We start from the raw sequence: 56,263 nt of genomic DNA, 5'->3' as shown, positions 1-56,263 counted from the left end.
CTTTCAACTCCAGTCCACCTGGCTTTACTATTTCTACGTTTTTGTATTTCTGGTACATAGTTTATTAGAATTTTAGTCCTGCTTCCCTAGCTCCTTCAGCCAATGATTTTATTCTTCCGTGATATAGGTTTCCTCCCCTATCAAAAGCAACGGCTTCAACACCAAGCTTAAGAGCTTTTTCAGCTATGGCCTTACCCACGTTGGTCGCAACCTCGGACTTTGTTCCTTTGGAGTCCACATCCTTATCTCTGGATGAGGCTGCCGCCAAAGTTACACCTTTATCGTCGTCAATCAACTGGGCATATATTTCTTTATTGCTTCTGAATACAGACAACCTTGGTCTTGCTTCAGTTCCGAAGGATACTTTTCGTATTCTTCTTCGGATGCGTAATTTTCTTTCAGTCTTAGATAATCCCATAGTCTTAATTATTAAGCTGATTTACCTGCTTTTCTTCTTAATTGCTCACCTACAAACTTCACACCTTTTCCTTTGTAAGGCTCCGGCTTACGGAAACCTCTGATTTTAGCGGCTACCTGACCCACCAATTGTTTGTCGTGAGATGTTAGTTTTACGATAGGGTTCTTCCCTTTTTCGGAGATGGTCTCGATTTTTACTTCGGGAGCGATGTCCAGAACAATGTTGTGGGAGAACCCTAGGGCCAAATCCAATTTTTGTCCTTGATTGCTGGCCCTGTAACCAACACCTACAAGTTCCAATTCCTTTGTCCATCCATTGGTCACACCTTCTACCATATTATTGATAAGAGCGCGGTATAACCCATGCTTTGATTTGTGTTTATTGTCATCGGAAGGTCTTTCCAAAACAACGCTTCCGTCCTCGACTTTAATGTCAATCCCTGAAAACTCTTGGGTAAGTTCTCCCAATTTACCTTTTACAGTAACAACGGAATCTTTCACTTCTATAGTGACTCCATCAGGAATTTTAACTGGACTGTTACCTATTCTTGACATTTTTCTTCTCTTTTCTCAATTAATATACGTAGCACAATACCTCGCCACCTACGTTCTCTTGCTGGGCCTGCTTACTCGTCATTACCCCATGAGAAGTAGAAACGATAGCGATTCCCAAACCATTCAGTACTCTAGGCAAATCGTTAGAGTTTGAATACTTGCGCAGACCGGGCTTACTTACCCGCTGCAATTTTTTAATGATAGGCTCCTTGGTAAATTTATCGTACTTAAGGGCGATTTTGATGTTCCCTTGTACTTTGTCTTCCTCGAATTTATAACTCAAAATATATCCTTGATCGAACAATATTTTGGTAATCTGTCTTTTTAGATTGGAACCGGGGATATCTACAACCCTATGACCTGCCTTACTGGCATTTCTCAATCTGGTCAAATAATCTGAAATTGGATCTGTAAGCATTTCTTTTCTTTATCTAAATTACCAACTTGCCTTTTTAACTCCCGGAATCAAACCCTTATTGGCCATTTCCCTGAACATTACCCTGGATACTCCAAAAGTTCTCATGTACCCGCGAGGTCTACCGGTCAACTTGCAACGGTTTCTCATGCGAACAGGAGAAGCGTTCTTTGGCAACTTCTGTAAAGCCTCATAATCTCCCGCTTCTTTTAGAGCCTTTCTTTTTTCGGCGTATTTTTCTACCATTTTAGCCCTTTTTCTTTCACGGGCTTTCATTGATTCCTTGGCCATACTAGTTCTTTTTAAAGGGTACTCCCAGTTCGGTTAACAATGATTTTGCTTCTTTATCAGTTTCAGCAGAAGTAACAAACGTGATGTCCATTCCGTTGATTCTGTTGATTCTGTCTATATTGATTTCCGGAAAGATGATTTGTTCGGTAACTCCCAAATTGTAGTTTCCCCTACCATCGAATCCTGTAGCCTTTACTCCAGAGAAATCACGCACCCTAGGAAGGGCACTGGTAATCAATCTATCCAAAAATTCGTACATGCGCTCTCCTCTAAGAGTCACTTTTGCACCAATCGGCATTCCTTTTCTCAATTTGAACGTAGCAACGTCTTTCTTGGAAAGGGTAGCGACCGCTTTTTGACCTGTAATGTTGGTCAGTTCGTCAACAGCATGATCAATCAGCTTTTTGTCCGAAACAGCGGCTCCGACTCCACGGCTAACCACTATTTTTTGCAACTTAGGAACTTGCATTACGTTTTTGTAACCAAATTCTTCCGTTAGCGCTTTGATCACGCGCTCCTTATATTCTTGCTTTAATCTTGGAATGTAACTCATGACTAAATTACTTCATTGGATTTTTTGGAAAACCTTACTTTCTTTCCGTCCCTTACTTCATATCCAACACGAGTTGTCTCGCCAGACTTTGGATCGATTAAGGAAAGATTGGAAATATGTATCGGAGCTTCCTTTTTTGTTATGCCTCCTTGAGGGTTGTTCGCACTTGGCTTTTCGTGTTTGGACACCTCGTTGACGCCTTCCACAATAGCTTTGTTCTTTTCACGGTCTACTTTAAGCACTTTACCTTCGCTGCCTTTGTGGTCTCCCGCAATGACTTTTACCGTGTCCCCTGTTTTTATTTTCAACTTCATCTCTCTGATATTTCTTTTATAGCACTTCAGGCGCCAATGAAACAATCTTCATGAATTGTCTGTCCCTCAACTCTCTGGCAACAGGACCAAATACACGTGTTCCCCTCATCTCCCCGGTCGGGTTCAACAACACACATGCGTTGTCGTCGAAACGGATGTAAGAACCATCTGGTCTTCTTACTTCTTTCTTGGTCCTAACAACAACCGCTGTAGAAACAGAACCTTTCTTTACAGTACCGTTTGGAGTAGCCTCTTTTACGGTAACTACAATTTTGTCACCCAAAGATGCGTATCTTCTCTTTGTTCCTCCTAGTACGCGGATGGTCAAAACTTCTTTTGCACCGGTATTGTCCGCAACCCTTAATCTTGATTCTTGCTGTACCATAATTATTTAGCTCTTTCTAGGATTTCTACCAACCTCCAGCACTTTGTTTTGCTCAATGGTCGTGTTTCCATTATTTTAACGGTATCACCTTCGTTGCAATCGTTCTTTTCGTCGTGGGCAACATACTTCTTGGTCTTCAGAACGAATTTCCCGTACATGGGGTGCTTCACTCGTTTTACCTCAGAAACCACTATCGATTTCTCCATTTTGTTGCTGGTAACAACGCCTATTCTTTCTTTTCTTAAATTTCTGTTTTCCATAAGGCAGAACCGATTATTGTAATTCCCTTTTAGTTAATTCAGTTGCAAGTCTTGCTACCGTCCTTCTCGTCTTTCTGATCTGTAAAGGATTTTCCAAAGGAGTAACAGCGTGCGCCATTTTAAGATCAGCGTGTTGCTTTTTGAACTCGGCCAATCGCTCCTTTAGCTCTTCAATTGAAAGTTCTTTTATTTCTGATTGTCTCATCTTTCTTCTCAATTAAAAATTAGGCGGAATAATCCCTAGCCACAATAAACTTGGTTTTAACCGGTAGCTTTTGCGCTGCTAGCCTTAAAGCTTCCTTAGCAACATCCATGGGTACACCACCGACCTCGAACATGATTCTACCAGGTTTTACCACGGCTACCCAATATTCTGGAGCACCTTTACCTTTACCCATACGAACCTCAAGAGGTTTTTTGGTGATAGGCTTGTCCGGGAATATTTTGATCCACAACTGACCTTGTCTTTTCATGTATCTTGTCGCAGCGATACGTGCAGCCTCTATTTGACGGGAAGTGATGAAGTGCGAATCCATGGACTTGATACCGAACATTCCATTGGAAAGCTGGTGTCCTCTCTGGGAATTCCCCTTCATACGCCCTTTCTGGGCCTTACGAAATTTTGTTCTTTTTGGCTGTAACATTTTACCTTACTTTATCTTATTACTTTCTACGACGGGATTTCTTGTTATCCTTGCCGCCTTTTCCTTGACTCTTGCTCAATCCTACCAATGGGGAAAGCTCTCTTTTACCGTAAACCTCTCCTTTCATGATCCACACCTTTATACCCAATCTACCATAGGTAGTGTGAGCTTCGTGCAAGGCATAGTCCACATCTGCACGGAAAGTAGACAATGGAATTCTTCCCTCTTTATAAGATTCTGAACGTGCCATCTCAGCACCGTTCAAACGTCCGGAAATCTGAATCTTGATTCCTTCGGCATTCATACGCATTGCTGCTGCAATGGCCATTTTGATGGCTCTTCTGTATGAAATCCTGCTTTCAATCTGTCTTGCGACACTTGCAGCTACCAAATTTGCGTCAAGCTCAGGTCTCTTAATCTCGTGAATATTGATCTGAACCTCTTTGTTGGTAATTTTCTTAAGCTCCTCCTTAAGCTTGTCCACCTCTTGCCCACCTTTACCGATAATGATACCAGGCCTTGACGTGGTAATGGTAATGGTGATCAATTTCAAGGTTCGCTCTATAATAACTCTAGATACGCTAGCTTTCGCCAAACGCGCATAGAGGTACTTTCTGATTTTATCGTCTTCAGCCAGTTTATCGCCGTAATCATTTCCTCCGTACCAGTTGGATTCCCATCCCCTGATAATTCCTAAGCGATTTCCTATTGGATTGGTCTTCTGTCCCATATTATTCTTCTAGCTTTGAACGTTGTTATTGGCCTCCAAAATCATAGTAACATGATTGGAACGCTTTCTGATTCTATGTGCTCTACCTTGTGGAGCTGGTCTCAATCTCTTCAACATACTTCCTCCATCTACACGGATTTCCTTGATGTAAAGATCAGCTGCCTCAATATCCGCACCCTCATTTTTAGCTTCCCAGTTAGCGATTGCAGAGAGCAAAAGCTTTTCCAGTTTTCTGGATGCTTCTTTTGGGTTGAACCTTAGGGTAGCCAATGCCATCTCAATTTGCTTACCTCTTACCAAGTCAGCGACCAAACGCATTTTTCTTGGAGAAGTCGGGCAATTGTTAAGCTTTGCAATAGCAAGTTGCTTTTTCTCTTCTTTTAACCTTTCGGCCATTTGTCTTTTACGAACTCCCATAGCTTACTTACTTTTTACCTTTGTTTTTAGCTCCTGCATGACCCCTAAAAGATCTTGTAGGTGAAAATTCCCCTAATTTGTGACCTACCATATTTTCAGTTACAAATACGGGAACAAATTGTCTACCGTTATGAACCGCGATGGTTTGCCCAACAAAGTCCGGCGTTATCATTGAGGCTCTTGACCATGTTTTGATAACTGATTTCTTACCTGATTCTATATTGGCCTGGACTTTCTTTTCCAGACTAAAATGAACGTATGGTCCTTTTTTTAACGAACGTGCCATTTACTTTTCTTTTATTTCTTTCTACGTTCTATGATATATCTATTGGTGTCCTTAGTTCTAGAACGTGTTCTAAATCCTTTTGCAGGAATACCGTTCCTAGATCTTGGATGACCTCCTGAAGCTCTACCTTCACCACCACCCATTGGGTGATCAACAGGGTTCATAGCTACTGGTCTAGTTCTTGGTCTTCTGCCCAACCATCTGCTTCTACCCGCTTTACCGGATACCAACAATTGGTGGTCAGAGTTGGATACCGCCCCTATAGTGGCCAAACACGTAGCCAAAACCATTCTTGTTTCACCAGAAGGCAATTTCAAGGTCACGAACTTACCATCTTTCGCCATCAACTGGGCAAAAGTTCCAGCACTACGCGCCATAATAGCACCTTGACCGGGTCTCAATTCTATACAAGACACAACAGTACCCAATGGAATCTCACCCAATGGGAGTGCATTTCCAATTTCTGGAGCAGATCCAGTTCCAGACTTGATTGTCTGACCTACCTGCAGTCCGTTTTGGGCAACTACATACCTTTTTTCACCATCCTTGTATTCCACCAAGGCGATAAATGCAGTTCTATTGGGGTCGTACTGAATAGAAACAACAGTTGCCTCTACCCCTTGTTTATCCCTTTTGAAATCGATGATTCGATATCTTCTTTTATGGCCACCACCTTTATGGCGCATGGTCATCTTTCCTTGACTGTTCCTACCGCCCGTCTTTTTGATCGGAGCAAGCAAGCTTTTCTCCGGCTTATCAGTAGTAATCGCGTCAAATCCGTTTACTACTCTAAAACGCTGACCAGGGGTTATCGGTTTTAATTTTCTAACTGACATTTCTCGTCTTTATAGATTACTGTAAAAATCAATAATATCACCTTCAGCCACATCAACGATCGCCTTTTTGATTGCATTCGTCTTACCGTGCTGAATTCCGGTTTTTGTATAACGACTCTTACGCGATGGACCATAGTTCATGGTTCTCACCTTTTCAACAGAAACACCATAAGTAGCCTCTACCGCTTCTTTGATTTCCAACTTGTTAGCGGTTGGATTTACAAAGAATCCGTAGCGATTGAAAAGCTCGCTATCAGCGGTCATTTTTTCCGTAATGATCGGTTTTATCAACACACTCATGATACTTTTATTTCTTTAGGTTCGATTCAATTCTTTCCAAAGCGCTTTCCGTCAATACTAAACTTGTTGCGTTAACAATTTTGTAAGTATTTAATTCTGAGCCTGTTACAACCTCGGAACGCTCCAAATTACGCGACGACAAATATACGTTATTATTTGAATCGCCCAACACAATAAGAGACTTTTTATTTTCTATTCCCAAGGAAGACAAGAAATTAACGAAGTCCTTTGTTTTTGGAGCTTCAAAACTGAAGTCTTCCACAACCACTATCGATTGTTCTTTGGACTTTATGCTCAAGGCCGATTTTCTGGCCAATCGCTTCATGTTCTTGTTCAACTTTTGGGTATAATCCTTTGGTCTTGGACCAAAGATTCTACCACCACCTCTAAATATTGGTGATTTAATGCTACCGGCCCTTGCGGTACCCGTACCTTTTTGTTTTTTGATCTTTCTGGTACTACCAGCGATTTCCGCTCTTTCTTTAGCCTTATGTGTCCCTTGTCTCTGATGGGCCAAGTACTGCTTTACATCCAAATAAATAGCGTGCTCATTAGGCTCTATAGCGAAAACATCGTCGGAAAGCTCTACTTTCCTACCTGTCTCTTTTCCCTTGATATCTAAAACTACTACCTTCATCATTTCCACCTTTGAATTGTTACGTAAGCATTTTTATGACCTGGAACACACCCTTTAACTACCAAAAGATTTTTCTCAGGAACCACTTTCAATACTTTTAAGTTTTGCACGGTAACTCTGTCACCGCCCATTCTACCGGCCATTCGCATACCTTTCACAACTTTGGAAGGGTAAGATGCAGCACCGATGGAACCAGGAGCTCTCAATCTGTTGTGCTGGCCGTGGGTCGCCTGTCCAACTCCTCCAAAACCATGACGTTTTACAACACCTTGGAATCCTTTTCCTTTTGATGTACCTACCACATCAACAAATTCTCCTTCTACAAATAGATCAACACCTACAGTGTCCCCCAATTTGTATTCACCTTCAAACCCTTGGAACTCAACGACTTTCTTTTTGGGAGAAGTACCTGCTTTTTTGTAGTGACCTGTTTCGGCCTTATTAGCACGTTTTTCTGCCTTGTCATCGAAACCTAGTTGAAGGGCTCTGTACCCGTCTACCTCTTCGGTTCTGACTTGGGTAACCACGCATGGCCCAGCTTCCAATACGGTACATGGAACGTTCTTTCCATTCTCGTCGAAAATGCTGGTCATACCGATTTTCTTACCTATTAACCCAGACATATTTAATTAATTAACAATTATTTACTTTTTATAACTCTTGCCAACTTCTTGGCAAAAAAATTGGGTCAAGAAAATATTCTGTTCTGACCCAGATTTTTTTCTTTCACCGTTTTTCCCGAACCATCGTTTGGGACATGTTGCTCCCGCCTAGGGCAGAAACATTATCAGACTTTGATCTCAACCTCCACGCCACTTGGAAGTTCCAACTTCATAAGGGCATCGATGGTTTTTGATGAAGAGCTGTAAATATCCAATAATCTCTTGTAAGAGCTCAATTGGAACTGCTCTCTCGATTTTTTGTTCACGTGGGGTGAACGCAAAACCGTAAATATCTTTTTGCGTGTTGGCAATGGAATTGGTCCAGTCACCACAGCACCTGTTGTTTTTACTGTCTTAACGATCTTCTCAGCAGATTTGTCCACCAAATTGTGATCGTAAGATTTCAATTTTATTCTAATTTTTTGACTCATCTTGCTGAAAAATTAAGCGGTTACTCCTTTAGCTGCTTTGATTACTTCTTCCGCGATATTGGAAGGCGTATCTGCATAGTGTGAAAATTCCATTGTGGATGTTGCCCTACCTGAAGACAATGTCCTCAAGGAAGTAACATAACCAAACATTTCCGATAGCGGCACTTCAGCCTTGATAACCTTGGCACCTGCTCTATCCGACATACTGTTTACTTGCCCCCTTCTACGGTTCAAGTCACCAACAATGTCACCCATGTTTTCTTCTGGAGTAAGTACCTCCAACTTCATAATTGGCTCCATAATCACTGCTTTCGCTTTTTTGGCAGCAACCTTGTAACCCAATTTTGCAGCAAGTTCGAAAGAAAGCTGGTCGGAATCCACAGGGTGGAAAGAACCATCTTTAAGGGTAATTTTCATGGAATCCATTTCGAATCCGGCCAAAGGACCATTTTTCATGGCCTCTTTGAATCCTTTCTCAACGGATGGGATAAATTCCTTGGGAATATTACCACCTTTGATTACGTTAACAAACTCCAGTCCGGACTTACCTTCTTCAGCTGGCTCCATAGTAAATACGATATCGGCAAATTTACCACGACCACCGGTCTGCTTTTTGTATGTTTCTCTGTGATCGGCCGTTCCGGTAATAGCTTCTTTGTACTCTACCTGGGGTTGACCCTGGTTAACATCTACCTTAAACTCACGCTTTAAACGATCACAAATAATATCCAAGTGAAGCTCACCCATACCAGAAATAATGGTCTGACCGGATGCTTCGTCTGTTTTTACCTGGAAGGTTGGATCCTCTTCGGCCAATTTAGCCAAAGCCATACCCAATTTATCAACATCAGCTTTAGTTTTTGGCTCTACCGCGATACCGATTACCGGCTCTGGGAATTGCATACTTTCCAAAACAATTGGATGTTTTTCATCAGAAAGGGTATCCCCAGTCTTAATATCTTTAAAACCAACTGCCGCACCAATATCCCCTGCTTCGATAAAGTCAATTGCATTTTGCTTATTGGAGTGCATTTGGTAGATACGAGAAATACGCTCTTTATTACCTGAACGGTTGTTCAAAATATAAGAACCTGCGTCCAAACGACCAGAATATGCCCTAAAGAATGCCAAACGACCTACGAAAGGATCGGTTGCAATCTTAAATGCAAGAGCGGCAAATGGTTCTTTTGGATCGGGTTTTCTTCTTTCTTCTTTCTCCGTATCTGGATTGATACCTACGATATCATCTTTATCCAAAGGTGATGGCAAGTAACGGCAAACTGCATCCAACAAAAATTGTACCCCTTTATTTTTAAAGGAAGAACCACAAATCATTGGAATAATAGCCCTGTCCATAACAGCAGCGCGCAAAGCGGCGTGCACCTCATCTTCAGTGATGGAATCTTCGTCTTCGAAGAATTTTTCCATCAACTCTTCATCATATTCTGCAACAGCTTCGATTAGGGCAGCTCGGTACTCCTTAACTTCAGCCTTCATCTCTTCAGGAATATCAACCACATCAAAGGTAGAACCGAAGTTATCCTCGTGCCATACAACAGCCCTGTTCTTGGCCAAGTCAACAATACCTCTAAAGTCTGCTTCGTCACCTATTGGCAATACAATTGGCACCGCATTGGAACCTAACATCTCACGAACCTGCTTACACACGTTCAAGAAGTTGGAGCCTTGACGGTCCATTTTGTTCACGAAACCGATTCTTGGCACTTTATAGTTATCGGCCAATCTCCAGTTGGTTTCGGACTGTGGCTCAACACCATCAACAGCACTGAACAAGAACACCAATCCATCCAACACACGAAGTGAACGGTTTACTTCAACCGTAAAGTCAACGTGTCCGGGAGTGTCAATAATATTAAAGTGGTAATCTTTTGTGTCAGGTAACGGTTGTGCATTCTCCATTGGAAACTTCCATGTACAAGTGGTAGCCGCAGAGGTAATGGTAATACCACGCTCTTGCTCTTGCTCCATCCAGTCCATGGTTGCGGCACCATCGTGCACTTCACCAATTTTATGACTCACACCTGTATAGAAAAGAATACGTTCTGTAGTAGTTGTCTTTCCAGCATCAATGTGAGCTGCAATACCTATATTCCTTGTATATTTTAAATCTCTTCCCATTGTATTGATTAGAATCTAAAGTGCGAGAATGCTTTATTGGCCTCGGCCATTTTATGTGTGTCTACTCTTTTCTTCACTGCTGCACCTTCTTCCTTGGCCGCCGCCAAAATCTCAGCAGCCAGTTTCTGTGCCATTGATTTCTCGTTACGCTTTCTTGAAAAGCTGATCAACCATTTCATGGCAGTGGAAATTTTCCTATCTGGACGAATCTGCATAGGAATCTGGAATGTTGCACCACCCACTCTTCTACTACGAACTTCTACGTGCGGCATAACATTTGAAAGGGCATCCTTCCACAGCTCCAATCCTGTTTTCTCTTCGTCAGTGTTCTTTTCGTCAACAATTTCAATTGCATCATAAAAAATCTTGAATGCAACTGATTTTTTACCGTCCCACATCATCATGTTCACGAAACGTGTAACAAGTTGATCGTTAAATTTTGGATCCGGTAATAACGGTCTCTTTTTTGCCTGTTTTTTTCTCATCGCTTCTTCTTAAAAATGATTAATTTTTAGGACGCTTTGCACCATACTTAGATCGTCGTTGCGTTCTTCCCGCAACACCTGCGGTATCCAATGCTCCACGAACGATATGATATCGCACACCAGGCAAATCCTTTACTCTCCCGCCTCTTACCAATACTATCGAGTGCTCTTGGAGATTGTGACCTTCACCAGGGATATATGCGTTCACCTCTTTACCATTGGTCAACCTCACCCTTGCAACTTTACGCATTGCAGAGTTTGGTTTTTTTGGCGTTGTAGTGTAAACACGTGTACAAACCCCTCTTCTTTGAGGACACGAATCCAAAGCAGCCGATTTACTCTTCTTGGTAATTGTGGCCCTTCCTTTTCGTACTAATTGTGAAATTGTTGGCATTAAATTTCTTTTAAAAACTAAATAACCCTCATTTTGAGGGCTGCAAATGTAGTAATTATTCCCAATAATTCAAATCCCCAGTAATTAAATTTCAAACAGAAGTAAAAAAATTCAAAACCAACACAGCGCAATACACCAAAAAGGACAAGAAAGGAAAAACAGAAGCATTGTATATCAAAGGATTATATATTAAGGTACCCATTGTGTATTTTGATGAAATTTGTCATTTTGAGCAGACTTCAAGGGAGCATGAGTGAAATTTGTATCGAGAAAAAGAATTTATATCCAAAAAGGTTTTCGATACGTTTTTTTGTTCATCAAAATTACCTGAGCCGGCACCTACAACTAAAGTTTTATGTTGAAAATGTACAATAGGTATTAACGTGTAAGGGCCAAAAGTAAAAATTCACATCTTCTTAACATAACCCCCAATCCACCAACCACCACACTAATCCCACTAAAACTTTCCAAAAAAAATCACTTATACGAACTGTACCTTTCATATAAATGAGGTCTCATAACGAATATTTACATTAAGAGCAATTACACCCCCATCAAATTATAGAGTTATCAATGAACTCTAATGATTTTGCAGTTATCTCATTTAATGACCCCCTCTTAAAGATTTTATAAAATTAGTTTGGATTATTAACATGAAATTATGATTTTAGCGATTAGCTAATTCAAATAATTTAACAATGAGAACAAAACTTAATGGATTGTTAACGCTATTATTGGCGTTTGTTGTGCATATATCCTATGCACAAGACAAGACGATTACAGGTACAGTTACGGATGCCGATGGGCTCCCGCTGCCTGGGGTCAACATTGTCGTTGAAGGGACCACAACAGGTACCCAAACAGATTTTGATGGAAATTACGCCATCAGCGCGAGCGAGGGGCAAACATTGCTTTTCACTTACATTGGGCAAAGACCCTCGACAAAAGTTGTCGGCGCTAGCAGCGTAATCAATGTTCAAATGGTGGAAGACACCCAAGCCCTTGAAGAGGTAATTGTTACCGCGCAAGGTATTAAACGTGAAAAGAAGGCCTTGGGTTATGCGGTTTCTTCTGTTGGTGAAGAAGACTTGGAACAACGTGCCGATGGTGATGTTGCCAGAGTACTTTCCGGTAAAGCCTCTGGTGTAAACATTACCGCCGCGGGTGGTATGTCCGGTTCCGGTACCAACGTTGTAATTAGGGGTTTAAGCTCCTTTAGCGGAAGTAACCAGGCGCTTTTTGTAGTGGATGGCGTTCCTTTTAGTAGCGACACTAACGCTCAGGGTAACTTTCTGGATGGCAACACAGGTTCTTCCAGATTTTTGGATTTGGATCCGAACAACATTGCCAGCGTGGAGGTACTTAAAGGTTTGGCCGCTGCCACACTATATGGTACACAAGGTAAGAATGGTGTAATCTTGATAACAACCAAAGCTGGTTCAGGCGAAGGTGGTGCCAAAAAAACAGAGATTACGGTAAACCAATCTTATTTTGTCAATGCCATGGCCTCATTACCTGATTACCAAGATGAGTATGGTGGTGGTTTTGACCAATCTTTTGGATGGTTCTACAGTAACTGGGGACCTAAATTCGAAAGAGGTGGTGTTGCAGGATGGGGGAACCAACCTGCTATCGACGACAACGGTACGCTTCCACACCCTTATTCGACAACTGCGATTCAAGCCACAAGGGATGCCTTCCCAGAACTCCAAAATGCACGATATGACTGGAGACCTTACGATAGTGTTGAAAACTTCTTTAGACCGGGTGGTGTAAGCAATACGTCCGTCAACATTAATGGTGGTACTCAGGATGGCTCTACATCATTCAACGTTAACCTAGGTTACTTGAACGATGAAAGTTTTGTTCCTGGCAACGAGTTACAGCGTTTCAATATCTCCGTTGGTGGTAGAACACAACTTACCAATAAATTTACCATTAGTGCCGCCATGAACTATTCCAGAACTGACTATCGCACCCCTCCAGTTGCGGCGAGTAGAGGTAATGGTAGTTTAGGTTTCTCTACGTTCGGTGCTGTATTCTTTACACCAAGAAACGTTGACTTAATGGGATTGCCTTTCGAGAACCCCATTGATAATTCCAGTGTGTACTATAGAAATGGTAACGATATCATGAATCCAAGATGGATTGTGAAAAATGCGCAAAACTCCCAGTTGACCAACAGGTTCTTCTGGAATGCTTCTGCCAACTACGCACTTTCCGATAACTTGGACCTAACCTACAGGGCAGGTATGGACTTCTATACTGAAAGAAACACTCAATATTCGAATAAAGGTGGTGTTACATTCAACAATGCCATTTTCGGTTTCTTGAACACATACGATAACAACAATACCATCTGGGACCACTACTTGGCACTTAATGGTAATTATGACCTTTCTGAAAAATTGGGTATGACTTTCACCGCTGGTGCAACAACAAGATCTACCACGTTTGACCAGCAAGGGGTTCAAAGTACGGGACAGTTGGTTTATGGAGTGGTACGTCACTTTAACTATTCCAACCAATTACCTATACAGTATACCGAAAGAAGAAACATCGCCGGTGTTTTAGGTCAGGTTACTTTGGACTATGACAACATGTTGTTCTTAACAGGTTCCACCAGAACAGACTGGGTATCTAACTTGATTACGGAAAACAACAGTAGAACATACCCCAGTGGAAGTATTTCTTTCTTGCCAACGGCCGCATTCCCAGAATTGCAGTCCCAAGGAGGTCTTAACTTCTTAAAGTTGAGAGCAGGTATCGGTTCTTCCGCTACTTTTCCAACTGCGTACCCTACTGTAGGTATTGTTGAGCAAAACACGCAAGTTTACGGTGAAGGTGGTGGAATTACCACAAACCAAGTTGCAAGTTTTAAAGCAAATCCCGACCTGAAACCCGAGCTATTGTCTGAATTTGAATTAGGTTTTGAATCCAGATTTTTCAATAGCCGAGTTTCCTTGGACTTCACATATTTTGACCGCACAACAAAGGACTTGATCGTGCGTGAACCTTTATCGCCATCTACAGGTTTTACTTTTACCCAAAGTAACGTTGGTAAAATCGAGGGTGATGGTATTGAAATCGATGCCTCTGTGGATTGGTTCAGAAGTGATTCCCCAGATGGATTCAACTGGAACACTAGAGCAAATTTCTCCACGTACAATCCAGTGGTTACAGAACAAGAGCAGGACATTATTATTTACGCTGGTAGTTCTACCCTGTTCGTAGGTGGTAACGCGGCAATTAAAGGCAAACCTCTCGGGGCCATGGTGGGAACTGCTGTGGGTAGAGATGCAGATGGGAATTTCCTAGTGAACGATGCCGGTGATTATGTTATTGTTGAGCAGGATTTGGATGGGAATGTTCCCGTAATTGGTGATCCAAACCCGGATTACATCATGAACATCATCAATAGCATGTCCTTCAAAAACTGGAACTTTGGTTTCCAATTGAGCCATACCAAAGGGGGTGACATCATGTCAAATACAATCGCCACCCTTCTTGGCCGTGGTTTGATCACCGAAACTTTGAACAGAGAGAACACTTATATTTTGCCTGGTGTTTTGCAAAGTACAGGCGAAGTGAACAACAAACAGACAAACAACGCATCTTACTACTTCGACAACGTTTTGTTCGGTCCTGCCGAATTAAAGGTTTACGATGCTTCGGTAATCAGATTGCAAGAGGTTTCTTTGGGTTATTCTTTCCCGAAAAAGTTTTTGGACAAGACTCCATTTGGGACTTTGACCATTACCGCACAAGGTTTCAACCTATGGTATGATGCCTACAACACACCAGATGGTGCCAACTTTGATCCAAACGTTCAAGGCGCGGGTATCGGAAATGCCCAAGGATTCGATTTCATCAACGGACCTAGCGCTAGAAAATACGGTTTAAGCGTCAAAGCATCGTTTTAAATAAAAAATAGCTAAAATATTATGAAAAAAATAGGTAAATATATAACCGTTGTCTTTCTACTAACAGGATTGTTAAATTCTTGTGAGACAACCGATTTGGATCTCCGAGTGAGTCCTAACGACCTTGCTGCCGATCAGGCAGACCCAGGATTGCTACTGAATTCGATTCAGCTTGCCTACGCGGACAACATGTTCGATATAAGCAAATTGGGCGGTGAGCTGACCAGGCTTGAGTACATGAGCGGAAGAAACTACTTTAACAACTACCCGGGTTCAACATTCGATGACATCTGGGCAAGAACCTACAGTAGTGATAATTCCTTCGAAGGCGTGGATCTTGGCATTTTTACAAACGTTCAAAGCCTAGAGGCCATAAATGCTGAAAGCGACGTGGATTATTCCTTCCATATTGCAGTGGGCAAAACATTACAGGCCCACATGCTAATGTTGATCACCGATTATATCGGGGAAGCTGCGTACTCCGAAGCGGGTGACCCAGACCAGTTCCCTGCTCCCTTGTTGGACGATGGGGCCTCTGTTTATACCAGTGCATTGGCTTTGTTGGACGAAGCCGAAAGTTTGTTCGCCACAAATCCCGGAACAGTGGGAGCCACAGATTTCTTTTACGATGGAGATACTTCCTTGTGGATCAAAGCAGTGAACTCTATAAGACTGAAAGCTTATGTTACCACTGGTAACACTGCCGCTTTTGATGCTGTAATTGCTGAAGACAATTATATAGATGACGTTGAGGAAGATTTCCAATGGCAATATGGGTCTCGTGAACTGCAACCGGACACACGCCATCCTGATTATGCCGACGACTACCAACCCAGTGGCGCAGACCTGTACCGACCCCTTTGGTTGATGCAGTATATGCAAAATGTGGACGACCCGAGATTGCGTTATTATTTCTATCGTCAAGTTGCCGAAACTCCCGGAGCTCCCGGAGTAGACCCCAACGAGGAAACCTTGGCCTGTTCTTTAGCCGTACCACCACTTCATTATCAAGAAAGTGAGTGGGCATACTGTAGCTTGCCCAACGGTTACTGGGGAAGACAACACGGTAACAATGAAGGGGGTCCACCTGACGGTTTCACAAAAACTGCAGTCGGTGTTTACCCACAAGCTGGTAAATTTGATGACAGTGATTTTGGTGTTGTAGGTCTAGGACTTGGGGGCGGAGGAGCTGGTATTCAGCCCATCATCCTTTCATCATATGTAGATTTCTGGAAAGCCGATAACGCCATGGCCAAAGGGGAATCCAATGCTGTAGTTGCGGAGTTGTTTAGGTCGGCATTGACCAAATCCATGGCAAAAGTAAGACCATTTGCTGCTTTGGATCCAACTGCCGATTTAAGCTTTGAGCCTTCAGAGACCGATGTGACAACATGGATAGATGGTATTATTGCCGATTTCTTGGCAGCTACTGGAGATGATCAAATGAACATCTTTGCCGATCAATATTTTGTTACTCTGTACGGTGGAGCTGTTGAAGCTTACAACTACTACAGAAAAACAGGATATCCTACAAACCTGGCCCCAAACTGGGAAGCTAATCCAGGTCCATTCCCAAGAACCTTCCTATACCCTCAGAATGAGGTTATTACAAATCCGAATTTGACACAAAAAACGGATATGACAGGACAGGTTTTCTGGGATACAAATCCGGCATCACCAGCATTCCCAGAAGCCCAATAACATAAAAAAAATTGAAAATCATGAAATTTATAAATAAATCACTTTTAGCCGCAGCTCTAGCGCTAGTCGGATTCACATTCAATTCGTGTGATGATGGTGACGCTGTGATTGACGAAGTATTTGCCAATACCACAAGTGGTATTGTGCTAAGAACAGTGAATGTGGAATCGGACGAACTGCCCATTGGGCAATCCGACTCCTACTTTGCTGTCGAATTAGAAATGCAGGACGAAGAAGACGGTGCTCTGGTGGAAAGCCTGGATGTATTCGTTTCCTTTACAGACAACACAATTGAAGAAGGAGGAACGGATTATAGTGCTGCCGAGGTTCAAGTTGGGACCGTTTCCAGCTCTGAGTTCACTATTGGGGAATATGGATTTCCAAGATACTCCTATAGCATCACCCTTCCAGAAATGTTAAGTGCTCTTTCTCTATCCGAGTCAAACGTAGATGGAGGCGATGTGTTCTCCATCCGCTTTGCAGCTAATTTGGTAGACGGTAGGACGTTCTCAAACGGTCAGAACACAGATACCTCTACAGGATCTTTCTTTGCATCTCCGTTCCAATACAATGCAACGGTTGTATGCCCTCCAACTCCTCCAACTTCTGGGGAATGGACGATAGACATGCAAGATTCCTATGGAGATGGATGGAACGGTGCTTCAGTCTTGATAACCATTGACGGTGAGGCTACCAACTATCTAATAGAGGATGGAGCTGCAGCATCTGAGTCTTTCAATGTTCCTGATGGAACTGAGGTTATCTCCATTGAATTTGTATCTGGAGATTGGGATTCTGAAATAACCTTTCAAGTCACCTCTGCGAACGGTAATGTGATTTTGGACCTAGGTCCAAGTCCTACTGCCGAAATTGAATTGTTGAACTACTGCTTGGACAACTTATAGTCCATCAAGTATTCAAACAAAAAAGCCTGGATTAAAATTAATCCAGGCTTTTTTTGTTCTAATTAGAATTATCCTACGTAATTTCTTATCTTTTTAATCACAAAGAAACACACAATACATTAAGATTCAATTACATGAAAAAATTCATCACACCATTGCTACTATTTCTAACGGGCAATCTAATGTCGGCTCAGTATGCCGGTCAAGTAGCATCGGGCAGTTCATACAACGCTGCATCCAATGCCCTGGTCTCTACTGTCATTGGCGATATGGACGATCAATATGATCGCCTATCAAAACAAACAGGAATTGACGATTTTTCAGGTTCCCCGTATATGAACGATACATTTGTGCCAACCCCTCTTTTTTATGGCGATGAGGGTATGGGCACCTACTATTATAGATACAACGCTTACAACGAAGAAATTGAAATAAAAAAAACCAATTTATTAGAAGAACAGATAGCTGCACTTACCAAGGATAAATCCATAAAAGTGATGGTAAAGGGTAAACCTATGGGCTTTGCCACCTTTATTGACAAAAAAGGAAATACCTTGAACGGCTATCTAACGACAGTTTTAGATGGCAAAACCTACGACCTCTACAAAAGGATAAATGTGAAGTTTACCGAGGGACAGAAAGCACAAAACTCCTTTGTTAAAGCTGTTCCAAACAGGTTTACACACTTTATTGAATACTACTACCAAGAAAAAGGTGTGAACAGAATAGACGAGATTCCCTTAAAAACCAACAAAGTTGCCAAACTGTTCAAAGAGCCGTTAAGATCAGAGGTGAAAAACTACATAAAGGACAATAATTTAGATGTTAAGGAGGAATCTGATTTAATTAAAGTCTTCAACTACCTGAATGAGAGATAACATATTCTTTTTCCTTAATTAATCAACCGGCACATGTTAAAATCATCAATCAAAACATCTCTGGCAATAATTTGTTGCACACTCCTTTTATGTTGTTCCAACAACGACAACTCGATTACTCCCGATGAGTCAGGAGAAGAAACCCCGGAACAAGGAGAAACACCAACAGAAGAAACTCCACAAGAAAACAACGAAGAGGTTGTGGAAAGTGATTTGGGCACGGTAACCTACTTTAACAAAGCTTTGGCAGAAGACCATTACATCCTGTTAAACGACGCCATGAACAACCATGTTTATTTAATGGACAAAAATGGTGATTTGGTGTACGAATGGCCATTGGGAGACCGTAAAATTGGGAACGATGTTGTGCTGCTTGAAGATGGAACGCTGTTGGCCGCATTACAAGCTGAAGGACCCGATATATTGTTTGGTGGTTTTGGAGGGAAAATCCAGATAATCGACAAAGAAGGCAATGCGCTGTGGGACTTTACCTATTCCAATAGCAACCACCGTTTGCACCACGATGTAGAATTATTGCCCAACGGCAACGTGTTGGGCATTGCATGGGAAAAAATGACCCAGGAAGAAGCCTTGGCCAGTGGCTCCAAGCACAATACCGACCTTTACCCGGAATCCATTCTGGAAATTAATCCAACCACGGATGAGATTGTTTGGGAATGGCATGCCAAAGACCATTTAATCCAAGATTTTGATGATACCAAATTAAATTTTGGGGAGGTTGCTGCAAACCCGCAATTAATCGACCTAAATTATGTAAATGCTGAAAACGGCAATATTATGCACATTAACGGTCTTGGTTACGATGCCATCAACGACCTAATATTTTTGAGCGTTAATTTTTACAGCGAAGTATGGATTCTCGACCACAGCACCACAACCGAAGTGGCGGCATCCCACTCGGGCGGAAATTTTGGAAGAGGCGGAGACCTGGTGTATCGCTTTGGCAACCCAAGTGCCTATGGTGACGATGATTCCGAAAGGATGTTTGTAAACAACCATTACCCAAATTTATTTGAGCCTGGAAAAATGCTCATTTTCACCAATGGAGGTGACCTTGGCCAATCCACAGTATACGAATTGGGCTTACCGAATGCACTAACTCAAGAATCCATTCCCACCCTTACCAGCCCTGAAATCCTTTGGAGCTTCACAGATACTGAACTGTATTCCCCAAAAGTTTCCGGAGCTGTTCGCCTTCCCAATGGAAACACCCTTATTACCGAAGGCGACTATGGTATTTGGGAGGTTACGACCGAAGGAGAAGTGGTTTGGAAGTTTTCAGGAGATGGTTTTTTCTGGAGATCATACCATTATGCTAAGGACCACCCTGGAATTATTGCATTAGAACTATAATTCATTGTTTCAAAACATCTTAAAAAATAATGGCCCCATTGGAAATGGATAGGCTACTTTATTGCATCTTTGCATTTAAATTGCAATAAAAAATGAACAGTCAAATCTATGGGATACGGGCCGTTATGGAAGCCATCAACGCCGAACAGCCCATCAACAAGATATTTGTCCAAAAGGGTCTCAAAGGGGAGCTTTACAAAGAACTGGAGTCCTCCGTTCGTAAAAATGGCCTTAGTCTATCCTATGTTCCGGTTGAAAAACTGAACCGCCTCACCCGAAACAATCATCAGGGTGTAGTGGCACAAATATCCCCCGTACAGTTTCATCAATTTGAAGAGTTGGTGGAACAAGTACTATCCAAGGAACAACTTCCCTTGTTTTTGATGCTCGACGGAGTTTCAGATGTTCGGAATTTTGGTGCCATTATCCGAACCGCCGAATGTTGTGGCGTGCATGGCATTATTATTCCAAAAAATGGTTCGGCCCCCATTACGGACGACACCGTAAAAACCTCTGCCGGCGCAGCTTTTAATGTGCCCATTGCCAAAGTAGATCATCTAAAAGATGCCATTTTCTACCTGCAATCTTCAGGTATTGTGGTTACCGGAGCTACCGAAAAAGCCGATGATGAGATCTATGATGTGGACTTTAACCGGCCTACCGCCATCATCATGGGATCTGAAGAAAAAGGTATTTCCCCTTCTACCCTAAACATTATTGATCACCAAGCAAAACTCCCGCTAATGGGCAAAATTGGTTCGTTAAATGTTTCCGTGGCCTGTGGTGTTTTTCTTTATGAGGTGGTTCGGCAAAGAAATAATTAAGAATCATTCCTCATCAGATTCCCTGTAATGGTATTTGATTTCGATTTTTTGTTCAGATTCTTCCGTAGTAGTCTCAATGAAATTACCATCTTCATCAAAATGTTTTAGGAAAGGGTCGTCCTCTTCCTTGTAATCTTCCCGTTCCCAATCGTACTTACGAACCTCGGGAATCCGAACCTTGGTGATCAGGGCAAGCGCAAGCCCCGTGGCAAATCCAGCAAGGTGCCCTTCCCACGATATGCCATCCTTTACAGGAAATATATACCAAATCATGCTCCCGTAAATAAAAACCACAATCAATGACAGTGCTACCAAGCGATAATGCTTGGCAAAAATCCCCTTAAAAAAAATAAAGCTTGTCAACAAATAAATTACACCACTCGCGCCAATATGGTACGATGGTCGCGCAATTGCCCAAGTAAGAAATCCGGACGCCAGTGTTCCTAACAATAATATCCGAAGCGCCGCATTTTGGTAAAAATAGAACAGAAAAGCAGTTAACACGGCCAATGGGATGGTATTGTTGTATAAGTGCGTTATGGAACCGTGGATAAATGGGCTAAAGAGCACTCCTTTTAATCCAGATAACCTTCTTGGGTAAACGCCATAATCGTTTAGGTTGATGCCAAACTGCACCTCGACCCAAAAAACAATCCAAATAGAAAGTACGGCTACCAATGGCGCCAATACTACTGCATTTGAAAATTTAAATGTATCTGAACCCATATACTCACAAAATCAAACATCCCGCCACAATCTTAAATGTATACAAATTGTCAGGTCGACAACAAAAATCCTTTCCAAATTAAGAACAATGGACCATCAAATTTATTTTATTTTTACTCCATGAACGAACCTTTGGCAGAACGCATACGGCCTAAAACTTTAGAGGATTACATCAGTCAGCAACATTTGGTGGGAAAACAAGGCGCTTTAACCACCCAAATCAAAAACGGTGTTATCCCCTCCTTGATTTTTTGGGGTCCCCCAGGAACAGGAAAAACCACCTTGGCCAACATTATTGCTTCTGAAAGCCAACGGCCCTTTTACACTTTGAGCGCCATTAGCAGTGGTGTAAAGGATGTTCGAGAGGTGATTGACAAAGCAAAGCAAAGTGGAGGATTGTTCACTTCCAAAAACCCTATCCTTTTTATTGATGAGATTCATCGTTTTAGTAAATCCCAACAGGATTCATTGCTTGGTGCGGTGGAAAAAGGTTGGGTGACACTTATTGGAGCAACAACGGAGAATCCCAGTTTTGAAGTGATACCTGCACTTTTATCAAGATGTCAAGTATACACCCTAAACCCATTTGGAAAGGATGACCTTATTGCGTTGTTGGAAAGGGCCATTAAAACGGATGTCCATCTTTCCAAAAAACAAATTGAGTTGAAGGAAACGGAAGCCCTGTTACGCCTATCGGGGGGAGATGGACGAAAATTACTCAACATTTTCGAGTTGCTGATCAATTCGGAGGGTAACGACAAAATTACCATCACCAACGATTTAGTGCTCAACAAGGTTCAGAAAAACACGGTGCTGTACGACAAAACCGGGGAACAGCATTATGATATTATTTCAGCCTTTATAAAAAGTATTCGGGGAAGCGACCCGAATGCGGCTGTATATTGGTTGGCCCGTATGATCGAGGGCGGTGAAGATGTAAAATTTATTGCAAGGCGAATGATCATCTTGGCATCCGAAGATATTGGAAATGCGAATCCCACGGCCCTTGTATTGGCCAACACCACTTTCCAGTCCGTTACCACTATTGGATACCCTGAGGCTAGGATAATCTTGAGTCAATGTGCCACCTATTTGGCAAGTTCGCCAAAAAGTAATGCCAGTTACATGGCCATTAACGAAGCCCAACAAAAAGTGCGTCAATCTGGAGATCTTTCAGTGCCTATACCACTCCGGAATGCCCCTACCAAATTGATGAAGGATTTGGGGTATGGAAAAGGATATGACTATGCCCATAACCACGAAAATAATTTTGTGGATTTTGAATTTCTTCCCGATGAAATTTCCGGAACTACATTTTACAGACCAGGGAACAACCCAAGGGAAAATTCCATGAAGGACTTTTTAAAGAAAAGATGGAAAAACAAGTATGATTTTTAAAACTTGATATTCAGCTCTTTATGTACTTTTTTACCGTTCTCGGAATACTCCAACAGCCATTTGCCGTCTTTTTGAAAGACCACCGCATTATTGCCTTTAAAATCGGTCATAAAAACATTTTCCATCGAAGTAGCTTCCAACCTTAGTACAACTTTCGGTGTACTGTCCACCAATTGGTAGCCATTTTCGGTAGATTGGGCATATAAAAGGCTTGTGGGAACCGTGGTCGTTTTATCCGTATCGGAATCCCTTATAATTGTAGAAGGCTTTGGCGTTACACTTTTATAAACCTGTTCTTCCGTAGTGGCCTTTTGTTCCACAACGTGCTCTTTGGACGCTTCTTCCACCGATTTTACATCATCCTTAAAACTAACGGTTACTGGTGCTTCCCTATTTACTTCCTCTTTTTTGGGCTCATAGGCATAATCCATACCGGCATAAGAAACAAATGCTTTCTGAATGGCATCCTTATAGGCTTCATCATATTCCTTGATCTTAGTTTTCCCTTCAACGGACCTAAATACTTCAACATTATTACAATCCTTGAGAGCGATGGTGATTTTTGTAGAAAAAAGTGAGGAATCATCAACCAAGTCGGCCATAAGTCCCAGACATCTATTGCCTGCCAAATCTACTGGCAAGGCATCATCATAAACAACATTAAAACCGTTTTGTTCAAAAAAATATTTTACCAAAGTGCTGGTCTGATACTCGTTTACTGATTTGAAAGCGTCAAACTTTTTTGGGACAATTATATATTTATAGTTGTTCAGTTGAGCGTTTACGGCACCGCCCAATCCCATTGTCAAAAGCAATATGTACAATACTTTATATTTCATATAGTAAAAGTAATCAATTACTGTTCCAAGATATGATATTAAATCCGAACTGTAAAGAGGCGTAATGGCTATCAGCCACATTGCTATAGCTTAAAAGGTTGTCTGCCAAAACATAAAAATTAACAGGCCCAAATTGAAGATTTGCACCCAATCCAATATTTGTAAAAGAATATTTATCAACGGTATACGTGGCTTTTAAGGAAGCGGTCCTTCCAAACCTTCTTTGGTAAAAACCGGTCAATGCGGCCTGTACGCCCCGGGGTCTTTTCATCATAAACAATTGGCCTCCCACACTATTCCTGTAATAATCGCGATTGTTCCCACCTCCCCCGTTAACAGCACATCCGCAATTTTCGAACAAGGGACTTCCTCCTCCTTCACCAAAATCGTGTCTAACGGAGCCATAAACCTTAATTGGCCTTAATGAAATATAACTGGATTGGTTTTCACCATGGGGCAGCGCCCCATCAATCTCATCAATGAGCTCTTGCCATAAATCGTTGTCCACATTGTTGATGTCCTCCGGAAGAAAAACAGAAATCCCGTCGGTAGTTGTGCTACCGCTAAAGGTGTAGTTCCACACATCCTTTGAGTTATTGATAAACCCAATATCCAAAACACTTCCTGTTATTGTAGTCTGCGGGCTGAGGTTATAGCTAAAGCCAAAATCAAAACCAAGTCCAAGGTTTCCGCCCAACAATACGCGCTCCGTAAAAACACTTGCCAAATCCTTTTGTGTGGTTCCCGTATCTTCCTCAATAATATCGTAAAACTCTCTTACCCCTGCCGTTTGGAATTGCATATCGGCATTAATAGTGCTCTCGTAAACATTATTTTGCCCTTGTCGTGTAGTAAAGGAACCTGAGTTGTTTATGGACTGGAATTGAAAAATACTGGAATATATTTTAGCCCTTGCCCCCAAGGTAAGTGCTGTGCTTGCCTTTCTGTTGATTCCAAAATGAAACACATTGATCATCTCTCCACGAAGATTTAAGTCCCCTAGATCAAAACTCCGCCCAATGTTGCTGCCTCCATTACCTTCAAATGCCAAAATAGCCAAATCCTTGGGCCAATATGAGATGATGTCCATTTCACCGTACATTCCAAAGGAGTAGTAGTCATCCGGCCTATTTTTACCTCTAAAACCCACGGTAATTCCCTCTATCTGACTTGTAGTGCTGAAATCGTCCTTATCTCCCATTACATCCAACAACCGCTCTTGGACTTTTGTGGTAAAATCAACACCGTCGTTGGCAAAGAGATCGTTCACGGTAACACCACTGGTTGCACCTTGTACAGATAGTCCAGAAATCACAGGAATGCCAGTATGCCATTTTTGCGATGTTTTTACTCCCGGATTTACCATCAAAGATTGTGGGATTTCATAAAAATCGTATAATAACTCCTTGTTTTGGGCAAAAACAGTGGTGCCACAAAATAAGGAAATCAATATAAGTTTTGGGGCTATTCTCATTGCAATTGAAATAGGAATTCTCCTCCAGACCGTAATATAAGTTTGGGGTCTTCGGCTGACGAAACACTTGTGTCGTCACTCAAATTATTGGCTGTAATTCGAAGGCTGGATGTGTTTACCAGTATATCGATGCTCTTGCCACCTGCCCCATAGAACACGGGGTTCGTAAAGATGGAATTAGGATCAATTGAGAACGCCTCTGTATCCAGTAATTGGCCAGATTCATCCAAAAACTCAATGGTTATTTCCAGTTGTTTATTTGTTGTGTTCTCTATTTCATAAGTAATTGTACCCTCTAAAAGACGCTCTGCCACATATTGCTCATTGAATGCCTCAAAATTGATCTCTTGGGAGTAAAAAGAGCTTAGTGCTCCTGCCGAGTTTATGGTCTCTTCATCGGATTCAAAATAAAAAAGACCCGAGGCCAAAGTGGGGGTTACCCTTAAATCATCAATCTGATTAAAATCTTGTTCTTCGGTACATGAAGCAATGAAAAATAAAAGGCTAGCCGCCAAGAAGACTGAATGGAATAATCTTTTCATAGCCAAAAACATTTTCTAGTGTCCAAATAATGAGGGTATACCACTCCTAATATAACTCTATAAAATGTTTTTTATTTCAATAAGGTCGTCAATCATTGTACATTCACCATGATTGGAATCCTTATGGAAATTGTAATGAAGCACCTGCATTCCCATTGCTTTGGCACCCAAAATATCCGCCTCTAGGTTATCCCCGACCATCAATGAATTTTGTGGCTCTACCTGTGCCATATCCAGTGCAAGCTCAAAAATATAGCGGTTTGGTTTCTTGACCCCCGCCATTTCAGAATCAATAATTTTCTGAAAATAATGATCGATCCCACTTCCTTTCAGTTTTTTTGATTGCACTTCTTGAAATCCGTTTGTAATAATGTGCAGTTTGTATCGTGGAAAAAGGTATTCCAAAGTCTCCACGGTATTGGGCAACAAATGGGTAAAAGATGATAGGTGAGCGATATAATCGGTGGCCAACACATTGATTACCTCATCGGAAACATGCACGCGGAGCGCATCAAAAGTTCGTTTTAAGCGCTGGTAACGCAGTTCGGATTGACTAATTCCGTTCTCTCGGTACAATGCCCACATTTGCATATTGATAGGCGCATAGACCTCCAAAAAAACATCTAAATCCACCTTCACTTTATGGTCCGCCAATATCTTGGCAAACGTAAGGGCCGAGTTTTTCTCAAAGTCCCAAAGGGTGTGGTCCAAATCAAAAAAGATATCGGTTACTTCGTAATCAAACATAATAGCGTTTTAAAATAGATTGATAGAGTTCCATCCAATCCAAGTGTTGCTTGCCCCCCAAGAGTTCGTTGGAAAAAACCAGAACAAAGTCACCCCTAACTTGTTTCACCAATCGGTACACTTTATCCATTTTCTCAAAAACCTCGTCCTTTTTCTTATACTTGACAAGGGCATAGTCGTGCATGGCAAAGGGATGTATTTTTATCGGTTGCCTTACCTCGGTGTTAATATCATAAAAATAAAAAGGTGTACAGGTACCTGCCCTAAACCCGATTTCGTGCGTGTATCCCATAGAAAAATCATCCGTGAACTCGGTCTCTACCAAGTTCCTGTATGTAGCTGGAACATTCACTTTGTTATATCGAAGCCTGGCATAACTTATGGGCCTGTTAATCAGGTTTCCCAATTGCTTTTTTTCTTCCCGAAGTACATTTTTGTCCGATGTGGATACAAATGATGTGCTCAGTGAAACAATGCTATAATCTGCCACGGACTTGATCAAATAACGAAACTTGTTGTTGGTGGTGGATACATTTTTATCGTGGGCCGAATGCTTGGCAAACTGAAAAAAGAACATGGTCTTTATCGGGAATTTTTTATGGATGTCCACCAACTCAAAGAAATTATCGTAAGGGTCTTTTTTTAGCCTCAACAGGACAGAGAATCGCTCCCAAACATCCCTGAACCTAAAATTACCCAGATCCAACAAAAAGCCACCGAGAGTACGTGAAATTCCGCGCATGGCATAGGCGTGCGACGTAGTGACGTTAATAATAGAAGTGAAGCCGTAACTCTTTTCCTTGGTCTCCAAATCCGGGAAACGTTCTTTTAAAGCCTCTAATAGTTTGTAGGCCCAGAGATCAACCACAGGTAGTTCCAAAAAGTTATTTTGATAAGCTATGCTTTCCTTCACCGGAAACCGGCCCACACTATCCTTGACATGGGGCAAATATTCCTCATACCTGCTCAAAAGGAAAAAACTGGCCGAAAAAATATCAAAGGGAATGGTACTCTTCTCTCCTGAATAAAAAAAACAGGGAATACCGTCCCAATCCGAAACCTTTATCTCCAAATCATTGATTCCCTGTTCGAACAAAAGGTCATTGCTCCTCACAAAAAACTCGTTCTGCAAGGGCTGTTTGGAATAAGTCATCTTGGGCCCATTATGCTTTATAAAGTCTTCGACCTTTGTGGTAAACCCCATCTCCACCCCCAAGATTTTTTCAAAAATTTGCTTGGCGGTATACGTTAATCGGTTGGTCACCTTATGGGTAAAAATCAATAACATAGGCAAAATGGGCTATAGAATTCCTTTGTCCGCAAAACTTACATATTGATTTCTGGCCAAAATCAAATGATCCAATATTTTTATATCCAAAATTTCGGAGGCTGTTTTCAGTTTTTTGGTTATCTGCTTATCGGCTATGCTTGGCTTCAAAGTTCCTGATGGATGGTTGTGGGCGAGAATAATCGCCACAGCTCCAAGTTCCAATGCCTGTCTCAAAACCAATCTAACATCCACCAAGGTTCCCGTGATGCCCCCTTTGCTCAACTGGGCTTTATGCACAACCTTGTTGGAGTTGTTTAAATACACAATCCAAAACTCCTCGTGCGGAAGCTCCCCAATTAAAGGGTAAAGCAGTTCATAAGCGTCATGACTACTCTGTATTTTAATTATTTTGGAAGTATTCTCTAAGCGTCTTCTCCTACCCACTTCCAATGCAGCTGCAATGCTCACGGCTTTGGCCTCTCCAATCCCTTTGAATCGCATCAATTGGTTTACCGAGAGCTTGCCCAATTCATTCAAATTATGGTCCACGGAGGCCAAAATCCTTTTGGAAAGCTCCACGGCACTTTCGTTCCTGTTACCTGAACCGATCAAAATGGCAATTAGCTCGGCATCAGACAGTACAAAACTGCCTTTTTGCACCAGTTTTTCCCTTGGCTTGTCATCGTCTGCCCAATTTTTAATGGAAAAGGAAGCTAGTTTTTCTTGCATGGCCTAAAGATAGGAGAATAATTTTATGTAATTTCCATGATAAATCCTTCATCATGAAATCCCTTTTCAATACCGAGGCACATACCGAAATCTTGGCACGGGTCGACAAACTTTCAGATTCCTCCGAAGGTTTATGGGGCAAAATGAAGGTTGGTCAAATGCTACACCATTGCCAATATCCTTTAAAAATTTCTTTGGAACGGTATAATCCTCAAAACAAACCCAACCCCATACTGAAGCTTATGGGGAAGTTGTTCAAAAAAAGCCTTTACAACGATAAGCCTTGGCGACGAAATCTGCCAACCGCAAAAGGATTAATAGTGGTGGGGGACAAAAATTTTGACGAAGAAAAAAAGGTGTTAGTTGGTTTGATCAACGATTTTCATCAGGAGAAAAATAGAAAAAATTGGGATCCCCACCCCGTTTTTGGTTCCTTTACCCATGAACAGTGGGGCCAAATGCAATACAAACATTTGGACCATCACTTCAGGCAATTTGGGGTTTAAGGATTATTGATAAGTAGCTATAGCTTCGTAGAACTCCACTTCGTCAACACCCATTTGTTGGCATATCCACTTGGCCCCTGCTAAATTGCTCAACTTTGTTGCACTTGAGGTTTCCAATGGCAGTTCACCGTCGGGCGTATCCAAAAGGACTTCCCCATTCACTTCTTGATAATCCGGGGTTACATACGGCAGTTTTCTGATCGGGTTTTCCGATGCTTCTACGAGTTTCTTAACCACGACATCCTCATCATTATAAGTAATGCTTCCGCCCTTGACAATACTATCCACAAAAATGCGGTACTGCTCGGTGTAGTTTTCAAAATCCCCATAAGGCCCTTTACCATCCCATTCAATATCACTTAACAAAGCAATATTGGGTCGGTACAAGTGAAATTGAGGAGCATTATCCATTGCAGACAACGGAATATCACCCCCCTCGACCACAATAAAATCGTTTTGCTCGGTTAGGCGAATCCCATTCAAGGCCGACAATGCGTAGTCCACTTCAACATTATTATACTCCAATACATTTAAGATCATTGAGGCTACACCGGTTTTTCTCTGACTTCCAGCAATGACCACCCGCGTCTTGTATTTGGTCAGCTCGTACAGAAACTCGGCATAGGAATAAATTTTTAGACCCAATTCTTGGGCCTTTTCCAGTTCTGGATTATTGTTTTTTGCATTTGACCCCAGTACAACGGCTTCCAATTGTGGATGAATGTTACCGGGAAACCACCCCATATCATCTGGTAACAGTCCTTGCTCCTTCAACTTGGGCCTGAGCGATACTTCTATCGCTTCATCGCTACCAGTTACAACTTCTCCTTTTTTATGCAGAGCATGGGCCAAATTGAACATATTGACTTCGCCCAAACCTATAAAATGTACTCCCATTGATTTTAATTATCGGTCAAAAATAGCCAAAGCGGATACCATTCCAAACAAAGATGCTTCATATTAATTTCTATCTTGGCACTAAAATTTAAGCACAATGAACCTATCAGAGATCGAACCTAAGGAAATAATGCCCGGCTACCACGGAAAATTGGTGCACGGCGAACGCATGAGCTGGGTATTTTGGGATGTGGAAAAAGATGCAGAAGTACCCGAACACCAACACGATCACGAACAGATCATGCACGTGGTAGAAGGTGCTTTTGAGTTTACCTTGAATGGCGAAAAAGATACGTATGGACCGGGCGATGTAGTGATTATTCCATCCAACGCCCCGCATAGCGGAAAAGCATTGACAGCTTGTAAATTAATGGACATTTTTAGTCCCGTTCGGGAAGAATATAGGTAGCCATGAACATTTCACTCAAAGGAAAAAATGCCCTTGTGGGCGGAAGCAGCAAAGGTATCGGGGAAGCCATTGCAAGGCAATTGGCCAAAAGTGGAGCCAGTGTGACCCTAATGGCCCGTAGTGAAGAACTTATGCAGGCCATTGTGGGAGAAATGGATACAAGTCAAGGGCAAAAACACCAATATTTAGCAGTCGATTTTTCCAATTTTGAAACGTACAAATCCACTATTTCCACTTTTTTTGAACACAACACCATCGATATTTTGGTGAACAACACCCAAGGTCCCGAAGGTGGTGGGGCATTGGAAAAAAACGTTGAGGATTATCAGAAAGCTTTTGATCTTTTATTTAAATCAATAGTTTTTACCACAGAACTGGCCTTAAAGCACATGCAAAAAAACCAATGGGGCAGGATCATCAACATTGCCTCCATTTCTGTCAGAGAACCGTTAAATTATTTGGCATTGTCCAATACCATTCGAGCTGCTGTGGTTACATGGGCAAAAAGTCTGGCTTACGATGTGGCCAAAGATGGTATTACGGTAAACAGTACCTTAACTGGTTACTTCGACACGGACCGAATTGCCCAATTGAACGCCAAAAAAGCTGAAAAATTAGGAATTTCCCCAGATGAGGTGCGTGCCAACATGGAGGAACAGGTTCCTGTAAAACGGATAGGCAATCCTAAGGAGTATGGTTATTTAGTGGCATTTTTGGCTTCGGAACAAGCCGCTTTCATTACCGGAACCAATATTCCTATTGATGGAGGACTGCTAAAATCTCTTTAAAAAACTGATTTATAATAAATTAAACCCTACAAAAACGATCAGATGTTCATTTTTTGAATACTTTTATTGAGTAACCAATAAAAATTCAACTCTATGAATTCAAAAGTTTTTTTGGTAGTCCGTATACTTTTGGGACTTTTTGTCCTAGTGTTCGGACTTAACAAGTTTTTAAACTTTCTACCTGCGGGTGGCGAAATGCCCGAAGCGGTCATGAACTATTTTGGTGCCCTGTCCTCCACTTACACCCTAAAATTAGTGGCCGTGGTCGAGGTATTGACCGGGCTTGCCCTGATCTTTAACAAGTATGGCGCCCTCATGGCGTTAATCTTGATGAGCGTTGCCGTAAACGCTTTTTTATTCCACATTACGCTCTCGCCAGATGGCCTTCCCCCTGCTCTTGCCCTCCTAATATTGAACATTGCTGTTCTGTATGGGTACAAGGATAGGTATAAGGAACTATTAAGGGCCTAAAACAAAAGACAGCTTTCTGTCAATTCGAGCGCAGTCGATAACCCATTGAACTCTGATAATCAATAGGTTTCGACTGCGTTCAACCTAACAAGACCCAAGTCCCAATACTTTTTAAACCATTTTCTTTTCATAAACTCATCCGCTCTTTAAAAATGTAGGATTGTCTGCGGGACACCTCCACTTCTTCTCCATTTTTTAGGGTAAGCTTTAATTTACCATTGAACCATGAAACTACATTTTCAATATAATTAGTGTTGACGATTTGCTGTCGATTGGCCCTAAAAAAAGAATCTTCGGGCAGCTTTTCTTCCACTTGATTGAGTGATTTGTACAGCATGGGTTTCTTGTTCTCAAAGTATACACGGGTGTAATTGCCCACAATTTCGAACAGGGATATATCTCCAATCTTTACCAGCCAACAGGATTCGCCATCCTTTATAAAAATTTGACTGTTCTCCGTCAGTTTATTATTCGTGGGTGTGTTTTCTTGCTTGGACACCATCTTGGCGCGAACCTTTTCCAAAGCCATATCAAAGCGTTTATTGCTCACGGGCTTTAGCAAATAATCCAAGGCATTGTACTCAAAGGATTTTATGGCATACTCATCGTAGGCCGTGGTAAAAACGGTAATTGGAACATCGTCCAGCATCTCCAAAAGGTCAAAACCATCCTTCTCGGGCATATTGATATCGAGGAACAAAAGGTCTGGGATTTCCGTTTCGATGAGTTCTGCTCCATCATCCACATTTCCAGCTTCACCTACCAGCTCCAAATCATCATGTAGTTTGATCAGCTCTTTTAATTCGTTACGTGCCAATCGGGAGTCTTCTACTATTACCGCTCTGATCTTCATACCAAGGGAATTTTGATTTGTGCCACTACCTCATCGGATATCTCCTCCAATTTAAAGGATGCGCGATCAGCATACAACAATTTCAATCGTTGTTCAATATTTTTCAACCCTAGCTGTGTGGAATCCTTGGAAATCTCCAATTTACCCGTATTTCTAACTTCAATGCGCAATTCGCCATCTTTCTTGGTAATTGCCAAAAATATCCTACCTCCATTTTTAAGGTTGGAAATACCATGCTTTACCGCATTTTCTATCAGCAATTGAATGATCATGGGGGGAATTCGTACATCGATCGTATCATCCTCCACCTGCTTTACAAACTCCAAGCGATCCTCAAACTGAATCTTGGATAGGTCTATATAGTTATCCACCACCTCCAATTCTTCACGAACGGGAATGTCGTTGATGTTGTTTTTGGTGAGTGAATATCGAATTATTTCGGAAAGTTTAGTCAGCATTTCCCTGGATTTATCCACATCTTCCAACATTAACCCACGAATATTGTTGAGGCTGTTGAACATAAAGTGTGGATTGATCTGCCCTTTTAACGTATTGAGTTGGGCTTGCTTCAAGCTTGTGTTCAACTCTAAACGCTCAATCCTATTTTGATTGAGCTTTAAGAGCAATTTGATGACCAAATAGGTGATTACCCAAGCTCCGACCAAGAAAACAGAGTTCAGTACCTGAACCATAATTTTGTCGTATCCCTCGAACATATGCAATTCGTTCTCGGTAAGGTCAGGGCCAAATTTTATGTAGATATATCCAAAAAATACATTCAACAAACCAAATAGCAAAGCTGCCAATAGGGTGGATATAATTATTTTGATGACTTCCTTGACACCAAAAGAATCGAAATGGACATTTCTTTTAAGGTACCATCTTAAAATAGAGGTTGAAAATACTCCAATAAAGATTCCGGCAACGATCGAGAATATGGTCATCTCAAAACTAATGCCCTGAGGAATCAAAATGGCTATGGAGTTAATAAAACCCCAACCAAGAAATTGAAGAACCCAAAATACAATATTCCTCTTTCGCGCGCTTAACTCCATTCCATCGAATCTGAACTGCCCAAATTTATATTAATCTCATGTTGTTAGACCTGATTTGCCTTATGCACCTAAGAGCTTTGGGTCTCTTTTCTTTTAAACGGATTGTAACACGGCTTTCTGTTGGGCAAAAAAGCAATCCACATCATAGTTAATCCCGAATAGAAAAAGGGAAAGTACTCCATATATTCCCATGTATTGAATTTTCCAAAAATTCCTATGGAAACGCCAAGAATACCCATGACGAAGACTACTTTTTGTTTAGTGTTCAGTTTTCTCATATTGATGAATTATGTAATCGCATTAGCGAGTTATAAAATAATGCTTACTAAAAGAGAGATAATCAACTTGGCTAGTGCTATCATGACTGTTAGGTTTTAGATTTTATTTCTGAAGCTAAAGTAATTGAAAGTTCTCATCTGTTGAATTGATATATGACAAGTGGTAATTTTGATGCACCGAACGGCAAATCCAATTTATTTGCGCATAGAAACAACGCAACAACCTGATTATGAGTCTTATTTTATTTTTGGAGGGAATTTGGAAAACACTTTTTTCACTAGCTTCCTAAGTTTGTCTTCCCTAACACTGGGAGAAGCATTTTCCCGGAATCCGCTCTCGGCCACAGCCTGCCAAACAAGGGCATCCCTTTGCGCATCTACCAAATCAAACTGAATGCTGCGCTGCATGTTGGAACTGCCCAAGGGCAATCCTACGGATATACCCCCACCTACATTTCTGCCACCGCCACCAATTCCTACGCCTACATTATTATTTGGAACACTCCTGTATTCATCGCTCATAATGTTGATGAAGAGTTCTGGTTCCTCGGCCAATCGGTAACCCCTTGTTTTTAAGGTTGAATCCATAGCACGAAGTAGTCGTTTTTCATCCAATTGGCTCAGCCCAGATTCCATGTCAGAATAATAATTGTATGTGGAGTAATTTGAAAAATCTACCGCCTTATCGTAGTCATAATTCACCTTAACGGAACTACAAGACATTAGTACCGAAACCAATATTATGGAAAGCAAATACCGCATGATGAGACTTTTGGGTTCTCCTAAATTTAATCAATATAATGATTGTAAAGGCAGAAGAAAATACTTTATTCGTTCAATAGCTTCCAAAGTCTATCCTTAAGCTGTTGTATTCCCAATCCACTTACTGATGATATGAACATATATGGAACATCCTTAAAATCCTCTTTCATGTCCTCATCCATTTCATCAATAAGTTCCTGGTCCAGCATATCGCATTTGGAAATGGCCACCAATCTTTCCTTGTCCAACAATTCCGGATTGTACCTTCTAAGCTCATCCAAAAGTATGTTGTACTCCTGACTGATGTCCTTGCTATCCGCCGGAATTAAAAACAATAGCGTAGCATTACGTTCAATATGTCGCAAGAAGTAATGTCCCAGTCCCTTGCCTTCGGCAGCACCTTCAATAATCCCTGGAATATCGGCCATTACAAAACTTTGAAAGTCTCGATATTCCACAATGCCCAAGTTGGGTTTTAAGGTGGTAAACTCGTAATTGGCAATTTTAGGCTTTGCCGAAGTCATTACGGAGAGTAGGGTGGATTTTCCTGCATTGGGAAACCCTACAAGACCAACATCGGCCAAAACCTTAAGCTCCAAGGTAAGATGTCCCTCTTGCCCCTTAATGCCGGGCTGGGCATACCTCGGAGTCTGATTGGTGGCACTTTTAAAATGCCAGTTTCCCAAACCGCCCATACCACCTTCCAGTACAATTTTTTCTTCGCCGTCCTCGGTAATCTCAAAAAGTATCTCGTTGGTCTCGGTATCCCTTACCACGGTGCCCAAGGGCACTTCCAAATAAACATCCTCGCCATCGGCCCCAGTGCTACGGCTTTTGCTTCCGTGCTCGCCGTGGCCTGCTTTAAAATGCTTTTTAAACTTGAAATGGACCAGCGTCCACAGGTTTTTGTTCCCTTTGACTATAACATGACCTCCGCGACCACCATCACCACCATCGGGACCTCCTTTGGCCACATACTTTTCGCGACGTAAATGCGCAGAACCCTTACCTCCGTTTCCGGAAGAAATGTGCACCTTTACATAATCGACAAAATTTCCTTCGGTCATATTTTAATATAAAAAAGTCTTTGTTAGGAATCAATTACAAGGAGTCGATCACTTTGCTCAAACGCTCGGTAATCTCATCAATCTCTCCGATTCCGTTTACAGAATGGAATTTCCCCTGCTTTTCGTAATATGCTTTTAAGGGAGCCGTTTTCTCATTGTATTCATCAAAACGGTTACGGATCTTGCTCTCGTCTTGATCATCGGAACGGCCGCTACTTTTGCCGCGCTCCAACAAGCGGGCTACCAAAACATCATCCTCTGCCTCAAGGGCGATGGTTGCATTTATTTTCATGTCCTTGGATTCCAAGAAATTGTCCAATGCTTCTGCCTGGGCAGCGGTTCGCGGAAATCCATCAAAAATAAAACCTGCCGCCTCTGGACTTTTCTCCACTTCGTCTTTTAGCATATCTATGGTTACTTCATCTGGCACCAAATCACCTTTATCAATATAAGATTTGGCCAAATTTCCAAGCTCGGTTCCGTTTTTAATGTTGTAACGGAACACATCTCCAGTAGAAATATGTTTCAAATTATACTTTTCCTTTAGGAACCCTGCTTGGGTACCTTTTCCTGCTCCTGGCTTTCCAAAAAGCACTAGGTTGATCATATCTGTTTGATTTAATTGGTAAACTTCTCTTAGATTTCGGCCCAGCTCGTTATAATCCAGCCCATACCCCACAATAAAATGGTCGGGAATCTCCAGACCCACATAATCTATGGCATATTCACCATTGTATACATCCGACTTATAAAATAGTGTGCCGATTTTAAACTCTTTCACATTGGTATTGGAGAATAGATGGACCAACTCTTTCAAGGTTCGGCCTGTATCCACAACATCTTCCAAAATAATGACGCTCTTTCCTTCAATTTCATCAGGAACATCCAAAAGGGTCTCTACAATACCTGTTGACGTTAAACCCTGATAAGAACTCAACCTTACAAAAGAAACCTCGCAGGGATGCTGGTAAGCTTTAAGAAAATCCGCCACAAACATAAAGGCCCCATTGAGCACCCCTACGAACAAGGGTGTTTCATACTTGTAATCGGCGGCAATTTCCTTGGCCATTTTAGCTATGGCCGCAAGGATTTCCTCTTCTTTTATATAGGGCTTAAAAAACTTATCGTGGAGCTTAATCAATGTTCTCAAGTTATGGTCAGGTTGGCAAAGATAATATTTTTAAAGCTGCTAAGCCCTCACATCTTTTATAGCCTCGTGGATTTCATGTATTTTTGCTGACATTCAATTTACAAATCAATGCAATTTTTCTCTTCCGACTTTAAATTAGGGATTTTAGGTGGTGGACAATTGGGCAAAATGATGCTCTACGAAACCCGAAAATGGGACATACAAACCAAGGTGATGGATGCTTCGGCCGAAGCTCCTTGCAAAATAGCCTGCAACGAGTTTGTTCAAGGTAGTTTGATGGATTTTAATACCGTCTACAATTTTGGGAAGGATGTGAATGTCCTCACCATAGAGATTGAAAACGTAAATGTGGACGCCCTTGAAAAGTTGGAACACGAGGGAATCAAAGTCTATCCACCAACAAAAACCTTGAGGACCATTCAAAATAAAGCGGTCCAGAAATTGTTTTATACCGATCACGGTATCCCAACAGCTCCTTTTACACGGTTTGCCTATACCTCTGAAATTGAAGACAGCATTAGCAACGGAGGGCTTTCACTTCCTTTTGTTTGGAAGAGTGCCCAATTTGGGTACGACGGACAGGGTGTAAAGGTGGTCCGCAAGATGGAGGATCTTAAGGACCTGCCCAATGTGGAATGCATTGCCGAAAAAATGATCGATTTTAAAAATGAATTGGCCGTAGTGGTAGCCAGAAACACCAAAGGTGAGGTAAAAACCTATCCGGTGGTGGAGATGGAGTTTCACCCAGAGGCCAATCAAGTGGAATACGTAATCTGCCCTGCACGAATTGATGATGCCGTGGCCAAAAAGGCCCAAGAAGTTGCCTTAAAAGTTTCGGAGCATATAAAACACGTGGGATTGTTGGCCGTGGAAATGTTTCAGACCAAGGATGACCAAATTCTGGTGAACGAATCCGCCCCAAGACCACACAATAGCGGACATTACAGTATTGAAGCAGCATACACCAACCAGTTTGAGCAACATATCCGTGCCATTTTAGGGTTGCCACTTGGGAAAACGGACAGCAAAGTGGCCGGAATTATGGTTAATTTGGTAGGAGCCGAAGGCCATACTGGTGATGTGGTTTACGAGAACATCGAAGAAATATTGGGGATGGATGGGGTTACACCGCACATTTATGGTAAAAAACAAACCCGTCCATTTCGTAAAATGGGTCATGTAACCATTGTGGACGAGAATATGGCCAGAGCTCGGGAAGTAGCCCAACAGGTAAAAGAAACGATTAAAGTGATAAGCAAATAAGATATGAGCAAAGTAGCTGTAATTATGGGAAGCACAAGTGACCTTCCCGTTATGCAAGACGCCATCGATATATTGAAGGAATTGGGTGTTGCCGTGGATGTGGACATTGTGTCCGCCCACAGGACCCCAGAAAAACTCTTCAGCTTTAGTAAAAGTGCCCACACCAATGGCTATTCCGTAATTATTGCCGGGGCCGGTGGAGCAGCACATTTACCGGGAATGGTAGCATCGTTATCGCCCCTTCCTGTTATCGGAGTTCCGGTAAAAAGTAGCAATTCCATTGATGGTTGGGATTCCGTCCTGTCCATTTTACAAATGCCCGGTGGGGTTCCCGTGGCCACCGTAGCTTTAAACGGAGCAAAAAATGCCGGAATTCTTGCGGCACAGATTATCGGAAGCTCCAATAGTGATATTATGGACAACATTATTTCCTATAAAGAGGGACTTAAGGAAAAAGTAATCAAAGGTGCCGAAGAGGTAAAGAAAACATTCCAGTAGCAAACCTTGGTTGATTATGAACTATAATCAAATTGGCATATTATTGGGGATTTGTGCTATTGCTTTTCTGGGCATAACCCTAAAAAAAGTGAACAATCCCTATGTAAGAGGTATTTGGAAAAGTGGTCTTTTGGTTTTCGTCCTATATGCAGCTCTTTTAATTTATGTTGAAATACGTTGGCAATTCATTTCAGATTATGTCAGCAAATATGATGTCAACGGAAATGGCTTCGTGGACCTGAACGAGTATTCTGATGAAGCCATTGGCGCCATGAATAAAATGACCAGTAGCGCCAAAGAAAAAAGCTATGCCGCCTTAACCATGGCTGCATTTTCCTCCATTATCGGTTTTGCCTATTTAGTGAGTGATTGGGCAGTAACCCATTTTAAAAACAAAGAACAGAAGTAACACATATGAACAATCCATTATTGGAAGCTTTTGACAAGGCTCCTTTTTCAAAAATAAAGAACAAACATTTTAAACCCGCTTTTCTTCAGGCCATCGAGGATACCAAAAAGGAAATCGACACTATTGTGAATAATCCAGAGGCGCCCACTTTTGAAAATACTTTGGAAGCCTTGGATTTTTCGGGTCAGCAATTGGACCGTATTTCCAGTATCTTTTTCAATTTGAATGCTGCGGAAACCAACGAGGAAATTCAGAAAATAGCCCAAGAAGTATCCCCCCTTTTGTCAGAGTTCAGCAATGACATCACTTTGAACCAAGGGCTTTTTGAGCGTATCAAAACTGTTTATGAACAACGAGATTTGTTGGATTTGACAAAAGAACAGCAGACCCTTCTTGAAAAAAAATATAAGAATTTTAGTAGAAATGGTGCCAATCTTAAGGAAGAGAACAAAAAACGCCTTCGCGAAATAGATACAGAACTCTCCAAATTAAAACTCACATTTGGCGAGAATGTGTTGGCCGAGACCAATAAATATGAAATGTTGCTGACGGATGAAAAAGATGTGGAGGGGCTTCCCGATGGCACCAAAGAAGCAGCAGCCCAACTAGCTGAATCCAAAGGCAAGCAGGGCTGGCTGATTACTTTGGACTACCCTAGCTACATCCCGTTTATGAAATACGCCAAGAACCGGGAGTTGCGCAAGGAACTGTCCATGGCCTTTGGCAGCAAAGGATTTCATAATGATGAATTGGACAACCAAGAAAACGTAAAGCGCATTGCAAATCTTCGTCACGAAAGGGCAAATTTATTAGGCTATAAAACCCATGCACATTTTGTGCTAGAAGAACGTATGGCCGAGACCCCAGAAAAAGTGATGGCTTTTTTGAACGAACTTTTAGAGAAATCCAAACCAGCCGCCGAAAGGGAATTTGCCGAACTGGAAGCTTTTGCCAAGGAACTGGACAACATTGACCGTTTGGAAAAATGGGACAGTGCCTATTATTCCGAAAAATTGAAGCAAAAACTGTTCAATTTGGACGATGAAAAGCTGAAACCCTACTTTAAGCTGGAAAATGTAATCAACGGGGTGTTCCAAGTTGCGGAAAAACTTTTCGGGCTTACGTTCAAAGAAGTGGACAATGTGGACAAATACCACGAAGATGTAAAAACCTTTGAGGTTTACGAAAACGACAAATTCATCTCCTTGTTTTATGCCGACTTCCACCCCAGACCCGGAAAACGTGGTGGTGCATGGATGACCTCTTACAAACCACAATATACCTTGGGCGGAAAAAATAGTAGGCCGCATATTTCCAATGTCTGCAATTTCACCAAACCTACAAGTTCCAAACCATCCTTGCTCACCTTCAACGAAGTGACAACGCTTTTTCATGAATTTGGGCATGCCTTGCACGGCATGTTGGCCAATACCACCTACCCTAGCCTATCCGGAACTTCCGTGTACTGGGACTTTGTGGAACTACCCAGCCAAGTAATGGAAAATTGGTGCTACGAAAAAGAAGCCTTGGAACTTTTTGCGCATCATTACGAAACAGGCGAATTGATTCCGATGGGGTTGGTAGAAAAAATAAAGGAGTCCGCCACCTTTCAAGAGGGTATGGCAACGGTTCGCCAGTTAAGCTTTGGACTGTTGGATATGGCTTGGCATGGTAAGGACCCATCAAGCATCAAAGATGTAAAAGCTTACGAAACGCAAGCCTTTGAAAGCACCAACTTGTTCCCAGAAACACCGGAAACCTGCATGAGCACATCTTTCGCTCACATTTTCCAAGGTGGCTATTCTTCTGGCTACTATAGTTATAAATGGGCCGAGGTATTGGATGCAGATGCCTTTGCCTTTTTCAAGGAAAATGGGATTTTCAGTAGAATGGTTGCCGACAAATTCAAAGAACATGTCCTATCCAAAGGTGGCACGGAAAACCCGATGGAACTATATAAGCGTTTTAGGGGAGCAGAACCTAATATTGACGCCTTGTTGAGGCGGGCAGGACTGGTAACTAAATAACAAGGGTTTTTTATACCAATTTGGAACCGCAACAAGAAAAGTGGTGGAAATTCACTATCTTTTTGAGTAAATTGTATTACCTGACCCATAAAGCTTGAGAGTTCCCATAATAAATAATGAAGGCTTGTTGTGTTACAACCAACCCCGAAGTATATGAAAAATTGGGACATTGAGGATTTTGGACCAGATAGTTTGTTTACGGAAACCATCAAACTAGCCAAAGTAGGCATCTATGAACTTAACATAGCTACCAACGAAATCTATTGGAGCGATGTTACCCGCGAAATCACCGAAGTTCCTGATGATTTTGAGCCATCTTTGGACAATCTTGCTTCCTTTTTTAATGAAGGACACTACAGGGATATGGCACGTGATGCCATGCAAAATGCCATCTCAAAAGGCAAACCTTATGATTTGGACATGGAGGTTGTCACAGCGAAAGGCAACATTAAGTGTGTTCGTAATGTGGGGAATCCAAAAATGGAAAATGGGGTTTGTGTAAAATTATTCGGTTTCCTCCAAGACATTACCGAAAGGAAACAGACACAAGTTGAGCTTACCAAAAAAATCCAACAACTCAATCTTGCCGAACAATTATCCCAAATTGGCTATTGGGAATGGGATATTTTGGCCGACAATATTATTTGGTCGGACAACCTATATCGCATATTTGGCCTGGAAGTGGGCACTCCCATCCATTTTGAACGCGTTGTCGAAGCGATACATCCCGATGACCGAAAAACTTTTCGTGAGAATGCCCAAGAGTTTATCGACGAGAAACGGTTTCGAAAATTTATGCACCGCATAATTCACGAAGATGGTAGTGTCCATACAGTTGAGTTGATTGGGGAGCTCATCATGAATCAACATGGCGATGTGGTAAAAATGATCGGAACCACACAGGATATTACCGAACACCGAATGTCCGAAATCAAGTTTAGAGGTTTATTGGATTCCGCACCGGATACCATGGTCATTGTTGATCGAAAAGGTATCATCCAATTGATCAATAAGCAGGCAGAGAAAATGTTTGGCTATAAATCATCGGAACTTATAGACGAACATGTGACCGTTCTCGTCCCAAAACGACTTTGGGACACTATGGAATATTATGCTGAGACATTTTTTAAAGCCCCAAAACATACCGGTCTTCCTGCGGACCTTGATTTTTTTGTACAAAACAAATCAGGTTTCCAAATACCCGTCCAAGTTACCCTAAGCCCCCTGGAAACCTCCGAAGGCCTTCTGGTATCGATTGCCGTCAGGGATATTACGGTTCAAAAACAGGCAGCGCATCGAATTATGGAGACCAACAAAAGTTTAAAGGAATCGGCCAAGCGACTCAAGGCCCAAAATCGCCAATTGGAAGAGTTCAACCAAATCACATCGCACAATTTGAGATCCCCGGTAAGCAATCTCAATGCCCTATTGGATATTTACAAAACAGAAAACAATTCCAAAACCAAGGAAATGATCATCGGTAAAATTGAGTCAGTTACAAAACATCTTACATGGACCTTGGACACCCTTGTGGAATCCTTGCTCATTAAAAAAAGTGCTCAACAATCTTTAGAAAAAAGCTATTTCGACAAAACATTGGAAAGAACAAAAGAGATGCTCGCGGCCGAGATTTTAAAGACCAATGCAGTCATTACCTCTGATTTTTCCGAAGCTCCCACCGTGATGTACAATAAAATCTATTTGGAAAGTATTTTCATTAATCTGATCAGCAATTCCTTAAAATACAAGGCGAAAGACAGGGCTCCCGAAATTTTTGTCAAATCGAGGATAAACGATGGAAAGGTACAGCTGGAATTTAAGGACAATGGTTTGGGAATCAATCTTAAAAAGAACGGGCACAAACTCTTCGGGTTCAGCAAAGTTTTTCATAGAAACGATGACGCCAAAGGTGTTGGGTTATTTATAACAAAGGCCCAGGTTGATGCCATGGGCGGAAAAATTTGGGCCAAGAGCGAAGAAGGCAAAGGCACTTCTTTTTTTATAAATTTATAACTGATGATGATTATGAAACCAGTTAATGTCTTTGTGGTCGATGATGATGACATCTATCAATTTACAATCGGAGTAACACTTAAAAACATTCCAGCAGTGCGTTCTACCCGCACCTTTTCCGATGGTGCAGAAGCGCTGGAATATATAGTAATGCACCAGAATAACGATGATGAATTACCAGACATCATCTTTTTGGATATTAACATGCCCGTATTGGATGGGTTCCAATTTATGGAAGAGTTTATCGAACTGCGCCCTAAATTGAACAAAAGCATCAAAGTATATATGGTTTCCTCTTCGATGGACCCCAAGGATATCAAAAAGGCGGACAGAATTGAAGAAATATCCGATTATTTGATAAAACCTTTAGACTCAAAACATATCAGGGAAATCCTGTCGGAAATATCATAATACAGGAATATGTGTTCAACAGTTTTATCAACTTGCCTTTTAAGCATTAAAATGATATAGATCAAAACTCCCATTCTATGAGAACCTTTTTTGCGTAAGAATTGAACTATCTGGACTGAACCTTTGCGCTTTGTCAGGCTATTGCGTTTTATGCGTCCAATCCATTTTTAGACCATATTAAATATATACCCAAAAACCATTACATTTGGTAATTCGATAAGAATATGGCCAAGCACAAACTTCAACCGGACAATTGGGTAAATCAATATGCCGATTACCTGTTCAACTATGCAGTTTCTCGTGTAAGCGATGCTGAAATTGCAAAGGATTTGGTACAGGAAACCTTTTTTGCGGGCCTCAACTCGGCCAAAAACTATAAAGGTGATGCCGCCGAACGCACTTGGCTGGTGTCCATTTTAAAAAGAAAGGTCATTGACCATTACCGAAAAATAAATTCAAAAAAAGGGAAAGCAGAGGTGCGTATCAACTATAGCTCCGATTCAGATGGGGAAGGGGATTGGCTAGAGCAGCATGTGGCCGACCCTTACAGCCGTGATGGCGGCAATAAACTTGAAAATGAGGAGTTGGGCGCTGCCATTCAGGACTGCATTTCAAAATTGCCCCAAAAACAGGCATTGGTCTTTAAATTAAAGACCATTCAAGGAATGAGCACTGAAGATGTTTGTAATGAACTTGATATAAACCCGTCCAACCTTTGGGTGATGGTCCATAGGGCACGAACGGCGCTCATGGGTTGTTTAAATGAAAATTGGTTTTAGGTATGAAGATTTCATGTAAAGAAGCATCATGCATCTGTGATAAATCCCAGTATAAGGAAGCGACCTTATGGGATATCATAAAACTGCGCTTACACCTTTTATACTGTAAAGTTTGCAGAGGATACTCCAAAAAGAACGGAAAACTGACCTCGCTATGCGACCGAGCCGGACTTACCATGCTATCGGAAGACGAAAAAAAGCAAATGAAAAAAGAACTCGAAGAAAAACGCTAAAAGTAATTTTCTGTTGCCCAAAATAAACAGAACCAAAAAATGGGGATGGCCTCTACCCAAAACATTACAAAGTATTTGGATTTTATCTGTTTGTCCGATACAAGTACAAGGATAAGCAAAACAGACAATACTAAACCCAATACAACCTCCAGTTGATGTACCTCATCCTTCAAAAAAGTCAACAGAAAAAAAGTTAGGGTCAATCCCATTCCCAATCGCTTTGTGTTTTTAGTGCCCAAGACCTGCGGCAAAGTTCGGAGACTTCTATGATCCCATTGCATATCCCTAATTTCAAACGGCAGTATCAAGACCAAAACCAAGAACATTCTTTGAATAAAGGTTACCACAAAGTCCCAGTCCAAGGTCATTTTCGCATCCAAAACAGGCAACAAAACCGTAAAGCCTGCCCAAACAAAGGCCACAATATAAATTTTAAGTCCCGCCAAATTCCTTAGGTTTTTGGCCCGCGGCAATAACGGAACTGCATATAAAGCGGATAACACGCCCAAAACTATGGTCGCCACCCAAATTTCCTTATCCAATTGGATCAAAAAATAGATAGCGAACACAAAAGAAATAAAGCTAAAAACCTGAATGATTTTATGATAGGCATTGGACACAATCAAATATTTGTAGGCCTCTACCCCATATTTGATGAAATTGTAGCAAACAATCACACTAAAAAAAATAAAGCCCAAAAGATTGAGACCCGACGAACTCCCCAAAAGGTGAAAGGTAACACCAGCCATGGAAATAACAGCAACAGCCACATGGATGCTAGCATCCAAGTAAAAATCAAAAATAGCTTTTAGGGTTCGCATGAGTTAAAATCCAATGTCTTTTACCAAAGGTTAACTTGTAGTTAACAACTTTGGTTCAGAGTCTTTCAAAATTGACCATTTTCATCGAATTAATCCCTAATTTTGTGCACTTTATTGGATTGAACATGAACACAGAGGTTTTTGCCGCCAGACACATTGGCATCACAGAAAGAGACTTGCCCCACATGCTCAAAACCATTGGGGTGGAAAGCATGGAACAGCTCATTTACGAGACCATTCCCGATGACATCAAATTAAAGAAACCATTGGATCTTCCGAAGGGTATCAGCGAACACGAGTTCCTGAGCCACCTAAACGAACTGGCCAAGAAAAACAAGGTTTTTAAAACCTATATCGGCTTAGGGTACCACGAGACCCTGACACCATCGGTCATCAAAAGGAATATTCTGGAAAATCCCGGATGGTACACGGCCTACACACCCTACCAAGCCGAGATTGCCCAAGGTAGGTTAGAAGCACTTTTGAATTTCCAGACGATGGTTGCCGACCTTACTGGCATGGAAATCGCCAATGCTTCGCTTTTGGATGAAAGTACCGCTGCCGCTGAAGCCATGAGCATGTTGTTCGAGCTTCGCAGTCGACAACAAAAAAAGGACGGTGCCGTAAAGTTTTTCGTTTCTGAAGAAATACTGCCACAAACCTTGAGCTTACTGGAAACACGAGCCATACCCTTAGGCATAGAATTGGTTGTAGGAAATCATGAAGGTTTTGATTTTTCAGATGAATACTATGGTACCTTGCTGCAATACCCGGGGAAACATGGTCAAGTAAACGATTATGCCTCCTTTGTGAAAAAAGCCAAGGCAAACGAAATAAAGGTGGCGGTTGCAGCCGATATTTTGAGTTTGGTAATGCTTACCCCTCCTGGTGAATGGGGCGTGGATGCCGTAGTGGGAACCACCCAACGTTTTGGGATTCCATTAGGTTATGGCGGCCCACATGCCGCTTTTTTTGCCACCAAAGAAGCTTATAAAAGAAATATTCCCGGAAGAATTATCGGAATCACTAAAGATACCGATGGCAACCCAGCCCTACGAATGGCACTTCAAACTAGGGAACAACACATAAAAAGGGATAAAGCAACTTCCAATATCTGTACCGCACAAGTACTTTTGGCAGTTATGGCCGGAATGTATGCGGTTTATCACGGTCCGGAAGGCTTAAAATATATTGCCGGAAAAGTTCATCATCAAACCAAAAAATTGGCCAATACCTTGGAAAATTATGGGTTTGAGCAATTGAACACCGCTTATTTTGATACCATTCAAGTAAAAGTTAAAAACACAGAGCGACTTAGGGAAATAGCAGAGAGCAAAAGCATCAACCTTTATTATATTGATGATGCAACGGTTTCCGTTTCTTTGAACGAAGCTGTTTCCGATACGGATGTAAATGTATTGGTATCTTGTTTCTTGGAATCTCAAGAACTAAAGGAAAAAACCTCGGCAAACATTGAATTGGAAGAGATCATTCCTGCCCATTTGCAAAGGCAAGCTCCGTTTATGGAGCACGAAGTATTCAACTCCTACCATTCTGAAACGGAGTTGATGCGATATATCAAAAAATTGGAACGGAAGGATTTGGCATTGAACCACTCCATGATCTCTTTGGGAAGTTGCACTATGAAGCTGAACGCTGCTTCGGAAATGCTGCCTTTAAGCTGGCCAGAATGGGGCAACATACACCCTTTTGTACCCGTAAACCAAGCGCTAGGCTACCAAGAGGTGCTAAAATCGCTTGAAGAACAATTAAATATAATTACCGGGTTTTCGGCCACTTCCCTTCAGCCCAACTCGGGTGCCCAGGGGGAATACGCTGGTTTGATGGTCATCCGTGCCTATCACGAATCACAGGGAGAAGGGCACCGGAACATTTGTCTAATTCCTGCTTCGGCACACGGAACCAACCCTGCTTCGGCAGTAATGGCCGGCATGAAAGTGGTAGTGACCAAAACCGATGAAAAAGGTAATATCGACATTGTTGATTTGGAGGAAAAGGCAGAGAAACATGCAGAGAACCTTGCTGCATTGATGGTCACCTACCCTTCCACCCACGGTGTATTTGAATCATCCATAAAACAAATCACAAAACTTATCCACAATAACGGTGGGCAGGTGTATATGGATGGTGCCAACATGAATGCCCAAGTAGGATTGACCAATCCTGCAACGATCGGAGCCGATGTTTGTCACCTGAATCTACACAAGACCTTTGCCATCCCTCATGGTGGTGGTGGCCCTGGAGTAGGGCCCATTTGTGTTGCCGAGCATTTAAAACCATTCTTGCCAACAAACCCTGTTATTGAAACGGGGGGTGAAAACGCAATAACCGCTATTTCCGCTGCACCATGGGGAAGTTCGTTGGTTTGCTTGATTTCTTACGGATACATTAAAATGTTAGGGACTGGAGGACTTACCAAAGCCACCGAAGCGGCAATCCTTAATGCCAATTACATTAAAGGTCGCTTAAAAGATAAGTTTGATGTACTTTATACCGGCGAGCGTGGACGTGCGGCCCACGAAATGATCATTGACTGCAGACCTTTTAAAGCCAATGGAATTGAAGTGACCGATATTGCCAAACGTCTTATTGATTACGGATTCCATGCACCAACCGTTTCTTTTCCCGTTGCTGGCACAATGATGATAGAGCCCACCGAAAGTGAAAGTCGTGCAGAGTTGGACCGTTTTTGTGATGCCTTGCTATCCATCAGAACAGAGATTGATGAAGCTTCTGCCGACGAAACGGATAATGTTTTGAAAAATGCTCCGCATACCTTGGGTATGTTAACAAGTGATGCCTGGGGCCATCCGTACAGTAGGGAAAAAGCCGCCTTTCCATTGCCTTATGTGGCCGAAAATAAGTTTTGGCCCAGCATTAGAAGAACTGATGAAGCATTTGGGGATCGTAATTTGATGTGCACTTGTGCGCCTATAGAAGATTACATAGAAGCCTGAAAACCATTATAAACATTAGAAAAAAGCCTTGGTTCCAAAATAAGACCAAGGCTTTTTTCATATCCTGCAATATATAAGGTATCTTTTGAACATTGTACTATTTATTATGCATGCATAGCATTGTTGACTATATATCTTAACTTGTTATGATTAAAACCTCCAGATAAGATGAAAATTGGCATTACAGGTACCGGAAGCTATATTCCATCCATTGTAACCAAAAACGAAGATTTTTTGCATCATAAGTTTATGGAGACCGATGGATCTCCATTTGAACAACAGAACAATGTAATCATTGAAAAGTTTAAGGCCATAACAGGCATCGCCAACCGAAGGTATGCCAAACCCGATTTAAAAACTTCGGACATCGGTTTTTTGGCGGCAGAAGAAGCCATTGGCAATGCTGGGATTGATAAAGAAGAACTTGATTACATCATATTTGCCCACAATTTTGGTGACCTCACTCCTGGAAAAATCCAAGGGGACACTTTACCCAGTCTAGCAACCCGTGTGAAGCATTTGTTGCGTATCACAAATCCAAAATGTGTGGCCTACGATCTTATTTTTGGTTGCCCGGGATGGATTGAGGGTATGATTCAGGCTACCGCATTCATCAAAAGTGGTATGGCCAAAAAATGTTTGGTAATCGGCGGGGAAACCCTTTCCAGAGTAGTGGATCAACACGACCGTGATAGTATGATCTTCTCCGATGGCGCCGGAGCTGCCATTTTAGAGGCCAATTCGTCAAACGGTGAAATATTGTCCCATGCCTCGGCAACATACGCCAACGAAGAGGCCTATTATCTATATTTTGATAAATCCAACAGCTCCGAAGCGTGCAAGGATACCCGGTACATAAAAATGCAAGGACGTAAAATATATGAGTTTGCCTGTATCAACGTACCCAATGCGATGGCTTCTTGTTTAGACGATAGTGGGGTGAGCATAGATGATGTCAAAAAAGTCTTCATTCATCAAGCCAATGAAAAAATGGATCAGGCCATCATCAAAAGATTTTATAAAATCTATGGGAAAACGGTTCCCGAAAATGTAATGCCCATGAGCATTCAGGATTTGGGCAATAGTTCCGTGGCCACCGTCCCTACCCTTTACGATATGGTACTTAAAGGCAAACTGCCCGAACATGAAGTGAAAAAAGGAGATGTTGTTATATTTGCGAGTGTTGGTGCAGGAATGAACATCAACGCTATTGTTTACAGATGTTGAAATGTTTGGAAAACAAGTTCCAGTATCAAGTTCAAACTCAAGTATCAAACCCAATAACATAAAAACTAATTTGGGATATATGATTTGTTTTTTGGAATTTTAGCGCATGTACGAAAACAACTTTCCCAACAAACGCTACAAGCACACCTTGGCGTTTCTGCAAAAGCACATCGATATTTCTGAATCTATTTTGGATCTTGGAGTAGAGAATCCCTTTGCTGAATTAATGAAATCCAATGGATATAATGTAGAAAACACCTCGGGTGAAGATTTGGATGTAGATTTTCAAAACGTTTCACAATCCGATGCTGATGTGGTGACCGCTTTTGAAATATTTGAGCATTTGGTGGCCCCCTTTAATGTTTTGAAAGCGATAAAAGCCGAAAAATTGGTAGCGAGCATTCCCATGCGATTATGGTTTTCACCGGCATACCGAAGCAAGACCGACCCTTGGGACCGTCATTATCACGAATTTGAAGATTGGCAATTTGATTGGCTTTTGGATAAAGCGGGTTGGACCATAAAAGACTCCGCCAAATGGACGAACCCGACCAAAAAAATTGGGGTGCGGCCCATACTCCGGTATTTCACAAACCGATATTACATTGTTTATGCTGAACGTGTGCGATAGAAAGATAAAGGGTAAAGGGCCAAAAGGTAAATAAAGTACATGTTCAAGCATCAAGTGCAAAAACAAAGAGAAAAGAAAGAAGAGCAAAGAATCAAGACACAAGACTTCGTCCATCGTGCTTCGGACATCAGACATCAGACATCTAAAACTAGACCAAACTTCTTTGGGATAAGTGACCATATTTTTGGAATTTTAGCAAATGCGAATCAGTATCGTTATTCCCGCGCACAATGAGGCTGCTTTTTTAAAAGATTGCCTGGATTCTTTTGTGGCTCAAACCTATTTGCCCAATGAAATTATTGTGGTGGACGACAATTCTTCGGACGATACTTTTAAAATTGCCCAAAGCTATACGCAAAAATACAACTGGATCAAAGTTTTGCAACGCAACTCAACTGATAAGCATGTTCCCGGAAAAAAAGTAATTGACACCTTTAATTTTGGTTTGGAACACACCTTGGAATACGACTTCATCGGAAAGTTTGATGCCGATATCATCCTGCCAAACAACTACTTTGAGCTTATAGTCAATCAATTTCAGGCCAATTGGAAACTGGGCATGTGTTCAGGGCTTTTATACATCAAAAAAGCGGGTGATTGGGTGTATGAAAACATTGCGGACAAAAACCATATTCGAGGCCCCATAAAATTATATCACAAAGCCTGTTTCAACAAAATTGGCAGATTACGCCCTGATGTAGGCTGGGACACCGTGGATACCCTTTTGGCAAAATACCACGACTTTGACACCTTAACCCTACCCGAACTAAAGGTAAAACACCTCCGCCCTACCGGACATGGTTACAGTTCCAAAAATCATCAAACCAAAGGCGTGGCCATGTATAAAATGCGTTACGGGATTGTTCTCACCAAAATAGCCACTTTAAAAATGGCTTGGCAGACCAAAAACCCAGGTTTGTACTTCCAAGCAGTTTTTGGGTACCTCAAAGCATTCTTCCAAAAACAACCTAGGTATGTTTCCAAACAAGAGGGAAAATTCATCAGGAGCTATCGCTGGAAGGGCATTTGGTCTAAATTTTCATAAAAACCACCTGTACACCTTCATCCATCAATTGAAAACGGGCCTTCGTCAATCAACAAGGCTTTGCGATAGGTGAAACTAGTATTTTGTTGGCGCAAAAGAATTTGCATAAAGTAAATCCATTTATAAACCAAACAATACTATAGCGTATTTATCCTTCTATCCCCAACCCAGTTGACTTAAAAAGAATATGCAAAGCTTATACGGCTTTGGAAGCTATTCTTATACTCAACCAAATGATAGGAAATAGCAGATACGAAAAAAATCACGACAACCCCAAGGGGGAGAATTTTTCTTTCTTCCTAGAATTCAATATGCACATGGGGATCGTTTTTGGTGAACAGGGAACCTGCATTGTTGGCTTCTATTACGATTGTGACCTTATCGACCGTTTTGAAGACGCCCATAAAGAAATCCTTAGGAAAGAGGAAGAACTCGAAAGAAAAAAACATAAATGGTGGATGTTTAAAAAATTTGAACCTAAACCCGTGTGGGATATTTTCTATAATGTGGATGATTTGTCCGTAGAGATTGAAAAATTGATGGAAGAACCCGTGATTGACCGAACATCATTTTGCGCTTGGTAGACCAAAACAGATACCAAGTGGCAAAAAGGGCGTATTACATGTTCCAAAGTTGAACTTGACGAAGATGTTTCCGAACTGGAAAATGGTTCAGATTTTTTCCTCCGCGATTTTGATGGGAACCCTGTTACGGTTAAAAATACTCTGAATCACGGTATTCAAAGAGATTTGGACCTGAAAACCATAGAAAAGGTTATCAATGGGGAAGCAATCACAAAAGAATTTGTTCCAAAAGCTAAACCTTGAACGCCAGGATTTCGAAAAATTAAAATCTGATTTGGATGAAATTGGGTTTCCCCATAAACTATAATGGCCCGTTTACTTAATCTGCAAAATCATAAACTTAATCCAACACCTCCCCAATCGGATGTCCCGTAGTTCCACTTGGGAATGCAATTCCCAACAAAGCCGCAAGGGTCGGGGCAATATCAGGTATTTCGGTGCGATTTACGGTACTACCCTGCTTAATACCTTTTCCGTAAAACAATAAAGGCACATGAGTGTCATATATTTGGGCTGATCCATGGGTGGAACCTGTTCTGCTGTACGAAATGTACCCCACATTTGGCACAATAAGCACATCGCCCGAACGCTTTTGATTATAACCGTTCTGCAATATGTAAGGTATGCCTTCCAAATACTCGTTTTCCCACATTTGATGGGCCGTGTACACTTGAGCTATTCCTTCGTAAGACAACAATTCTTTAGCGATATCCTCTTGGGCATCATCAAGGTCTATATCTAAATTGGCCAAAATCTTATGGTCCAAAAACAATTGGTAATTGGAAAGATCTCGTACCACATCCGTTGTCCCATATTTATACTGAAGAAATTCGGCAAACTTTGTTTGCACACCCTTCATATCCAAATAACCTGCTGGAATCTTGGAATCCATCAAATAAGAAGGCACATTAATGGCAGCATGGTCCGCAGTCAGGAAAACGGTGTACGCCCCCTCACCCACTTTTTCGTCCAAAGTTGAAAAAATACGGGCCAAATCTTGATCCAGCCTTAAGTAGGTATCTTCTACCTCTTTGGAATTAACTCCATAAAAATGTCCCACATAATCGGTACTGGAAAAACTTATGGCCAAGAAATCCGTGATGGTGTCGCCCCCTAAATCCTCGCCTTCCAAAGCAGCCAACGCAAAATCTGTCGTGATGCTGTTTCCGTAAGGAGTAGCTCGCAACAGGCCAAACTGACCGTTGGTATCCCACAAGCTAGGTATATCGTGCGGGAAGGTGTTACTTGTCTCCCCTTTTTGCAAACCTTCATAATTATTGGCATCCAATCCGCTTTCCGCATAAGTTTCAATGGGTTTTAAGGTGTTCCAAGGTTTTTTATAGGCTTCAACCGCGTTTGAATTGTTGAAATCGGTCACCCATTGGGGTAAGGTTTCCATGTAGTAGGAACTGGTAATCCAGTTTCCCGTTGCCCCTCCTTCAAACCAATAGGCTGCATTGGCTGTGTGACCCACAGGTAACACTGCCCCTCTGTCTTTTAGTGCCACGCCTATTACCTTTCCTCTTTTTTGAGTGTGTAAGCGCAACTGATCGGTAATGGTGGTTGTAAGCATCCTGTGGGGGGACATTTGCCCTGCATCGGAGATCGTTCCTACGGATGTGTAACTATCATCCCCTGCACAATACACGTCTTGTCCAGATTCCTTATCGAACCAATCATTGCCAATAATACCGTGCATGGAAGGTGTTGTACCGGTATAAACCGATGCATGACCGGGCCCTGTACTTGTTGGGGCATAGTTAAAATGATTGTTTTTACAATTAAAGCCCTCGTTTACCAATCTTTTAAATCCTCCTTCTCCATATTGGTTCCAAAAACGGGTAAGGTAATCGTACCGCATTTGGTCCACTACAATGCCCACGACCAATTTTGGAGTTTGAGCAATGGGTTCTGGCTGTATTTCTGCATCGTTCTTTTTTCTTCGTTGTCCGTATGAAATACTGATGATGCACAATGCTAAGATGGAAACTATAAGGTTGGTCTTTTTCATGGTATGGATTTAATCAAATAACAGCAAAACTATTGATTTCTGTCGTTTAAAAATTTAAATGAAGGTTAAATGCTGCACAATATTCTTATTTTTATCAACTCAAGTCCAAAAAAACGCATGAAATACCTAGAAGCGATCGGGAAATACTTCATCATGATTTGGGAAGTATTTAAAAAACCTACCAAGTGGCGCATTATGAAAACCTTGATCTTCAAGGAAATTGATGAGCTTATCTATGGCGCCATGGGCATCATTATATTCATCTCATTTTTTATAGGTGGAGTTGTTACCATACAAACCGCACTAAACCTAACCAATCCTCTTTTACCGAAAAGTCTTATTGGATTTGCCGCAAGGCAATCCGTTATATTGGAGTTTGCTCCAACCTTTACCTCTATTATTATGGCGGGAAAAGTAGGCTCGTACATAACATCCAGCATAGGCACCATGAGGGTCACCGAACAAATCGATGCCCTTGAAGTAATGGGGATAAACTCTTTGAACTATCTGGTTTTCCCTAAGATTGTGGCTACCATGCTGTATCCCTTTGCAGTTGCAATCTCCATGTTTGTTGGTATTTTGGGCGGATGGGTGGCAGCTGTATTTGGAGGCTTTGCCCCAAGTGGTGATTTTATTCAGGGACTACAAATGGATTTTGATTCGTACCATGTAACCTATGCACTTATAAAATCAGTGGTTTTTGCCTTTGTGATCGCCACTGTTCCCTCTTTCCATGGTTTTTACATGACCGGGGGTGCTTTGGATGTAGGAAAGGCCAGTACCACATCCTTTGTTTGGACGAGCGTTGTTATTATTATTGTGAATTACATTTTAACACAATTGTTATTGGGCTAATGATCGAAGTAGAGAACATACATAAGTCATTTGGGGACAATCACGTTCTAAAAGGAATTTCCACATGTTTTGACAAAGGCAAGACCAACCTTATCATTGGACAGAGTGGTTCGGGAAAAACAGTATTCCTCAAATGCCTACTGGGTTTGTTTGAACCCGACCAGGGCAATATATGCTACAACGGACAATACTATTCCGACCTTTCGGCAAAGGAACGAAGAAACCTACGACAGGAAATGGGCATGGTGTTCCAAGGAAGCGCTCTTTTTGATTCCATGACCGTGGAGGGCAATGTGATGTTCCCCTTGGATATGTTCACCAATCAATCGCTGTCCGAAAAACAGGACAGGGTAGACTTTGTTCTGAAACGCGTTAATTTGGTAGATGCCCACAAAAGGTTACCTGCGGAAATTTCTGGGGGAATGCAAAAAAGGGTGGCCATCGCACGGGCCATTGTAATGAATCCCAAATATTTGTTCTGCGACGAACCCAACTCTGGGCTTGATCCCAAAACAGCTATTTTGATTGATAACCTTATCCATGAGATTACTCAGGAATACGACATTACCACAGTAATCAACACCCATGATATGAACTCCGTGATGGAAATCGGGGAAAAAATAATCTTCTTAAAAAACGGGCATAAAGAATGGGAAGGCACAAACAGGGAAATCTTTAAAACCGACAATGAAGCCGTAACTGATTTTGTCTACTCCTCGGAGCTCTTTAAAAAGGTTCGACAAATGTATATTGAAGAACGGAATTGATGCTTTGTTCTTAGGTTATTCAGTTATTGGAATTTGTGATGATGATTCAATAAGGAATGGCATATTGACTTTCGACAAGCTCATGTTCAAGGTTCAATTTGAGACATTCAGGAGTAAGCCTGCTTTTTCATGAACATTAAACTAAATGCCACTGAACCATATTGGTTTTAGTGGCATTTTTCATTTATATGTTGTGTTTTTGATGCTTTTGAACGAAGATGCGTCCGTTTTCAAGGATTTTGTTGACAATGGGGCATAGGATCCCCTGGGGCATCTTGCCGCCTTACATCCCTTAGGCCGCCTTTTGCAGTGCTTCCCTGGCCATGCGCCTGCCGATCTCCAGGGCATTGGCAGTATGGATGCCAAAGAAGATCCAGAGGATCTCTGTCGCCTTGGTACGGGCCTTGATCTTTTTCAGGTGGTAGTGTTCTTTCTCCTTGCCAAAGCTGCCCTCCAATCTGCTGGCCCTTTCCTTGGTGATGGCATTTGCCAGTTGCCTGCGGTGTTTCTCGTGTTTGCCGGCCCTTCCCTTGCGCTTGAAGTCGGTGTGGATGTTATAGCGGGTGGTGAACTTCCTGTTCTTGTTGGTGGCATAGATGGCATCGGCCCCGGCCAATCGGGTCTTGACCTTGGTCAGGCGTTGGGCCTTAAATACCGTATCCTGGAAGCGATTGCCCTCATGGAAGGCCTCGAAGCTCAGGTGCTCGATAAAACCAATGCCGTCGATCTGGAACTTGTTGACCTTGGCCCCGAACTCTACCGCTTTGGTTTCCTTGCCCCGTACAATGGGCCGGATATAGTCTTTGTCCAGGCTCACAATGCGGGCCTTGGGTTTTATGCCCCTGTAAAAGTATGCGTGTTGCTGGCCATAGATCTTTTTGGCCGTGGCCCTTCGCCGGTACTGGTCTTTGGTCATTACTATCCCGTATTGGGCTTCCAGGCGGTCAAGTTCATCGCTAAACTTGCTCAGTAGCAGAAGCAGGCTCCGGGTCAG

64 protein-coding genes (1 of these 64 cut by a window edge) are annotated in these 56,263 nt (G+C 41.8%); 26 read left to right on the top strand and 38 right to left on the bottom strand.

What is annotated here, in order from left to right:
• From rpsE to rpsL, 22 genes are all read right to left on the bottom strand, one after another.
• Window positions 1-58, bottom strand: partial view of a 30S ribosomal protein S5 gene (rpsE, locus tag AC13CC_RS03470; RefSeq protein ID WP_163626137.1) — the 5' portion only. 467 nt of this gene lie to the left of the window's left edge; 58 of the gene's 525 nt are visible here — the first part of the coding sequence; the start codon lies at window positions 56-58; its stop codon lies beyond the left edge, outside the window.
• Between the two features lie 6 nt (window positions 59-64).
• Window positions 65-418 (bottom strand): 50S ribosomal protein L18, encoded by a 354-nt coding sequence (rplR, locus tag AC13CC_RS03465; RefSeq protein WP_163626138.1) that lies wholly within the window; start codon window positions 416-418, stop codon window positions 65-67.
• 11 nt (window positions 419-429) lie between these two features.
• Window positions 430-972 carry a 50S ribosomal protein L6 gene (rplF, locus tag AC13CC_RS03460; protein ID WP_163626139.1) on the bottom strand — a complete coding sequence of 181 codons (543 nt, stop codon included), beginning with the start codon at window positions 970-972 and terminating at the stop codon, window positions 430-432.
• 19 nt (window positions 973-991) lie between these two features.
• Complete coding sequence (gene rpsH / locus AC13CC_RS03455; RefSeq protein WP_163626140.1) at window positions 992-1,390, bottom strand: 30S ribosomal protein S8; 399 nt, start codon at window positions 1,388-1,390, stop codon at window positions 992-994.
• Window positions 1,391-1,408: 18 nt separating this feature from the next.
• Window positions 1,409-1,678 (bottom strand): 30S ribosomal protein S14, encoded by a 270-nt coding sequence (gene rpsN, locus AC13CC_RS03450; protein WP_207096771.1) that lies wholly within the window; start codon window positions 1,676-1,678, stop codon window positions 1,409-1,411.
• Between the two features lies 1 nt (window position 1,679).
• Window positions 1,680-2,231: a 50S ribosomal protein L5 gene (rplE, locus tag AC13CC_RS03445; RefSeq protein WP_108246819.1), complete on the bottom strand. Its 552-nt coding sequence runs from the start codon at window positions 2,229-2,231 to the stop codon at window positions 1,680-1,682.
• Between the two features lie 2 nt (window positions 2,232-2,233).
• Complete coding sequence (rplX, locus tag AC13CC_RS03440; protein ID WP_326279094.1) at window positions 2,234-2,545, bottom strand: 50S ribosomal protein L24; 312 nt, start codon at window positions 2,543-2,545, stop codon at window positions 2,234-2,236.
• 16 nt (window positions 2,546-2,561) lie between these two features.
• Window positions 2,562-2,930, bottom strand: a complete 369-nt coding sequence (gene rplN, locus AC13CC_RS03435) for a 50S ribosomal protein L14 (protein WP_014032002.1) — start codon at window positions 2,928-2,930, stop codon at window positions 2,562-2,564.
• Between the two features lie 2 nt (window positions 2,931-2,932).
• Window positions 2,933-3,190 carry a 30S ribosomal protein S17 gene (gene rpsQ / locus AC13CC_RS03430; protein WP_014032003.1) on the bottom strand — a complete coding sequence of 86 codons (258 nt, stop codon included), beginning with the start codon at window positions 3,188-3,190 and terminating at the stop codon, window positions 2,933-2,935.
• Window positions 3,191-3,203: 13 nt separating this feature from the next.
• Window positions 3,204-3,395: a 50S ribosomal protein L29 gene (gene rpmC / locus AC13CC_RS03425; RefSeq protein ID WP_014032004.1), complete on the bottom strand. Its 192-nt coding sequence runs from the start codon at window positions 3,393-3,395 to the stop codon at window positions 3,204-3,206.
• 19 nt (window positions 3,396-3,414) lie between these two features.
• Window positions 3,415-3,834, bottom strand: a complete 420-nt coding sequence (gene rplP, locus AC13CC_RS03420) for a 50S ribosomal protein L16 (RefSeq protein WP_014032005.1) — start codon at window positions 3,832-3,834, stop codon at window positions 3,415-3,417.
• A gap of 19 nt (window positions 3,835-3,853) precedes the next feature.
• Entirely contained in the window at window positions 3,854-4,564 is a 711-nt protein-coding gene (rpsC, locus tag AC13CC_RS03415; RefSeq protein WP_293168760.1) for a 30S ribosomal protein S3, read from the bottom strand.
• A gap of 9 nt (window positions 4,565-4,573) precedes the next feature.
• A complete protein-coding gene (rplV, locus tag AC13CC_RS03410) occupies window positions 4,574-4,981 on the bottom strand; it encodes a 50S ribosomal protein L22 (RefSeq protein WP_293168762.1) in 408 nt (135 codons plus the stop codon).
• A gap of 7 nt (window positions 4,982-4,988) precedes the next feature.
• Window positions 4,989-5,267 carry a 30S ribosomal protein S19 gene (rpsS, locus tag AC13CC_RS03405; RefSeq protein ID WP_014032008.1) on the bottom strand — a complete coding sequence of 93 codons (279 nt, stop codon included), beginning with the start codon at window positions 5,265-5,267 and terminating at the stop codon, window positions 4,989-4,991.
• 11 nt (window positions 5,268-5,278) lie between these two features.
• On the bottom strand, window positions 5,279-6,103 hold the full coding sequence (rplB, locus tag AC13CC_RS03400; RefSeq protein WP_326279095.1) for a 50S ribosomal protein L2: 825 nt from the start codon (window positions 6,101-6,103) through the stop codon (window positions 5,279-5,281).
• A gap of 9 nt (window positions 6,104-6,112) precedes the next feature.
• Complete coding sequence (gene rplW / locus AC13CC_RS03395; protein WP_293168768.1) at window positions 6,113-6,403, bottom strand: 50S ribosomal protein L23; 291 nt, start codon at window positions 6,401-6,403, stop codon at window positions 6,113-6,115.
• Between the two features lie 7 nt (window positions 6,404-6,410).
• Entirely contained in the window at window positions 6,411-7,040 is a 630-nt protein-coding gene (rplD, locus tag AC13CC_RS03390; protein WP_482876212.1) for a 50S ribosomal protein L4, read from the bottom strand.
• Window positions 7,040-7,663, bottom strand: coding sequence for a 50S ribosomal protein L3 (gene rplC, locus AC13CC_RS03385; protein ID WP_293168769.1), 624 nt, complete (start codon window positions 7,661-7,663; stop codon window positions 7,040-7,042). Before rplC ends, rplD begins: the two co-directional genes overlap by 1 nt.
• Before the next feature lie 164 nt (window positions 7,664-7,827).
• Window positions 7,828-8,133 (bottom strand): 30S ribosomal protein S10, encoded by a 306-nt coding sequence (rpsJ, locus tag AC13CC_RS03380; protein WP_014032013.1) that lies wholly within the window; start codon window positions 8,131-8,133, stop codon window positions 7,828-7,830.
• 12 nt (window positions 8,134-8,145) lie between these two features.
• Complete coding sequence (gene fusA, locus AC13CC_RS03375; protein WP_293168770.1) at window positions 8,146-10,272, bottom strand: elongation factor G; 2,127 nt, start codon at window positions 10,270-10,272, stop codon at window positions 8,146-8,148.
• 8 nt (window positions 10,273-10,280) lie between these two features.
• Window positions 10,281-10,757, bottom strand: coding sequence for a 30S ribosomal protein S7 (gene rpsG, locus AC13CC_RS03370; protein WP_014032015.1), 477 nt, complete (start codon window positions 10,755-10,757; stop codon window positions 10,281-10,283).
• A 19-nt stretch (window positions 10,758-10,776) separates the two neighbouring features.
• Window positions 10,777-11,151, bottom strand: a complete 375-nt coding sequence (gene rpsL, locus AC13CC_RS03365) for a 30S ribosomal protein S12 (protein ID WP_014032016.1) — start codon at window positions 11,149-11,151, stop codon at window positions 10,777-10,779.
• A 698-nt stretch (window positions 11,152-11,849) separates the two neighbouring features.
• Between rpsL and AC13CC_RS03360 the strand changes: the two genes are divergently transcribed.
• From AC13CC_RS03360 to rlmB, 6 genes are all read left to right on the top strand, one after another.
• Window positions 11,850-15,074: a SusC/RagA family TonB-linked outer membrane protein gene (locus AC13CC_RS03360; RefSeq protein ID WP_326279096.1), complete on the top strand. Its 3,225-nt coding sequence runs from the start codon at window positions 11,850-11,852 to the stop codon at window positions 15,072-15,074.
• A 21-nt stretch (window positions 15,075-15,095) separates the two neighbouring features.
• Window positions 15,096-16,775, top strand: a complete 1,680-nt coding sequence (locus tag AC13CC_RS03355) for a SusD/RagB family nutrient-binding outer membrane lipoprotein (RefSeq protein ID WP_482876195.1) — start codon at window positions 15,096-15,098, stop codon at window positions 16,773-16,775.
• Window positions 16,776-16,795: 20 nt separating this feature from the next.
• Window positions 16,796-17,680, top strand: a complete 885-nt coding sequence (locus AC13CC_RS03350; protein WP_326279098.1) for a hypothetical protein — start codon at window positions 16,796-16,798, stop codon at window positions 17,678-17,680.
• Window positions 17,681-17,814: 134 nt separating this feature from the next.
• Window positions 17,815-18,558 (top strand): hypothetical protein, encoded by a 744-nt coding sequence (locus tag AC13CC_RS03345; RefSeq protein WP_482876193.1) that lies wholly within the window; start codon window positions 17,815-17,817, stop codon window positions 18,556-18,558.
• 33 nt (window positions 18,559-18,591) lie between these two features.
• Entirely contained in the window at window positions 18,592-19,932 is a 1,341-nt protein-coding gene (locus AC13CC_RS03340; protein WP_482876191.1) for an aryl-sulfate sulfotransferase, read from the top strand.
• Between the two features lie 92 nt (window positions 19,933-20,024).
• Window positions 20,025-20,756 carry a 23S rRNA (guanosine(2251)-2'-O)-methyltransferase RlmB gene (rlmB, locus tag AC13CC_RS03335; protein WP_482876189.1) on the top strand — a complete coding sequence of 244 codons (732 nt, stop codon included), beginning with the start codon at window positions 20,025-20,027 and terminating at the stop codon, window positions 20,754-20,756.
• A 3-nt stretch (window positions 20,757-20,759) separates the two neighbouring features.
• Here rlmB and AC13CC_RS03330 read toward each other — a convergent pair whose 3' ends face one another.
• Entirely contained in the window at window positions 20,760-21,482 is a 723-nt protein-coding gene (locus tag AC13CC_RS03330; RefSeq protein ID WP_482876188.1) for a rhomboid family intramembrane serine protease, read from the bottom strand.
• A 120-nt stretch (window positions 21,483-21,602) separates the two neighbouring features.
• Between AC13CC_RS03330 and AC13CC_RS03325 the strand changes: the two genes are divergently transcribed.
• Window positions 21,603-22,880 (top strand): replication-associated recombination protein A, encoded by a 1,278-nt coding sequence (locus tag AC13CC_RS03325; protein WP_482876186.1) that lies wholly within the window; start codon window positions 21,603-21,605, stop codon window positions 22,878-22,880.
• On the opposite strand, the gene AC13CC_RS03320 is transcribed toward AC13CC_RS03325, so the two are convergent.
• The 6 genes from AC13CC_RS03320 to radC are packed head-to-tail and all read right to left on the bottom strand — an operon-like array spanning window position 22,877 to window position 28,481.
• Window positions 22,877-23,719, bottom strand: a complete 843-nt coding sequence (locus tag AC13CC_RS03320) for a hypothetical protein (RefSeq protein WP_482876185.1) — start codon at window positions 23,717-23,719, stop codon at window positions 22,877-22,879. The two genes, AC13CC_RS03325 and AC13CC_RS03320, sit on opposite strands and share 4 nt — an antisense overlap.
• 13 nt (window positions 23,720-23,732) lie before the next feature.
• Complete coding sequence (locus tag AC13CC_RS03315) at window positions 23,733-25,193, bottom strand: DUF5723 family protein (RefSeq protein ID WP_482876184.1); 1,461 nt, start codon at window positions 25,191-25,193, stop codon at window positions 23,733-23,735.
• Complete coding sequence (locus tag AC13CC_RS03310; RefSeq protein ID WP_482876183.1) at window positions 25,190-25,735, bottom strand: hypothetical protein; 546 nt, start codon at window positions 25,733-25,735, stop codon at window positions 25,190-25,192. The genes AC13CC_RS03315 and AC13CC_RS03310 overlap by 4 nt, the downstream gene beginning before the upstream one ends.
• A gap of 57 nt (window positions 25,736-25,792) precedes the next feature.
• Complete coding sequence (locus tag AC13CC_RS03305; RefSeq protein ID WP_482876182.1) at window positions 25,793-26,482, bottom strand: YjjG family noncanonical pyrimidine nucleotidase; 690 nt, start codon at window positions 26,480-26,482, stop codon at window positions 25,793-25,795.
• Window positions 26,475-27,770 (bottom strand): polysaccharide deacetylase family protein, encoded by a 1,296-nt coding sequence (locus AC13CC_RS03300; protein ID WP_482876180.1) that lies wholly within the window; start codon window positions 27,768-27,770, stop codon window positions 26,475-26,477. The genes AC13CC_RS03305 and AC13CC_RS03300 overlap by 8 nt, the downstream gene beginning before the upstream one ends.
• 12 nt (window positions 27,771-27,782) lie before the next feature.
• Window positions 27,783-28,481: a RadC family protein gene (gene radC / locus AC13CC_RS03295; RefSeq protein WP_326279109.1), complete on the bottom strand. Its 699-nt coding sequence runs from the start codon at window positions 28,479-28,481 to the stop codon at window positions 27,783-27,785.
• Window positions 28,482-28,534: 53 nt separating this feature from the next.
• Here radC and AC13CC_RS03290 point away from each other — a divergent pair, with 53 nt between their 5' ends.
• Complete coding sequence (locus AC13CC_RS03290; protein ID WP_482876179.1) at window positions 28,535-28,987, top strand: DUF1569 domain-containing protein; 453 nt, start codon at window positions 28,535-28,537, stop codon at window positions 28,985-28,987.
• A 3-nt stretch (window positions 28,988-28,990) separates the two neighbouring features.
• Here the strand turns inward: AC13CC_RS03290 and AC13CC_RS03285 are convergent, their stop codons facing one another.
• A complete protein-coding gene (locus AC13CC_RS03285) occupies window positions 28,991-29,884 on the bottom strand; it encodes a Mur ligase domain-containing protein (protein WP_482876178.1) in 894 nt (297 codons plus the stop codon).
• Between the two features lie 97 nt (window positions 29,885-29,981).
• Between AC13CC_RS03285 and AC13CC_RS03280 the strand changes: the two genes are divergently transcribed.
• The 3 genes from AC13CC_RS03280 to AC13CC_RS03270 all read left to right on the top strand — a co-directional run bounded on the left by AC13CC_RS03280 (window position 29,982) and on the right by AC13CC_RS03270 (window position 31,552).
• The gene (locus AC13CC_RS03280; protein WP_326279112.1) at window positions 29,982-30,293 is read left to right on the top strand and encodes a cupin domain-containing protein; all 312 of its coding nucleotides are present in this window, start codon (window positions 29,982-29,984) and stop codon (window positions 30,291-30,293) included.
• A gap of 2 nt (window positions 30,294-30,295) precedes the next feature.
• Complete coding sequence (locus AC13CC_RS03275) at window positions 30,296-31,081, top strand: SDR family oxidoreductase (protein WP_326279113.1); 786 nt, start codon at window positions 30,296-30,298, stop codon at window positions 31,079-31,081.
• A 93-nt stretch (window positions 31,082-31,174) separates the two neighbouring features.
• Window positions 31,175-31,552, top strand: a complete 378-nt coding sequence (locus tag AC13CC_RS03270; RefSeq protein WP_326279114.1) for a DoxX family membrane protein — start codon at window positions 31,175-31,177, stop codon at window positions 31,550-31,552.
• Between the two features lie 127 nt (window positions 31,553-31,679).
• On the opposite strand, the gene AC13CC_RS03265 is transcribed toward AC13CC_RS03270, so the two are convergent.
• From AC13CC_RS03265 to AC13CC_RS03245, 5 genes are all read right to left on the bottom strand, one after another.
• Window positions 31,680-32,405, bottom strand: a complete 726-nt coding sequence (locus AC13CC_RS03265; RefSeq protein WP_482876177.1) for a LytR/AlgR family response regulator transcription factor — start codon at window positions 32,403-32,405, stop codon at window positions 31,680-31,682.
• Entirely contained in the window at window positions 32,402-33,460 is a 1,059-nt protein-coding gene (locus AC13CC_RS03260; protein WP_326279116.1) for a sensor histidine kinase, read from the bottom strand. The genes AC13CC_RS03265 and AC13CC_RS03260 overlap by 4 nt, the downstream gene beginning before the upstream one ends.
• Window positions 33,461-33,975: 515 nt before the next feature.
• Complete coding sequence (locus AC13CC_RS03255) at window positions 33,976-34,500, bottom strand: DUF4136 domain-containing protein (protein WP_482876175.1); 525 nt, start codon at window positions 34,498-34,500, stop codon at window positions 33,976-33,978.
• Window positions 34,501-34,565: 65 nt separating this feature from the next.
• On the bottom strand, window positions 34,566-35,567 hold the full coding sequence (gene obgE / locus AC13CC_RS03250) for a GTPase ObgE (protein ID WP_293168818.1): 1,002 nt from the start codon (window positions 35,565-35,567) through the stop codon (window positions 34,566-34,568).
• A gap of 34 nt (window positions 35,568-35,601) precedes the next feature.
• Entirely contained in the window at window positions 35,602-36,708 is a 1,107-nt protein-coding gene (locus AC13CC_RS03245) for an adenylate kinase (protein WP_482876210.1), read from the bottom strand.
• 117 nt (window positions 36,709-36,825) lie between these two features.
• Here AC13CC_RS03245 and AC13CC_RS03240 point away from each other — a divergent pair, with 117 nt between their 5' ends.
• The 8 genes from AC13CC_RS03240 to AC13CC_RS03205 all read left to right on the top strand — a co-directional run bounded on the left by AC13CC_RS03240 (window position 36,826) and on the right by AC13CC_RS03205 (window position 44,350).
• Entirely contained in the window at window positions 36,826-37,980 is a 1,155-nt protein-coding gene (locus tag AC13CC_RS03240) for a 5-(carboxyamino)imidazole ribonucleotide synthase (protein ID WP_482876174.1), read from the top strand.
• Window positions 37,981-37,983: 3 nt separating this feature from the next.
• On the top strand, window positions 37,984-38,478 hold the full coding sequence (gene purE, locus AC13CC_RS03235; RefSeq protein WP_326279119.1) for a 5-(carboxyamino)imidazole ribonucleotide mutase: 495 nt from the start codon (window positions 37,984-37,986) through the stop codon (window positions 38,476-38,478).
• Between the two features lie 16 nt (window positions 38,479-38,494).
• On the top strand, window positions 38,495-38,887 hold the full coding sequence (locus tag AC13CC_RS03230) for a hypothetical protein (protein ID WP_482876172.1): 393 nt from the start codon (window positions 38,495-38,497) through the stop codon (window positions 38,885-38,887).
• A gap of 5 nt (window positions 38,888-38,892) precedes the next feature.
• Window positions 38,893-40,914, top strand: a complete 2,022-nt coding sequence (locus AC13CC_RS03225) for a M3 family metallopeptidase (RefSeq protein ID WP_482876170.1) — start codon at window positions 38,893-38,895, stop codon at window positions 40,912-40,914.
• Window positions 40,915-41,067: 153 nt separating this feature from the next.
• Complete coding sequence (locus tag AC13CC_RS03220) at window positions 41,068-42,927, top strand: sensor histidine kinase (RefSeq protein ID WP_326279122.1); 1,860 nt, start codon at window positions 41,068-41,070, stop codon at window positions 42,925-42,927.
• Window positions 42,928-42,939: 12 nt separating this feature from the next.
• Entirely contained in the window at window positions 42,940-43,338 is a 399-nt protein-coding gene (locus tag AC13CC_RS03215; protein ID WP_326279123.1) for a response regulator, read from the top strand.
• A 224-nt stretch (window positions 43,339-43,562) separates the two neighbouring features.
• A complete protein-coding gene (locus AC13CC_RS03210; RefSeq protein WP_326279124.1) occupies window positions 43,563-44,117 on the top strand; it encodes a sigma-70 family RNA polymerase sigma factor in 555 nt (184 codons plus the stop codon).
• A gap of 2 nt (window positions 44,118-44,119) precedes the next feature.
• Complete coding sequence (locus tag AC13CC_RS03205) at window positions 44,120-44,350, top strand: hypothetical protein (RefSeq protein ID WP_326279125.1); 231 nt, start codon at window positions 44,120-44,122, stop codon at window positions 44,348-44,350.
• Here the strand turns inward: AC13CC_RS03205 and AC13CC_RS03200 are convergent.
• Window positions 44,347-45,171, bottom strand: coding sequence for a UbiA prenyltransferase family protein (locus AC13CC_RS03200; RefSeq protein WP_482876169.1), 825 nt, complete (start codon window positions 45,169-45,171; stop codon window positions 44,347-44,349). The two genes, AC13CC_RS03205 and AC13CC_RS03200, sit on opposite strands and share 4 nt — an antisense overlap.
• A gap of 125 nt (window positions 45,172-45,296) precedes the next feature.
• Here AC13CC_RS03200 and gcvP point away from each other — a divergent pair, with 125 nt between their 5' ends.
• The 5 genes from gcvP to AC13CC_RS03175 all read left to right on the top strand — a co-directional run bounded on the left by gcvP (window position 45,297) and on the right by AC13CC_RS03175 (window position 51,636).
• Window positions 45,297-48,149, top strand: coding sequence for an aminomethyl-transferring glycine dehydrogenase (gene gcvP / locus AC13CC_RS03195; RefSeq protein ID WP_326279167.1), 2,853 nt, complete (start codon window positions 45,297-45,299; stop codon window positions 48,147-48,149).
• 168 nt (window positions 48,150-48,317) lie between these two features.
• Window positions 48,318-49,376: a 3-oxoacyl-ACP synthase III family protein gene (locus AC13CC_RS03190; RefSeq protein ID WP_482876168.1), complete on the top strand. Its 1,059-nt coding sequence runs from the start codon at window positions 48,318-48,320 to the stop codon at window positions 49,374-49,376.
• A 106-nt stretch (window positions 49,377-49,482) separates the two neighbouring features.
• Entirely contained in the window at window positions 49,483-50,007 is a 525-nt protein-coding gene (locus AC13CC_RS03185) for a class I SAM-dependent methyltransferase (protein ID WP_482876167.1), read from the top strand.
• Between the two features lie 199 nt (window positions 50,008-50,206).
• Complete coding sequence (locus tag AC13CC_RS03180; protein WP_482876166.1) at window positions 50,207-51,052, top strand: glycosyltransferase family 2 protein; 846 nt, start codon at window positions 50,207-50,209, stop codon at window positions 51,050-51,052.
• A 233-nt stretch (window positions 51,053-51,285) separates the two neighbouring features.
• Complete coding sequence (locus AC13CC_RS03175; protein WP_482876165.1) at window positions 51,286-51,636, top strand: hypothetical protein; 351 nt, start codon at window positions 51,286-51,288, stop codon at window positions 51,634-51,636.
• A gap of 340 nt (window positions 51,637-51,976) precedes the next feature.
• On the opposite strand, the gene pafA is transcribed toward AC13CC_RS03175, so the two are convergent.
• Window positions 51,977-53,647: an alkaline phosphatase PafA gene (pafA, locus tag AC13CC_RS03170; RefSeq protein WP_482876163.1), complete on the bottom strand. Its 1,671-nt coding sequence runs from the start codon at window positions 53,645-53,647 to the stop codon at window positions 51,977-51,979.
• A 117-nt stretch (window positions 53,648-53,764) separates the two neighbouring features.
• Between pafA and AC13CC_RS03165 the strand changes: the two genes are divergently transcribed.
• Window positions 53,765-54,502, top strand: coding sequence for an MlaE family ABC transporter permease (locus AC13CC_RS03165; RefSeq protein ID WP_163626185.1), 738 nt, complete (start codon window positions 53,765-53,767; stop codon window positions 54,500-54,502).
• Entirely contained in the window at window positions 54,502-55,269 is a 768-nt protein-coding gene (locus AC13CC_RS03160; RefSeq protein WP_326279132.1) for an ABC transporter ATP-binding protein, read from the top strand. The genes AC13CC_RS03165 and AC13CC_RS03160 overlap by 1 nt, the downstream gene beginning before the upstream one ends.
• Window positions 55,270-55,561: 292 nt before the next feature.
• On the opposite strand, the gene AC13CC_RS03155 is transcribed toward AC13CC_RS03160, so the two are convergent.
• The coding region (locus tag AC13CC_RS03155; protein ID WP_482878238.1) for a transposase family protein at window positions 55,562-56,263 on the bottom strand (702 nt) is incomplete at its 5' end.

It is taken from the genome of Flagellimonas sp. L-11, from assembly GCF_056857735.1.
Note: the sequence above shows the minus strand (reverse complement) of the source record. Positions and strands in the feature narration are given on the sequence as shown.

Excerpts from the sequence above, each read along its gene's own strand:
- rplR (WP_163626138.1), bottom strand. The coding sequence starts at position 418 with ATGGGATTATCTAAGACTGAAAGAAAATTACGCATCCGAAGAAGAATA.
- rplF (WP_163626139.1), bottom strand. The coding sequence starts at position 972 with ATGTCAAGAATAGGTAACAGTCCAGTTAAAATTCCTGATGGAGTCACT.
- rpsH (WP_163626140.1), bottom strand. The coding sequence starts at position 1,390 with ATGCTTACAGATCCAATTTCAGATTATTTGACCAGATTGAGAAATGCC.
- rpsN (WP_207096771.1), bottom strand. The coding sequence starts at position 1,678 with ATGGCCAAGGAATCAATGAAAGCCCGTGAAAGAAAAAGGGCTAAAATG.
- rplE (WP_108246819.1), bottom strand. The coding sequence starts at position 2,231 with ATGAGTTACATTCCAAGATTAAAGCAAGAATATAAGGAGCGCGTGATC.
- rplX (WP_326279094.1), bottom strand. The coding sequence starts at position 2,545 with ATGAAGTTGAAAATAAAAACAGGGGACACGGTAAAAGTCATTGCGGGA.
- rplN (WP_014032002.1), bottom strand. The coding sequence starts at position 2,930 with ATGGTACAGCAAGAATCAAGATTAAGGGTTGCGGACAATACCGGTGCA.
- rpsQ (WP_014032003.1), bottom strand. The coding sequence starts at position 3,190 with ATGGAAAACAGAAATTTAAGAAAAGAAAGAATAGGCGTTGTTACCAGC.
- rpmC (WP_014032004.1), bottom strand. The coding sequence starts at position 3,395 with ATGAGACAATCAGAAATAAAAGAACTTTCAATTGAAGAGCTAAAGGAG.
- rplP (WP_014032005.1), bottom strand. The coding sequence starts at position 3,834 with ATGTTACAGCCAAAAAGAACAAAATTTCGTAAGGCCCAGAAAGGGCGT.
- rpsC (WP_293168760.1), bottom strand. The coding sequence starts at position 4,564 with ATGGGACAGAAGACCAATCCAATAGGAAATCGCTTAGGAATTATCAGG.
- rplV (WP_293168762.1), bottom strand. The coding sequence starts at position 4,981 with ATGGGAGTTCGTAAAAGACAAATGGCCGAAAGGTTAAAAGAAGAGAAA.
- rpsS (WP_014032008.1), bottom strand. The coding sequence starts at position 5,267 with ATGGCACGTTCGTTAAAAAAAGGACCATACGTTCATTTTAGTCTGGAA.
- rplB (WP_326279095.1), bottom strand. The coding sequence starts at position 6,103 with ATGTCAGTTAGAAAATTAAAACCGATAACCCCTGGTCAGCGTTTTAGA.
- rplW (WP_293168768.1), bottom strand. The coding sequence starts at position 6,403 with ATGAGTGTGTTGATAAAACCGATCATTACGGAAAAAATGACCGCTGAT.
- rplD (WP_482876212.1), bottom strand. The coding sequence starts at position 7,040 with ATGAAGGTAGTAGTTTTAGATATCAAGGGAAAAGAGACAGGTAGGAAA.
- rplC (WP_293168769.1), bottom strand. The coding sequence starts at position 7,663 with ATGTCTGGGTTAATAGGTAAGAAAATCGGTATGACCAGCATTTTCGAC.
- rpsJ (WP_014032013.1), bottom strand. The coding sequence starts at position 8,133 with ATGAGTCAAAAAATTAGAATAAAATTGAAATCTTACGATCACAATTTG.
- fusA (WP_293168770.1), bottom strand. The coding sequence starts at position 10,272 with ATGGGAAGAGATTTAAAATATACAAGGAATATAGGTATTGCAGCTCAC.
- rpsG (WP_014032015.1), bottom strand. The coding sequence starts at position 10,757 with ATGAGAAAAAAACAGGCAAAAAAGAGACCGTTATTACCGGATCCAAAA.
- rpsL (WP_014032016.1), bottom strand. The coding sequence starts at position 11,151 with ATGCCAACAATTTCACAATTAGTACGAAAAGGAAGGGCCACAATTACC.
- AC13CC_RS03360 (WP_326279096.1), top strand. The coding sequence starts at position 11,850 with ATGAGAACAAAACTTAATGGATTGTTAACGCTATTATTGGCGTTTGTT.
- AC13CC_RS03355 (WP_482876195.1), top strand. The coding sequence starts at position 15,096 with ATGAAAAAAATAGGTAAATATATAACCGTTGTCTTTCTACTAACAGGA.
- AC13CC_RS03350 (WP_326279098.1), top strand. The coding sequence starts at position 16,796 with ATGAAATTTATAAATAAATCACTTTTAGCCGCAGCTCTAGCGCTAGTC.
- AC13CC_RS03345 (WP_482876193.1), top strand. The coding sequence starts at position 17,815 with ATGAAAAAATTCATCACACCATTGCTACTATTTCTAACGGGCAATCTA.
- AC13CC_RS03340 (WP_482876191.1), top strand. The coding sequence starts at position 18,592 with ATGTTAAAATCATCAATCAAAACATCTCTGGCAATAATTTGTTGCACA.
- rlmB (WP_482876189.1), top strand. The coding sequence starts at position 20,025 with ATGAACAGTCAAATCTATGGGATACGGGCCGTTATGGAAGCCATCAAC.
- AC13CC_RS03330 (WP_482876188.1), bottom strand. The coding sequence starts at position 21,482 with ATGGGTTCAGATACATTTAAATTTTCAAATGCAGTAGTATTGGCGCCA.
- AC13CC_RS03325 (WP_482876186.1), top strand. The coding sequence starts at position 21,603 with ATGAACGAACCTTTGGCAGAACGCATACGGCCTAAAACTTTAGAGGAT.
- AC13CC_RS03320 (WP_482876185.1), bottom strand. The coding sequence starts at position 23,719 with ATGAAATATAAAGTATTGTACATATTGCTTTTGACAATGGGATTGGGC.
- AC13CC_RS03315 (WP_482876184.1), bottom strand. The coding sequence starts at position 25,193 with ATGAGAATAGCCCCAAAACTTATATTGATTTCCTTATTTTGTGGCACC.
- AC13CC_RS03310 (WP_482876183.1), bottom strand. The coding sequence starts at position 25,735 with ATGAAAAGATTATTCCATTCAGTCTTCTTGGCGGCTAGCCTTTTATTT.
- AC13CC_RS03305 (WP_482876182.1), bottom strand. The coding sequence starts at position 26,482 with ATGTTTGATTACGAAGTAACCGATATCTTTTTTGATTTGGACCACACC.
- AC13CC_RS03300 (WP_482876180.1), bottom strand. The coding sequence starts at position 27,770 with ATGTTATTGATTTTTACCCATAAGGTGACCAACCGATTAACGTATACC.
- radC (WP_326279109.1), bottom strand. The coding sequence starts at position 28,481 with ATGCAAGAAAAACTAGCTTCCTTTTCCATTAAAAATTGGGCAGACGAT.
- AC13CC_RS03290 (WP_482876179.1), top strand. The coding sequence starts at position 28,535 with ATGAAATCCCTTTTCAATACCGAGGCACATACCGAAATCTTGGCACGG.
- AC13CC_RS03285 (WP_482876178.1), bottom strand. The coding sequence starts at position 29,884 with ATGGGAGTACATTTTATAGGTTTGGGCGAAGTCAATATGTTCAATTTG.
- AC13CC_RS03280 (WP_326279112.1), top strand. The coding sequence starts at position 29,982 with ATGAACCTATCAGAGATCGAACCTAAGGAAATAATGCCCGGCTACCAC.
- AC13CC_RS03275 (WP_326279113.1), top strand. The coding sequence starts at position 30,296 with ATGAACATTTCACTCAAAGGAAAAAATGCCCTTGTGGGCGGAAGCAGC.
- AC13CC_RS03270 (WP_326279114.1), top strand. The coding sequence starts at position 31,175 with ATGAATTCAAAAGTTTTTTTGGTAGTCCGTATACTTTTGGGACTTTTT.
- AC13CC_RS03265 (WP_482876177.1), bottom strand. The coding sequence starts at position 32,405 with ATGAAGATCAGAGCGGTAATAGTAGAAGACTCCCGATTGGCACGTAAC.
- AC13CC_RS03260 (WP_326279116.1), bottom strand. The coding sequence starts at position 33,460 with ATGGAGTTAAGCGCGCGAAAGAGGAATATTGTATTTTGGGTTCTTCAA.
- AC13CC_RS03255 (WP_482876175.1), bottom strand. The coding sequence starts at position 34,500 with ATGCGGTATTTGCTTTCCATAATATTGGTTTCGGTACTAATGTCTTGT.
- obgE (WP_293168818.1), bottom strand. The coding sequence starts at position 35,567 with ATGACCGAAGGAAATTTTGTCGATTATGTAAAGGTGCACATTTCTTCC.
- AC13CC_RS03240 (WP_482876174.1), top strand. The coding sequence starts at position 36,826 with ATGCAATTTTTCTCTTCCGACTTTAAATTAGGGATTTTAGGTGGTGGA.
- purE (WP_326279119.1), top strand. The coding sequence starts at position 37,984 with ATGAGCAAAGTAGCTGTAATTATGGGAAGCACAAGTGACCTTCCCGTT.
- AC13CC_RS03230 (WP_482876172.1), top strand. The coding sequence starts at position 38,495 with ATGAACTATAATCAAATTGGCATATTATTGGGGATTTGTGCTATTGCT.
- AC13CC_RS03225 (WP_482876170.1), top strand. The coding sequence starts at position 38,893 with ATGAACAATCCATTATTGGAAGCTTTTGACAAGGCTCCTTTTTCAAAA.
- AC13CC_RS03220 (WP_326279122.1), top strand. The coding sequence starts at position 41,068 with ATGAAAAATTGGGACATTGAGGATTTTGGACCAGATAGTTTGTTTACG.
- AC13CC_RS03215 (WP_326279123.1), top strand. The coding sequence starts at position 42,940 with ATGAAACCAGTTAATGTCTTTGTGGTCGATGATGATGACATCTATCAA.
- AC13CC_RS03210 (WP_326279124.1), top strand. The coding sequence starts at position 43,563 with ATGGCCAAGCACAAACTTCAACCGGACAATTGGGTAAATCAATATGCC.
- AC13CC_RS03205 (WP_326279125.1), top strand. The coding sequence starts at position 44,120 with ATGAAGATTTCATGTAAAGAAGCATCATGCATCTGTGATAAATCCCAG.
- AC13CC_RS03200 (WP_482876169.1), bottom strand. The coding sequence starts at position 45,171 with ATGCGAACCCTAAAAGCTATTTTTGATTTTTACTTGGATGCTAGCATC.
- gcvP (WP_326279167.1), top strand. The coding sequence starts at position 45,297 with ATGAACACAGAGGTTTTTGCCGCCAGACACATTGGCATCACAGAAAGA.
- AC13CC_RS03190 (WP_482876168.1), top strand. The coding sequence starts at position 48,318 with ATGAAAATTGGCATTACAGGTACCGGAAGCTATATTCCATCCATTGTA.
- AC13CC_RS03185 (WP_482876167.1), top strand. The coding sequence starts at position 49,483 with ATGTACGAAAACAACTTTCCCAACAAACGCTACAAGCACACCTTGGCG.
- AC13CC_RS03180 (WP_482876166.1), top strand. The coding sequence starts at position 50,207 with ATGCGAATCAGTATCGTTATTCCCGCGCACAATGAGGCTGCTTTTTTA.
- AC13CC_RS03175 (WP_482876165.1), top strand. The coding sequence starts at position 51,286 with ATGATAGGAAATAGCAGATACGAAAAAAATCACGACAACCCCAAGGGG.
- pafA (WP_482876163.1), bottom strand. The coding sequence starts at position 53,647 with ATGAAAAAGACCAACCTTATAGTTTCCATCTTAGCATTGTGCATCATC.
- AC13CC_RS03165 (WP_163626185.1), top strand. The coding sequence starts at position 53,765 with ATGAAATACCTAGAAGCGATCGGGAAATACTTCATCATGATTTGGGAA.
- AC13CC_RS03160 (WP_326279132.1), top strand. The coding sequence starts at position 54,502 with ATGATCGAAGTAGAGAACATACATAAGTCATTTGGGGACAATCACGTT.